The sequence below is a fragment of the Novilysobacter longmucuonensis genome, from assembly GCF_046600735.1.
GTDB classification, from domain to species: domain Bacteria; phylum Pseudomonadota; class Gammaproteobacteria; order Xanthomonadales; family Xanthomonadaceae; genus Novilysobacter_A; species Novilysobacter_A longmucuonensis.
Map to the genome: position 1 here is coordinate 113,759 of NZ_JBJMAW010000007.1, position 47,141 is coordinate 160,899.

Sequence of the window (47,141 nt, forward strand, 5' to 3'; positions counted from 1 at the left end):
CGCCAGGGCATCAAGGCCCGCCGCACCCGCGACGAGGGCCGCGTGCGCCGGCTCAAGGCGATGCGCAATGAACGTTCGGCGCGGCGCGATCTCACCGGTAACGTAAGGATGGATTTCGCCCAGGCCGAATCGTCGGGCAAGAAGGTGATCGAGGCCAGGGACGTGTCGTTCGACTACGGCGGCAAGCCCCTACTGCGCGAGCTGTCGACCACGATCTTCCGCGGTGACCGCATCGGCCTGATCGGACCCAACGGCAGCGGCAAGACCACCCTGATCAAGGTCCTGCTCGGCGAGCTGCCGCCGACCGCGGGCGAGGTGCGCACCGGCAGCAACCTGCAGGTCGCGTATTTCGATCAGTACCGCGCGACCCTGCGCGAGGACTGGAACGCGCTGGAGAATGTCGCCGAAGGCCGCGAGTTCATCGAGGTCGGTGGCAAGAACAAGCACGTCATCGGCTACCTGCAGGATTTCCTGTTCACTCCCGAACGCGCGCGCGCGCCGATCACGCGGCTCTCGGGCGGCGAGCGCAACCGCCTGCTGCTGGCCAAGCTGTTCGCGCAGCCATCCAACCTGCTGGTGATGGACGAACCGACCAACGACCTGGACGTCGAGACGCTGGAATTGCTGGAGGACATTCTCGGCGACTACCCCGGCACGCTGCTGCTGGTCAGCCACGACCGCGACTTCCTCGACAACGTGGTCACCTCGACCCTGGTGATGGAAAGCGACGGCCGCGTGGGCGAGTACGTCGGCGGCTACAGCGACTGGTTGCGGCAGCGGCCGCTGGCGAGCGCCGCGGCGAGCGCGGGGACGGGCGCAGCCGCCGCATCCAGGTCAGCCTCCATGCCGGCCTCGCCGATCGCCAAAGCGGTTGAGGCCCCGGCGACTGCAAAACGCAAGCTCAGCTACAAGGAGGCGCGCGAGCTGGAGCAGTTACCGCACCGCATCGAAACGCTGGAAACCCGGCTGGCGGCGCTCACCGCGGCGATGAACGACCCGGCGTTCTACCAGCGCGATGCGGCCGCGATTACCGCCGACAACATGGCGCTGGCGGACGTGCAGGCGGACCTCGATGTCGCCTATGCACGCTGGGCGGCGCTGGAGTCGGAGTAGCGTCAATGGGCTGACAGGGTCTTTTTCCCGGTGCAGCGCGGCGAGAAGTGGCTGTGGCGTTCGACGCTGCGCGAAAACTGCCTGTATCGCGCGCCGCCGGTGCCGTGACCGACCGGCCCGCATGGCGACTGGAGCGGCGCCTTCCCCGGGTCAGCCATTGCGGTCGGCTCGGCCATGCAACTGGTTCGACTGCCACGGCCAGCGGCCCTCCAGCTCCATCTGCAGGGCCATGCTGAGGAAGGTGCGGATCAGCACGATCAATCCCAGCACCAGCACATCATGGAGCGTGGGCGTCACCGCCACGGTGCGGATGATGTCGGCCGCGACCAGAAACTCCAGGCCCAGCAGGATGCCGCGCCCGAGGTCCTGGCGGAACTGGTGATAGCGCCCGTTCTTTGCCGCATGGCCCGGCCAGGCGAAGCGCCCAATCGCGAACAGCAGGCCCAGCACGATGACCACCACACCGGCGGCATCGACCGCCCAGCTGACGTGTTCGAAGGTCGGCATTCGCATCCTCGATGGCGGCGGCCGCCGATTGCAGTGGCTGCGGGGCCCGCGGCTGCGCCGGAACCGGCACGATGCACGCTGCGCCGTGAGTACCTGGTGGAAGGCTCCACTCGCAAGTCCGCGAACTCCGTCTCTTGTAGGAGCGGGCCATGCCCGCGACCGCGCCATCCGTAGCAAGGCGATCGCGCCCATGGGGCGCTCCTACCGTGCGGCGTTATCGCCTGGGCGGTGTTTGTAGGAGCGGGCCATGCGCGCGATTGGACCTGCGTAGCAAGGCGATCGCGCCCATGGGGCGCTCCTACCGCCGACCCCGAGCCGGTCTACAACTCGTTGCGGTTGCGCTGCTCGTCCAGAGCGAAGCAGACGTCCGGTCGCAGCGCGGGCGGGGTGAACGTCACCGGCACCTGGATCGTCTTCTCCAATGGCTGCCCGCCGCGGGTCGCCGGGCGGAAGCGCCAGGTCCGCACCGCCTCCTGCGCCGCATGGTCGAGCGCCGCGGTACGGCTGCTCTGGGCCACCTCCACGATGCTGGGCGTGCCATCCAGGCCGACCGTGACCCGCAGGATGACCCGGCCGCCGACATCGTCGCAGGCCAGTTCGGGCGGATAGGCCGGCGGCGGCGTTTCGACCGCGGTGAGTTCGGTAAACGGGACTGGTGCCGGTGCGTCCTCGCCGGGGCCGCAGCCCACCAGCAGCAGCGAGGCGGCGACCATCGCGCAGGCGCGTGGCGCCAGGCGCCGATCCCGTGTCGAGTGGCCTTCAATAGACATGGCGCTCCTTCAGTTGGCCAGTGATTCGGCTTTCGCCGCGCAAATGAAGTCATTCTCGCTGAGCCCGTCGACGTCGTGGGTCGAGTAGCGCACCACGCAGCGGTCGTAGTGCACGCCGAGGTCGGGGTGGTGGTCCTCGCGATGGGCCATGAATGCCAGCGCGTTCACGAACGCCATGGTCCGATAGTAGTCCTCGAACCTGAAGGTCCGGCTCAGCGCATGGCCGTCCTCGACCAGCTCCCAGCCCGGCACCTCCGGCAATAACTCGCGCACGCGGGCCTCGGTGAGCCGATGCTCGTTGCCGCTGCGCGGGATGCAGTGGGCCTGGGCGAGGGGAACGAGGTCGGGCATCGGCGGATTCCTTGCGGCAGCGCGGTCGACTGAACAGACCATATCGACGGTGGACGTAGAGTGCAGGCTGATCGTGCGCCCGCGGGGAGATCGTTAGAATAGCCGCATGCTCCGGATTTTCGAATCCGCCCGAGGCGCTGCCCGCGAATTGGTCGAACCTGAGGACACAGCCGCGCAATGATCCAGATTTCCGAATCCGCCCAGACCCATTTCCGCAAGCTGATCGAGCGTGAGGCCTTGCCCGGCCTCGGGGTGCGCCTGTCGGCGGTCGCTGCCGGCACCGCCAGGGCCGACGTGCGGCTGGAGTTCACCGAGCCGGTCGATCTCAATGGCGACGAGTGGGCGGTGGACTGCGAGGGCTTCACGTTGTGGCTGGAGGCGGCCAGCGTGAACTACCTCGATGGCGCGCAGATCGATTACGAAGTGCAGGCGACCGGGGGCCAGTTGCAGATCCGCGCACCGCGGATCAAGGGTGAGACACCGGGCGAGTCGGCATCGGTGGTCGAGCGCGTGCACTGGCTGGTCGAACACGAGATCAACCCGCAACTGGCCCAACATGGCGGGCATGTCGCGGTGCAGGAGGTCACCGGCGAGGGCGTGGTGGTGTTGCGCTTCGGCGGGGGCTGCCATGGCTGCGGCATGGCCGACGTGACCTTGAAGCAGGGCATCGAAAAGACCCTGCTGGAGAAGGTGCCCGGCGTGACGGCGGTGCGCGACGCGACCGATCACGATACCGGGGCGGCGCCGTATATCGCCCGCGAGGCCGGCCCGGGCCCGGCGGCCTGAGTCCGGCGCGGCGCGATCCATGTATTCCGCCGCTGACCTGATCAACTTCGTGCAGCGCAGGCTGCGCCTGACCGCGTGGCGCGGCAGCCATCCTCCCGGCGAGTTTCCACCGGGCTGGGAGGACTGGTTCGCCTCGATGGATGAGCGGGGCGGAACGGTCACCGGCGCCTCGGCCGATTCGCTCACCGCGGTGTTGCTGCAACGCCCGCCCAGCGTGCCGCCGGCGCGGGTGGCGTCGATGACGCAGTGGCAGGCGTTTTCGGCGATGTGGCGGCAGCAGTGGCACGAGGCGGAGAGCGACGAGCGCGGACTGCGGTGGGCCGCGGGCACTGTCTCGGCGGCGGTCCATCTGGTGCTCGGGCTGGCGCTTCTGTGGCTGCTCTACCTGCCGGCCCCGCCGGCCAGTGCGCCGCCGCAAGGCGAGATGGTGGTGCAGGTCGAGTACACCGGGACGGGTACGCCGGAGGAAATCGGGGGCGGTCCCCCGCCGCAGCCGGATGCGCCGGTCGACCCCGGGCGCGCGACCGAGCAGGCGGTCGTCCCGCCGCCACCTGCCGCGCCTGCCGATGAGGCGCCGGCCGGGACTGCGGCGGTCGAGCCGGCGCCGGTCGAGCCCTCACCGGCACCCTTGCCCCCGATGCCAGCGCCGGCGCCGGTAGAGAGTCTGGCGACGCCGCTCGAGATCACCCCGGTGCTCCCCGAGCTCCAAGTGCCGGACGTGCCGGTGCCGGAGGTCGTACCGCGCGAGATACCGGTACCGACGCCGCCCGCGCAGGCGCAGCAGCCGCTCGCGGTCAGTGAGCCGGCGCCGGACGCCACCGAAGTCTTCCTGCTGCCGCCGCCGACCCCGCGCGTCGTCGAGCCGGAGATGGCCGCGCCGGAACTGAGTGCGCCGATGCCGATCGTGCGCCGCCGCGACGTGCCCCAGCCCGAGGTGCCAGAGCCTGAACCGGTATTCCAGCCACCGTCCGCGCCGCTGCGCCCCATCGTGCAGCCCGATCCGGCGCCGCTGGCGCTGCCCCAGCGGGTGCCGGAGGTTGCGGTGCGCGAGGTGCCGGCGCCGCTGTCGCGCGCAATCGAGCGCGATCTGCCGGTGCGCCCGATCGAGGCTCCCGAGTTGCGTGCGACCGTGCCGGAAGTGCGGCGGGCGATGATTCCGGCGCCGCCGTCCGTCGAGCCGTCGCAGGCCGGGCCCGCACCGGCGGCGCCATCAACGGCGGGGACATCACCGGCTGAGTCGCTGCCCGCTGAGGCGGCCCCCGCGGCATCGCCGGCACCCGCTACGGACCAGGCACGCGACGAGCTGGTGGGCAGCGGTCCGCGTCCGGCACCGACCGCAGGCGGCTGGGCGACGCCTGCGCGGGCGGACGACTGGGGCGATGCCGCGCGCGACCAGCCCGGTGCGCAGCGCGGCGACGAGCCGGGCATCTACAACAGCGACGGCAGCGTGCGGCTGGCGGATACCCCGGGTTCGGCATCGCCGGGCATGCCGCCGGGCACGGTGACCGACGAAATCACCGACCTCGACCGCTCCGGCACCTGGCTCAAGCGCCCCCCGATCGATTACGAGCCGACCGCGTTCGACCAGTACTGGCGCCCCAACGAGACGTTGCTGGCCGAATGGGTGCGCAGGGGCATGCGCGAAGTCGCGATCCCGATCCCGGGCACCAACAAGACCATCCTGTGCGTGGTCTCGATGCTCGGCCTCGGCGGCAGCTGCGGCATTTCCGACCCGAACCTCAACGAGCAGCCCGCCACCGCGCGGCCGCCACCGGACATCCCCTTCAAGCCGGAGCTGCAGGAGGACAACGGCAGCATCCGGCCGGGCGGTTGAGCAGCGGTGGTGGGTTTTACCCTGTAGGAGCGGCTTCAGCCGCGACCGGTGCCCGGCGTCGGCACACGGTCCTGGTTCGCGGCTGAAGCCGCTCCTACGGGACCGTCAAGGCAGGACGACGACCGCCGTTTCGGCCGCGATCGATCGGTGCCCGGCGTCGGCAGATGGTTTTGGTTCGCGGCTGAAGCCGCTCCTACAGGAGGCGGCCAGGGGCGGTGTGTACCCGGAACCGAGAAGGCCTGCATGAGAGCAGGCCTTCGGGACGCGACGGATGGCCTGAGCGCGTTACTGGTGCGCACCGTGCAGGTCGGTCAGTTCGCTCGGGCGCGAGGCGAACCAGACCGACAGGTCGGCGATCTGCTGGTCGGTCAGGTTCTGTGCCTGGGCCGCCATCAGCGGGTGTTCGCGGGTGCCGTCGCGATAGGTCTGCAGCGCGTACGCGAGGTAGTCGGCGTACTGGCCGCCGAGCTTGGGGTAGCTCGGGTCGATCGGCGCATTGCCGTTGACGCCATGGCAGTCAATGCAGGACTGGCCGGTCGCGGCGCCCTTGGTGGTGGCGCGCTCTTCGCCCGCGACGATGTTGCCGCTGGGCAGGCCGGCCGACGAAGAGGTCGGTACCGTGTTGGCGTCGCCGCTTTCGGCGCCTTCGGAATCGGGGGAACAACCCGTGGCCAGTGCGGCGAGCAGGACGGTGGCGATGACGCCGGCGTAGAGGCGTGATTTCGTCATGGACGTCAGCTCACTCACTTCAGGTTCGACAGGAAGGCGGCGATGTCGGCGATGTCCTGCTCGGAGAAGCTCTGCGCCTGGGCCTGCATGGTCGGGTGCTTGCGCGCGCCCGAGCGGTAGTCGTTGAGCGCGCCGACCAGGTAGGTCGCCGATTGCCCGCCGATCTTGGGCACGTGGTAGTTCGGGTAGGCGTTCTCATAGCCTTCCACCCCGTGGCAGCCCTGGCAGGTGTAGGTCAGCATGCGGCCGGTTTCGGCATTGCCGCGGACGCTGGACACGCTCGAGGCTTCGGCGGAGGCGACGGTCGGCACGGTCGTGGTCGGCGCGGTGGTCGGGGGGCTGGCAACGTCCTGGGCGGCCGCGGGCGCGGCGGCGAAAACCAGGGCGAGGCAGGCGGCGATCGTCAACGGTCGCATCATGTCTGGGTCCGCAATCTCAATGGCTGGCGAAAGGGTGGAAGCGCGTTTTCGGCTCTTCTGTTTTCGGTGTCCGCCTCCTCCGCGCCGGGCCGGTCCAGCGCCGGGCACTGCGGAAAACCGTAAACGGGACACCGGAAACCACGCAACTGGCCAAGTATAGCTTGCGCCATCGGCGCAACGAACCGCTGCGGTTTTGTATCGATGGGTCGGGTGCATCCAGGTCTTGTCTCGCAGGCCGCATCCGCCGGGCGTAGGCCCCGCCGCCGAGCCGACCTGCAGGGTCCACCGAGCGAGTCCGCCATGCCCGATCGCAGCGTGACCGCCGGTCGCGGGCGTCGCCTGCTTCTACGACGGAACCGCGTCCTCGACGGGCCTGTCGCGGCTCGCCGCCGAGGGGCATGGCGGCAGTCACCGTGACCTTCGGCGGATGCGGGTTTTCCGATGGGTGATATACCTTCGTACAACACCGGCATACAGGCCGGCCGACAGCCACATTCGGGATAACTGAGATGCGCCTCCAGATTCGTTCGCACCACCGCGCCCATGCCCGCGCCGCCGCACTCGCACTGGCCTGCACGTTGGCCCTAGCCGCCTGCAGCGGCGGCGGTCCGGGCGATGCGCAGGCCAAGACCACCGAGCAGGAGGCGCCCGAAGCGGTGCCGGTCGAAGTCGCCGAGACCTCGCTGCGCGCGATCTCCGCCAGCTACACCGGCACCGCGCCGCTGGAGGCGCGCGGCGAGTCGCAGGTGGTCGCCAAGACCTCCGGGGTGGCTCTGGAGGTGCTGGTCGAGGAGGGCGACGTGGTCCGTGCCGGCCAGACCCTGGTGCGCCTGGACTCGGCCCGCGCGCAGTTGCAGGCGGCGCAGTCGGCCGCGCAGATGGCCAAGTTGCAGAGCAACTACCAGCGCTCGCGTCAGCTGGCCGAGCAGCAACTGCTCAGCGCCAACGACCTCGACCAGATCAAGTACGACCTCGAAAATGCGCGCGCGACCAATCGCCTGGCCAACCTGGAGGTGTCCTACGCCAATGTCACCGCACCGATCTCCGGGGTGATCGCCTCGCGCTCGATCAAGACCGGCAACTTCGTGCAGATCAACACGCCGATCTTCCGCATCGTCGACACCTCGCGCCTGGAAGCGGTGCTCAACGTGCCGGAGCGCGAACTGGCCACGCTCCAGCCCGGGCTGCCGGTGGAGCTGAGCGTCGATGCGCTGCCGGGCAGGACCTTCACCGGCACGATCGATCGCATCGCACCGGTGGTCGATGCCGGCAGCGGCACGTTCCGGGTGATCGCCGCGTTCCAGAGCGATGGCCTGCTGCAGCCGGGAATGTTCGGCCGCATCAGCATCGCCTACGACCAGCGCGCCGACGCGCTGGTGGTGCCGCGCCTGGCGCTGCTTGATGGCGCCGGCGACCCGGCCGTGTTCGCGGTGCGCGACGGCAAGGCCCTGCGCGTGCCGGTCGAGCTGGGGTATCTCGATGGCGCCTGGGCGGAGATCCGCAAAGGCCTGCAACGCGGCGACCGCGTCGTGGTGGCCGGCAAGGCCGCGCTGCGCGACGGCAGCGCAGTGCATGTGATCGGCGACAAGCCGGTGGCGCCGCAGGTGGCGAGTGCACCGGCAGTCAGCCCGGCCGACCAGCAGTAAGCGCGAGGACTGCCAGGTGAGCGATTCCGTGAGCAACTCCCAGCGACACCCTCCCGCCGACGGCGCGCCGCACCATCGCGACGACGCAACCCCGTTTAACCTGGTCGAGTTTTCCACCCGCCGCCGCGTGACGGTGGCGATGGTGACGATCAGCTTCCTGCTGTTCGGCCTGATCGCGCTGGGCAACCTCAAGGTCGATCTGCTGCCGGACCTGAGCTATCCGACGCTGACGGTGCGCACCGAGTACGTCGGTGCGGCGCCGTCGGAAATCGAGACCCTGATCAGCAAGCCGGTCGAGGAGGCGGTCGGCGTGGTCAAGGGGCTGCGCAAGCTGAAGTCGGTGTCGCGCACCGGCCAGAGCGACGTGGTGCTGGAGTTCGCCTGGGGCACCGACATGGACCAGGCCGGCCTGGAGGTGCGCGACAAGATGGAAGTGCTGCAGTTGCCGCTGGAGGCCAAGGCGCCGGTGCTGCTGCGGTTCAATCCTTCGACCCAGCCCATCCTGCGCCTGGCGCTGTCGGCCAAGGACACCGCGGCCGGCGCGGAAGGGCAGGCAAACGACAGCGAATCGGTACGTCAGCTCACCGTGCTGCGGCGCTACGCCGATGAGGATCTCAAGAAGAAACTCGAGCCGGTCGACGGCGTTGCCGCGGTCAAGGTCGGCGGCGGCCTGGAGGACGAGGTGCAGGTCGACATCGACCAGCAGCGCCTGGCCCAGCTCAACCTGCCGATCGCCACCGTCATCGAGCGCCTGCAGCAGGAGAACGTCAACGTCTCCGGCGGGCGGCTGGAGGAAGGCTCGCAGCGCTACCTGGTGCGTACGGTCAACCAGTTCGCCAGCGTCGATGAAATCGGCGAGATGCTGGTGACCACGCAGAGCGCCGGCGGCGGCGCGGCTGCAAGCGCCGCCGAGCAGATGGCGCGGGTAGCGGCGGCCAGCGGCGATGCCAGCTCGATGGCGGCGGCGGCCTCGGTGCAGAGTGCGTCCTCATCCTCCGGCGCGGTCGCCGGCGGCATGCCGATCCGGCTCAAGGATGTAGCGACCGTGCGCCAGGGCTACAAGGAGCGCGAGGCGATCATCCGCCTCGGCGGCCGCGAGGCGGTCGAACTGGCGATCTACAAGGAAGGCGACGCCAATACCGTCGCCACTGCCGACGCGGTGCAGGCGCGGCTGGACCAGGTCAAGGCGCAGATCCCGCCGGATTTCGAACTGACCGTGCTCGACGACCAGTCGCAGTTCATCCGCCACGCCATTGCCGACGTCAAGAAGGATGCGGTGATCGGCGGCTTCCTGGCGATCCTGATCATCTTCCTGTTCCTGCGCGACGGCTGGAGCACGTTCGTGATCGGGCTGTCGTTGCCGGTCTCGATCATCACCACGTTCTTCTTCATGGAGCAGATGGGGCTGAGCCTCAACGTGATGTCGCTCGGCGGCCTGGCGCTGGCGACCGGGCTGGTGGTGGACGACTCGATCGTGGTGCTCGAATCGATCGCCAAGGCGCGCGAGCGCGGGCTGGGCGTGCTGCAGGCGGCGATCACCGGCACCCGCGAGGTCAGCATGGCGGTGGTCGCCTCCACCCTCACCACGATCGCGGTGTTCCTGCCGCTGGTGTTCGTGGAGGGCATCGCCGGGCAGCTGTTCCGCGACCAGGCGTTGACCGTGGCGCTGGCGATCGGCATCTCGCTGGCGGTGTCGATGACACTGATCCCGATGCTCAGCGCGATCAAGGGCCGGCCGCCGATGGGTTTCCCGGAGGAGCCACCGCATCCTCGCTGGGAGCCCGAATCGAAGTTGCACAAGCCATTGGCACTGGCCGAGCGGGGCATCGGTGCCGGTTCGCGCGGCGTGTTCTTCGGCCTGGTGTGGGTGTTCGTGCGCGCCTGGCGCGGCGTGGTGGCGGTGGTCGGGCCGGTGATGCGCAAGGCCAGCGACATCGCGATGATGCCCTACGCCCGCGCCGAACGCGGCTACATGAAGCTGCTGCCGGCGGCGATGCAGCGCCCCGGCATGGTGCTCGGCGCGGCTGCGGCGGCGTTCGCCCTGACCCTGCTGATGGTGCCGATGCTCGGGGCCGACCTGATCCCGCAACTGGCGCAGGACCGTTTCGAGATGACCGTCAAGCTTCCGCCCGGTACGCCGCTGCGCGATACCGACGGGCTGGTCCGCGACATCCAGCAGCGCCACGGCGACGAGCCCGGCGTGGCGGCGCTGTATGGCGTCAGCGGCAGCGGCACGCGGCTGGACGCCAGTCCGACCGAGAGCGGCGAGAACATCGGCAAGCTCACCGTGGTCATGGCCGATGGCGGCAGCGAGTCGGTCGAGGCGGCCACCACCGAGCGCCTGCGCGACAGCATGACCGCGTATCCGTCGGCGCAGGTGGACTTCAGCCGGCCGCAGCTGTTCAGCTTTTCCACGCCCTTGGAGATCGAGTTGCGCGGCGACGATCTGGAAACGCTGGAGCGTGCCGGCCAGCACATGGCCGCGATGCTGCGCGACAACCCGCACTACGCCGATGTCAGCTCGACGGTGGAGCAGGGTTTCCCGGAGATCCAGATCCGCTTCGACCAGGACCGCGCCGCCGCGCTTGGGCTGACCACGCGCCAGATCGCCGATGCGGTGGTGACCAAGGTGCGCGGCGAAGTCGCCACGCGCTACAGCTTCCGTGACCGCAAGATCGACGTGCTGGTGCGCGCGCGCGAATCGGACCGGCAGTCGCTCGACGACATCCGGCGCCTGATCGTCAATCCCGGTAGCAGCCGCTCGGTGCGGCTGGAGTCGGTGGCCGATGTGGTCTCCACCACCGGCCCGAGCGAGATCCACCGCGCCGACCAGGTGCGCGTGGCGATCGTGTCGGCCAACCTGCGCGATATCGACCTGGGCGCCGCGGTGGCGGAGGTCGAGCAGATGGTCGCCGAGGGCAGGCTTTCTAAAAGCCCACTGACCGACGTGCGCATGCACATCGGCGGGCAGGGCGAGGAACTGGCCGAGTCGGTCAAGTCGCTGCTGTTCGCGTTCGCGCTGGCGATCTTCCTGGTCTACCTGGTGATGGCCTCGCAGTTCGAATCGCTGCTGCACCCGTTCGTGATCCTGTTCACCATCCCGCTGGCGATGGTCGGCGCGGTGCTGGCGCTGCTGGTGACCGGCAACTCGATTTCGGTGGTGGTGTTCATCGGGCTGATCCTGCTGGTCGGGCTGGTGACCAAGAACGCGATCATCCTGATCGACAAGGTCAACCAGCTGCGCGAGGCGGGCGTGGCCAAGCGCGATGCGCTGGTCGAAGGCGCGCGTTCGCGCCTGCGGCCGATCATCATGACCACGCTGTGCACGCTGTTCGGCTTCCTGCCGCTGGCGATCGCGATGGGCGAGGGCGCCGAGGTGCGCTCGCCGATGGCGATCACCGTGATCGGCGGCCTGCTGGTATCGACCCTGCTGACCCTGGTGGTGATCCCGGTGGTGTACGACCTGCTGGATCGCCGCGCCGACGGGTACTACCGCGTGCGTGGTCGCCGCGGGGTGCAGCCTGGCATCGATCCTGGTGCAGGCGAGGCGGAGCAGCCGGCATGAGCATCGCCGAGCTCAGCCTCAAACGCCCCGTCACTACGGTGATGCTGTTCGTGTCGATGGTCGTGATCGGCCTGATCGCGGCGGTCCGGTTGCCGCTGGAGGCGCTGCCGGACATCTCGTTCCCCGGCGTGTTCGTGCAGCTGCCGTATCCCGGATCGACCCCGGAGGAGGTCGAGCGCACCGTGCTACGCCCGGCCGAGGAAGCCTTGGCCACGATGAGCGGGCTGGAGCGCATGCGCGGTGGCGCCAACGCCGATGGCGCCTTCATCGAGATCTACTACTCCGACTGGGACACCAATGTCGCCATCGCCGCCTCGGAGGCGCGCGAGCGTCTGGATGCGATCCGCGATGAGCTGCCAGCGGATCTCCAGCGCTACAACGTGTTCAACTTCTCGACCTCCGACGAAGCCGTGCTGCGCGTGCGCCTGGCCGGCGACATCGACCTGACCGGCGCCTACGACCTGATTGACCGCGAGTTCAAGCGCCCGCTGGAACGCATCCCCGGCGTGGCGCGGGTGGAGGTGAGCGGTGCAGCGCCCAACGAGGTCGAGATCGCGATCGATCCTGAGCGCCTGAGCGCGCACGGCCTGAGCCTCAACGAGCTCAGCGCCCGCCTGCGCGCGCTCAACTTCTCGGTGTCGGCCGGCGAGATCGAGGACGGCGGCCGTCGCTTCCGGGTGCAGCCGGTCGGCGAGCTGACCGACCTGCAGCAACTGCGCGACCTGGTGATCGACACGCGGGGCCTGCGCCTGTCGGACATCGCCGATGTGGACCTGAAACCGGCGCGCATGGATTTTGGTCGCCGCCTGGACGGGCGCGCGGCGGTCGGCCTGGACATCTTCAAGGAGCGCAACGCCAACCTGGTGGAAGTCTCCAGCACGGTGCTCGCGCGGATCGAGGAGATCCGCCAGGAGCCGGCGCTGCGTGGGGTCGACGTCAAGGTGATCCACAACCAGGGCGAGGAGGTCACCGGCTCGCTGCTGGAGCTGGCTGAGGCCGGCGCTGTCGGATTGGCGCTGTCGATCATCGTGCTGTTCTTCTTCCTGCGGCACTGGCCGTCTACGCTGATGGTGACGCTGGCGATCCCGATCTGCTTCGTGATCACCCTGGGATTCATGTACTTCGTCGACGTCACCCTCAACGTGCTGTCGCTGATGGGCCTGCTGCTCGCGGTCGGCATGCTGGTCGACAACGCGGTGGTGGTGGTGGAGAGCATCTACCAGGAGCGCGAGCGCATGCCCGGGCAGCCCTACCTGGCCTCCATCATCGGCACCCGCAACGTGGCGATCGCGCTGTCGGCCGGCACCCTGTGCCATTGCATCGTGTTCCTGCCCAACCTGCTGGGCGAGACCAACGACATCAGCATCTTCATGGCGCAGATCGCGATCACCATTTCGGTGTCGCTGCTAGCTTCGTGGCTGGTCGCGGTCAGCCTGATCCCGATGCTCTCGGCGCGGATGAAGACGCCGCCGGCGGTCAGCCAGCAGGCGGAGTCGGGCGCCGGGAAGCGGGGTGCGGGCGGGCTGATCCCGCGGATGCAGCGCCGCTACGCCGGGATCCTGCGCTGGACCCTGGAGCACCGCGGCTGGAGCGTGGTTGGCATCGTGCTGATCGTCGCGGTCAGTGTCGTGCCGATGACCCAGACCAAGTTCGACATGTTCGGCGGCGGCGGTGGCAACGAGGCCAACCTCTACTACCAGTTCAAGGGCAGCTACACCAAGGCGCAGGTGTCCGATGAAGTGCTCCGGGTGGAGAACTACCTCAACGACAACCGCGAGCGTTTCAACATCACCCAGGTGTATTCCTGGTTCGGCGAGGGCGGTAACGCCGGCACCATGGTCACCTTCGATGACAGCATCGGCGACACCAAGCCGCTGACTGATGTGATCAGCGAAGAGCTGCCCAAGTCCGCGCGTGCCGAGATCGGCATCCGCGGACAGGACAACCAGGGCGGCGGCCCGGGCCAGAATGCGCAGGTGATGCTGGTCGGCGATTCCAGCCAGATGCTGGCCGAGTTGGCCGGGGACATCGTGCCGATCCTAGCCCGCAGCGAGGCCTTGCGTGACGTGCGGGTGGATGCCGGCGACCAGAACAATGAGCTGATCGTGCGGGTCGATCGCGAACGCGCGGCAGCGTTCGGCTTCAGCGCCGAGCAGGTATCGAGCTTCGTCGGCCTGGCGCTGCGTGGCTCGCAGTTACGCGAGTACAAGCGCGGGCTGACCGAGGTGCCGGTTTGGGTCCGCTTCGCCGGTGCCGAGGACTTTGACGTCAACGACATCGCCGCGTTCACGGTGCGCGCGCCCGACGGCCGCAGCGTGCCGCTGCTGAGCATGGTGGACGTCGACGTGCAGCCGGCGGCCAACCGGATCAGGCGCACCGATCGCCAGACCACGCTGACGATCCTGGCCAACCTGGCCGGCGAGACCACCATGCCCGAAGCGCGCGAGGCGATGGAAGCTGCGCTGGATGGCGTCGCGTTCCCGCCGGGCTACAGCTACTCGTTCGATGGCAGCGGGTTCGAGAATGATCAGGAGGCGATGCAGCAGATGATGTTCAACCTGCTGATCGCGCTGGTGATGATCTATGTGGTGATGGCGGCGGTGTTCGAGTCGCTGCTGTTCCCCGCGGCGATCATGAGCTGCGTGCTGTTCTCGATCTTCGGCGTGTTCTGGCTGTTCTGGATCACCGGCACGTCGTTCACGATCATGTCGTTCATCGGCATCCTGGTGCTGATGGGGGTGGTGGTGAACAACGGCATCGTGATGGTCGAGCACATCAACAACCTGCGCCGGCGCGGGATGTCGCGGACCGACGCGCTGGTGGAGGGCAGCCGCGAGCGCCTGCGGCCGATCCTGATGACGATGGGCACGGCGATCCTGGCGATGGTGCCGATCTCGTTGAGCCAGACGGTCGTGCTCGGCGGCCTGAGCTATTCGCCGATGGCGCGCGCGGTGGCGGGCGGCCTGGCGTTCTCGACCGTGGTCAGCCTGCTGTTCCTGCCGACCATCTACGCGATCCTGGACGACCTGCGCAACGGTACCGCCCGGGTCGTGCGGCGTGCCCGCGGCAGGCGCGAGCCGGGAATGGCAGGCGCATCCGTGGCCGCCTTGCAGGTCGAATGAAGCCACCCTCCGCTTTGGTAGGAGCGGCTTCAGCCGCGAACCAGAACCGGTTGCCACACCGCAGCCGCCAGGTCACGCGCGAATGGGCGGTTCCGTCGCGTCGGGTCGTAAAGCGCCGTAGGGCGGATTTCAACCCGCCTTGTGGCATCACGATGGCGGGTTGAAACCCGCCCTACGTACGGTCAACCGACCAGCTTGCCCAGCATCCGCAGCCCCCCGGTCCACACGCCGATCGCGGTGCCCAGGCTGGTCAGGAAGAAGTTCAGCAGCACCCGGGCGACGCGGTTGCGCCACCAGCCTCGCATCGTCTGCACGTCATCGCGCAGGGCCATGAAGTCGGCGTAGGTCGGTTTGCGCAGCCAGGCTTCGGTCAACGCGCTGAGCGTGCCGGAGGCCAGCGCGGGATGCAGCGGCGTCAGTGGCGAGGCGACGAATGCCACCAGGATGCTCAGCGGATGGCCGCCGGCGATTGCGCAGCCGATCGCGCCGAGCACGCCGGTGGCCAGCACCCACTGCAGCAGCAGGTCGGAGCCGACATCGATGCCGCCCTGCCAGAAGCCCCAGGCGAAGCCGCCGAGCACGAAAGTCGCCAGCAGGATGGTGAACCACGGGATCGTGCTCTTCTGCGGCAGCGCCTCGAGCTCCTCGCGGATGCTTGCCGGCGCGCGGCTCTCCTCGTGCAGGTGCTGCGCCAGCCCCTGCAGGTGACCGGCGCCGACCACGGCAAGCACTTCGCGCGCATCACCGCTCGTTTCGCGCAGCCGCGCGGCCATGTAGCGGTCGCGCTCGGCGATCACCGTCTCGTAGATCGCCGGGCTTTCGCTGGCGAATTCGCTGAAGCTCGCCTCCAGCATGTCGCCGTGCTTGAGCTTCTCGATTTCCTCGGCGCCGACTTCCTCGTCGGTGAACAGCGACGCCAGCAGGCCGCTGCCCAGTTTGGCCCGGCCCCAGAACCCGAGCCGCGCCGAGGCGCGCTTGAAGGTCAGCCCGACCTCGCGGTCGATCAGATGCACCGGCAACTCGCGATGGCGCGCCTCCAGGGTGGCGCGCTTGAGTTCGGCGCCCGGCTCGATGCCCAGTTGTTCGGCCAGCCGGCGCTGGTACGCGGCCAGCGCGAGGTTCGCGGCAAACATTGCGGTCCGGCCGGTGCGCAGCACCTGCACCAGGTCGAGCTTGGACAGGGCGTCCGGATCGCTCAGCGCCTGCAAGCGCGGTGCATCGAGCTCGACGGCGACGGCGTCGAACCGGCCACTTCCGATCGCATCGCGCACCGCCTCGACGCTGGCCTGGGAGACGTGCGCAGTGCCCAGCAGGGTGTAGCGCACGCCGTCGCGCTCGACGATCTTGTGCGGTTGGCTCTTCAGCACTTCTTCCAACGTCATCAGCTCAGTCAAGGCGGTGGTCCGTCCGGGCGGGCGAGCGGCTGCAGGCAGGTTGTCGGGAGGCTAGGGGCATGGATGTCGACCAAGGCCACGGCGGCGAGCCGCGGCCGATTTGCGGAAATTTGGGGGGCGGCCGGTGAAGCAGGCCGAGCGCAATGCAGGCGGCGAGCTTAGAGCGCCAGCGGATGCCCGGCAAACCGCACCGAGATAGCAGGTTCACGCATCCCGGGCCTGGTTGCTCCAGCCATGTCAGGCCAGGCCGAACGGCAGGTTTGGCGACGACACCACGCGATCTCCGACTTCCTCGCCGCGCAGGAAAGCCAGTCCGGCCGCGATCACTGTGGCGTCGTCGAGGACACGGCGATGGCCGAGGCCCTGGGTGCTGAGCAGCCGCGCCGCGCGCCAGTGACGTGCCCAGCGCTCACCCTCCGCCCACGGCACGTCGGGGTCCTCCAGATCGTGCACGATCAGCGCCGGCCGGCCAATGCAGGGCGCGTTGCGATGCGCCTGCTGGGCGTCGAACCCGGTCCCGAGACGCGCCTCGAACATCGCGAACATGCGTCGGCACAGGTGCTCGGCCAAGCCGACCATGCGTGCGAAGCGGTGCGCGGCATCGACCGGATCGGCTGCGGGCGCGATCAGGATCGCGCGCTTGGCCTGCATTCCGCGCGCGAGCGCCAGCGCAGCCGCGGCGCCACCGAGCGAATGACCGATCACGGCCGCCGCCGGACCGTGGCGGCGGCCGATGGCGAGCAGCAGGTCGGTGAACTCCGGCAGCGTGCTGCGCTGGCCGCTGCTGCGGCCGTGCCCGGCCTGATCGAAACCGACCACCGCATATCCTGCCGCAGCGAGTGACGCGACCCACGGCAGTATCCGCGCGCCATGGCTCGACCAGCCATGCGCGAACAGCACATACGGCTGTCTCGCCGGATCGCCCCAGACGTATTGGGCGACGGGACGGCCGTCGATGTCGATCTGGCTCATGGCGGCACCGTCGAAAGTCGCGCGTCGGGCGCGCTCGCGCGAGCCCGGCAGCGGCGTGCAGAACAACTGTGCCGCGCGCCGCATGGCCGCTTCCGGCGCGAACACACTGCCGAGACGAAACCCGGTCCGCAGCAGCTGAAGCTGGACAAGTGACCGAACGGTCGTGCTAAGTTTTAACGACGCGATTGTCATGCGGCACCTGCGACAGATCAGGGGGAGTGGGAGAGGATCAGCCGCTCGAGCGCGCGCTGCCCGCGCGACAGTGCCGCGTCGTAGCCGAACAGGCCGGCGTCGTGATGCACGACAAGGGCCAGTCCGTAGATCTCGAAAGCGAGCTGCATCGGGTCGGTATCCGCCTGCAGTTCGCCGGTGCCGATCGCCAGACCGACCGCACGCGCGAGTTCGGCGCGCCAGCGGGTTTCGTGCTGGATCAGGCGATCACGTAGTGGACCCGGACGGTCGTCGTACTCGCTGACCGCGGCCAGGAACACGCATCCGCCGTCCGCGGTGTGCCGCACCCAGTCGAACCACGCGGCGACGATCGCGCGCAACCGCGGCAGACCGCGACGTGCCTTCAGCGACGGCAGCAGCACGTGTTCGACGAACCGCTGACCTGCGGCATCGAGCACGGCCAGCTGCAGGTCCTCGCGTGAACCGAAATGCGCGAACACGCCGCTTTTTGACATGCCGACCGCCTGCGCGAGCGGCCCGATCGAAAGACCTTCCAGGCCCGCCGAACAGGCAATGCCGAAGGCGCGATCGACGATCACATCGCGGGTCGCGGCGCCTTTGCCGGAAGAGGTGAGAGCGGGCATGCACGAAGAATAGCACGTCCGTTCGTTTTTAATTCGCCGTTCGAGATTATTCGAGGTTCCCTTTTGTAGGAGCGGCTTGTAGGAGCGGCTTCAGCCGCGAGCTTTTGCTGCAGCCCCTTTATCTCCTGTGCAACGCGCTATCGCGGCTGAAGCCGCTCCTACATACGCCAATCAACGCCCTCAGTCGCGGTAGCGCTTGAGCAGATCGCCATACGCATCGATCCGGCGATCGCGTAAAAACGGCCAGATCCGGCGCACGTGTTCGCTGCGTTGCAGGTCGACCTCGGCCATCAGGATCTCGGGCTGCTCGGTTCCGGCTTCGGCCAGGAACTCGCCCTGCGGCCCGAGCACATGGCTGCTGCCCCAGAAATCGATGCCGGAAGCAGCCACGGGCGAAGGTTCATGACCCACGCGATTGCACGACAGCACCGGCAAGCCGTTGGCCACCGCATGGCCGCGATGGCTGAGCATCCAGGCGTCGCGCTGGCGGTCCTTCTCGTCCTGCTCATCGGCCGGGTCCCAGCCGATGGCAGTGGGATACAGCAGCAGTTCGGCGCCGGCCAGCGCCATCAGGCGCGCGCCCTCGGGGTACCACTGGTCCCAGCACACCAGCACGCCGAGCCGCCCAACCGAGGTGTCGACCGGCTCGAAACCCATGTCCCCCGGAGTGAAATAGAACTTTTCGTTGAAGCCCGGGTCATCGGGGATGTGCATCTTGCGGTACTTGCCGGCGATCGAGCCGTCGGTGTCGAACACCACCGCGGTGTTGTGATACAGCCCGGCGCCGCGCCGCTCGAACAGCGATCCGACCAGCACCACGCCGTGCCTGGCGGCGAGCTGACCCAGCCGGTCGGTGCTGGGGCCGGGGATCTTTTCCGCCAGTTCGAACTCGCGGACGTTCTGGTGCTGGCAGAAATAGGCGCCGTTGTGCAGCTCCTGCAGCAGCACGAGTTTCGCGCCGCGCCTGGCCGCTTCGGCTACGCGCTGCTCGATCACCGTCAGGTTCGCGGCGGCATTTCCGCTGCCCTGGTCGATGATCGCGCGCTCCTGGATCAGCGCGACGGGGAGGGTGCTGTGCTTGCTCATGGCATCTCGATAATTGGTAAGCGGCGACGGGTGGGACGGTTTCGGCCCTTCGTCTGCCGGTATGGCCGTGGGATGACGATGGCGGGTCGGACCCGACCTACGCGAGCAGGCCTTGCGGCAACTGCATGGTGATGCAGTGCAGGCTGCCGTTCTGCCAGATCAGCGCACGACAGGGTACCGGTACGACTTCGTGTTGGGGGAAGGCCTTTTCAAGCACCGCCGCAGCGGGTGTATCGGCGGGATCTCCATAGGCCGGTATCAGCACTGCACCGTTGACGATCAAAAAATTGGCGTAGCTCGCGGCCAGCCGGCGCCCTGCATCGATGATGGGCTTGGCCCACGGCAGCTCGAACAGCCGGTACGGACGCCCATCGCGCGTGCGCAGCGCCGCCAGTTCGGCGGCCATGGCCTGCAGTTCCCGGAAGTGCGAATCATCCGGATCGTCACAACCCTGGTAGACGATCGCATCCTCGGCGGCAAAGCGGGCGAGGGTGTCGATGTGGGCGTCGGTGTCATCGCCCTCCAGGTAACCCCGCTCCAGCCACAGCACCCGATCCTGCTGCAGCCACTGTCCTAGCCGGGCCGTGAGCTCAGCGCGCCCCAGGTCGGGATGCCGCTGGTGCAGGCATTGCCAGGTGGTCAGCAGGGTGCCCGCGCCGTCGGTATCGATCGCGCCGCCTTCCAGCGCAAAGTCGATGGTCTGCCGACCGCTGTCTGCGAACATTCCCGTCGCGTGCAGGGCCTCGACCAGCCGGTCGTCCTGCGCGGCATCGAACTTGCCGCCCCAGCCGGTGAAACGAAAATCCAGCAGGCGGAAGCCCTCGCGCCCGCGCAACGTGATCGGCCCGGAATCGCGCAGCCAGGTGTCGTCATAGGCGACCTCGACGAAGCGCACCCGGTCCATGTTGATCCGCGCCGACGACAGCCGCGCGCGCGCATAGGCCTGCACATCATCGTCGGCGACGCAGATCACCACCGGCTGGAACCGGGTGATGGCGGCGACCAGCGCGATGTAGCTGTCCTCGACCTCACCGAGGCGATCGGCCCAGTCAGTGCCGGCGTGCGGCCACGCAATCAGGACCGCGGACTGGGGTTCCCACTCCGCGGGCAGGCGCAAGGCTGGTTGATCCATGGATTCGGCGTCCGGGCGGCAAAGGCGGATTGTCCGCGAAGCACGCGAAAGCCGCAAAAAGCGACCAGATCCCGATCGGGGCATCCGTAGGCTGGGCTGACAAGCCCAGCTTGCACGACGTTGCGCCGAACAGCGCTGGGCATGTCAGCCCCGCCTACGGGTTTCCGCATTTCTGCGGGTGGATTCGCTGCGGCTAGCGAATCGCCGGCTTCGGGCCGACTTCCCCGGCCGTGGCCCGGTTGGCGACCGCGTCGATCACCCGGCTGTTTTCGAAATACACCGTGAAGTCCGGGTAGACCCAGCGGTTGATCGTCGGCCACTGGCGCTTCTGGCCGCCGCGCGGGTCCAGCCGCTCGGCCGGCGCGCCGAAGCGGGCTTCGACCTCGGCCATGCCCAGGCCGCGCTCGGGCAAGGTAATGCGGGACTCGTGCTGCACGCGCTCGATCAGCAAGGTGTCGGCCGAGGCCGCGCCGGTGAACGCACCCAGCGCCAGCAGCGCAACGGCGCGAGCAGAGATTTTGACAAGGCTGCAGTTCATGACGCGACTCCTTGGTGGACGAGCAGAGCAAGCGGACAGACTGCGTTGTAACAGATCGCAGCAGCGGCGGCGAAGCAAAAGGTGCGGCGGTTCGGCCACAACCGCGGGGCCTCGGAAAACCAGCGGCTCCGTCAACGACCAACCAAGCCCTGGCTGATGGAAGCGTAGCAGTCGTTGCGCGGCGCAATCCCGAACGGGGACTGACTGCGGGACGGCCGAAGGTGACCTGAGCACCACCGGCTGGACGTTGAACTCCATACCGGATGAAGCACGCACGTTGGCGCCGCACTCGTTCGACTCCCCCGCAAGCGCAGAGAAGAACATGCCGACCAGCCCGCTTCATCCCTCACGCCGATCCGCGCGGTGTTGCCCTTGAGCCCCGCGGCGTGGTGCGCCGTTGTCGCAATGATCCCCACGCGTCGCCGGGCCGCTTGATTGGCGGTCCAGGGAAATACGCGATGCGTAATCATCGGCGAGGGCGCGTTGCCGATCATCTGCGGCGACATGCTCATGCAGCGGGGGCACGAGATAGTCGCAGTGGTGACGCCCGAGGAGGGGATGTCGCAGTGGAGCGAGGCGAACGCGATCGCGCACACAGCCGAGCCATCGGTGCTTGCCGCGCTGATCGGCGACCAGCCGTTCGACTATCTGTTCAGCATCTTCAACTTCCAGAAGCTCCCCGACGAAATCGTCAGTGCAGCCCGTTGCCTGGCGATCAACTACCACGACGCACCGCTGCCCCGTTATGCCGGATCCCATGCGACCTCGTGGGCGCTGATGAATGGCGAGACCGACCATGCGGTGACCTGGCATGTCCTGACCGACCGGATCGACGCAGGCGACATACTGCTGCAGGCGCCGGTGGACATCGATCCTGGCGATACCGCGCTGACCTTGAACGCGAAATGCTTCGAAGCGGCAATCGACAGCTTCGCTGCGCTGCTCGTCGATCTGGAGGCGGGCACCCTGGATCCGCGCCCGCAGGACCGGACCGATCGTACGTTCTTTCGACGCGGCCAGCGCCCTGCTGCCGGTGGCACCCTGCGCTTCGACGCGCCGGCCGCGGAGCTTTGTGCCTTGGTGCGCGCACTGGATTTCGGACCGTATCGCAATCCGCTGGGCCTGCCGAAGATCGCACTCGGCGAGACGTTCGCCGTTGTCACGCGGCTGGACGTGCTCGGCGATCGCTCCGTCCATCCGCCCGGGACGGTGGCGGCGATCACCCCCGAACACCTGGTCGTTGCGACGGCGGACCACGACGTCGCGCTGCATGGATTTCTCACGATCGATGGAATGCCGCTGCCGCTGGCTGAACTGGTCGCGCGAGCGGGCCTGCGCGTAGGCCTGCGCATGACCGCGCTGGATGACCAGGCAAGCGCGCGACTGGCCTCGTTGTGCACCGGGCTTTCGCAGCACGAACCGTTCTGGATGGCGCAACTGGCGCAGGCAGGACCGACCAGGCTGCCGCACCGGTCGCGAGCGGATGGCGCACCGGGACCCATCGCCAGCCACGCGCTGACCTTCGGCAGCCGATTCCAGCGGCTTGAGATCGCGGGCTGCGAGCGTGGCGGGGACAGCCTGCTGCTGGCATTCCTGGCGTATCTCGCCGACCTGACCGGCGGGGATGCGATCGACGTGGCTCTCAGCTGCCCCCAGCGACACGCCGGCACCGATACCGTGCCGTCGTTGGTGTCGACCAGCGTACCGCTGCGGGTCGGCGGGGCGCCTCGACCGGATTTCCACCAGCGGATGCAGTTGTGGGGCGAGCAGCTGCAACAGGTCAGCGCAAGGGCAAGCTATGTCCGCGATGCTCCGGTCCGCGACCCGGTGCTGCGCGCGAGACTCGACTCGGTCGATCCGTCCACCTGGCCTGTCGGCGTGGAGGTGCTCGACGATGTCGATAGTGCGCCGATGATGCTGCCGCGTGCCGGACGCGTGCTGACGGCGCGGTTCGCGACCGACGGCACCAGCTGCACCTGGCTGTATGACGCCGGGGTGCTCGAGCAGCCGGTGGCCGAACGGATGGCGCGGGAGTTCGTGGTGTTCGTGAACGAGCTGCCGGTGCGAACCGAACTTCCGGTGCTTAAGGTCGCGCTGGGTTCGCGTGCCGGCGAACCGCACTGGCAGACGCACCGACCCGGATCTGCTTGACACGATGAATGGAGGCAACGATCTCGGCGTGCCGCCCGATCCATTCTTCTTGGCGGAATCCACACATTTCAGGCTGTTGCGGGGCAGGTTCTGTGCGCTATCAGCGCCCGGGATCGCCGCACGATTCATTGGCCTGAGCCCAATGCTGACGGCGTTACTCCAGTATTGGCAGGCGCTGTTACTGCCGTTCACTTGATCAGGGAACGCAATGCCCGGAAATCCGAATCCCGAGTTGACTCCAATCCAGCGCGGCATGGTCTTCCACAAGATGGTTGAACCCCGCAGCGCGGTGGACATCGAACAGATTGAGATGACGCTGGGTGCACCGGTGGATGCGCGGCATCTTCAGAGCGCGTGGCAGGCGGTCGTGGCCCGGCATCGGGTGCTGCATTCCCATGTCGTCGAGGCCGTGCCCGGGGAATGCCGGCTGGCGATGGTCGGCGGTTTCCAGCCGGAGCTCGCCATCGTCGACATCGCGGAGCCGGATTTCGACGCCGCGTGCGAGGCGTGGCTGGCAGCCGACCGGGCGCGGGGGTTCGCGCTGATGGCCGAGGTGCCGCTGAGGCTGAGTCTGCTGCGGCGGCCCGGGCATGCCGATCGCTGCGTCTGGACCTTCCATCACATCCTGCTGGACGGCCGTTCGTTCGCCGATGTGCTGGTGGAGCTCTGGGATGCCTACGACGCCCTGCGGTCGGGTCAGGACCAGAACCTGACGCCGCGCGCCGATCATCGGGACTTCATCGACTGGCTGCACGGCCGCGACCATACCGGGTCGATCGCGTACTGGCGCAACCTCCTGGCCGGCCTCGATGAGGCGACGCCGTTTCCGGAGGCTGCCGCGACCGTTGCGACGAGCGCGAGCAGGCGGATGACACAGCGGCGCCTGTCGGTCCAGGAGACCCATGCGCTGGAGCGCTGGGCCCGCGACAACGGGGTGACCCTCAACGGCCTGGTGCAGGCCGCCTGGGCCACCTTGCTGGCGCGCTACGCCGATCGCGAGACCGTGGTGTTCGGCGCGGTCCGCGCCGGCCGCGCCGGGCATCTCGCCGAGGCCGAGCGCATGCTCGGCGTGTTCATCAACACCGTGCCGGTGCGGGCGGACGTGGGCCAATGCAGCGGTATCGCACTGGTGCGTGCGCTCTGCCAGCAGCAGAAGGACGCGCGGGCGCACGAGCACCTGCCGCTGACACAGATGGGCGACACCAATGCGGCCCGCGCCAGCCTGCTGTTCCACACGCTGGTGGTGTTCGACCATGATGACCTGGACAGTGCCGTGCACCGGCTCCGCCCCGACTGGACGGACCGACGCTTCACCCTGCACGAGCAGACACCCTATTCGGTCACGCTATACGCCTACGCGCGTCCGGAGCTGACGCTGCAGTTCGCCTACGCCGAGCACGCGTTCACGCAGGAACAAGCCACGCAGATCGTGGGCCACCTGCTGACGATCCTCCAGGGCGTGGTCGCCGAACCCACGCGTGCGGTCCGCAGCATCCCGATCCTGAGCGGCGAAGCGCTGCGCCAGATCGATCTGCAGTGGAACGCCACCCAGCTTCCGGTTCAGCCGACCACCATCCAGGCGGCGTTCGCCCGGGCCGTGGCCTCGCATCCAGACCGGACGGCGCTGACCGGCGCCGGACGGACGCTCACCTATGCGCAGCTCGATGCCGCCAGCGACGAGGTGGCGGCGCGGTTGATCGATCGCGGCGTCCGGCGCGGCGCGGTGGTCGGCTTGAGCATCGACCGCTCGCTGGAGCTGGTCACCGCGATGCTCGGCATCCTGAAGGCCGGTGCGGCCTACCTGCCGCTGGACCCGGCCTATCCCTCCGAGCGGCTCGAGTTCTGCCTGCGCGACTCCCGCGCCCGCTTCGTCCTCACCCAACGCAGTCACGAGCATCGGTTTCAGGCTGCCGAGGTCAGTACAGTCCTGGTCGATGATCCGCGCGTGGTGGCCGCCGCGCATGCACCCCAGGCCGGCTCCACCGACGACCTCGCCTACACGATCTACACCTCCGGTTCGACCGGCCGGCCCAAGGGGGTGCTGGTCACCCACGCCAATGTCGCCAACTTCTTCGCGGGCATGGATGCGGTGATCGAGGTCGACCCGGCAGCGGACAGGCGCTGGCTTGCGGTCACCAGCCCCTCGTTCGACATTTCGGTGCTGGAACTGCTGTGGACCCTGACCCGCGGATTCGAGGTCGTCATCCACGGGGCCCGTAATCCGGGCCAGCAGGGCGACGGCCACGGACCATCCTTCAGCCTGTTCCATTTCGCCAGTGGCGCGGACGCGACCGATCCGCGGCCCTACCGCCTGATCATGGAAGCGGCGAAGTTCGCCGACAGCCATGGCCTGGAGGCGATCTGGTCGCCGGAGCGGCACTTCCACGATTTCGGCGCGCCATACCCCAATCCATCGGTGATGAACGCGGCACTGGCGACGATCACCCAGCGGGTGCAGTTGCGCGCCGGCAGCGTGGTGCTGCCGCTGCACGATCCGTTGCGCGTGGCCGAGGAGTGGAGCCTGGTCGACCAGCTCTCCAACGGGCGGGTCGGGGTGTCGTTCGCCTCCGGCTGGCAGCCGAACGATTTCGTGCTGGCGCCGGACAACTACGAGCGTCGCAAGGAGCTGATGTTCGAGCAGATCGAGACGGTCCGGGCGTTGTGGCGCGGTGAACAGGTCAAGGCCAGCAATCCGAAGGGCGACGAGGTGTTGCTGGGCACCTTCCCCAGGCCGGTGCAGGCGGAGCTGCCGATCTGGATCACCGCCGCGGGCAATCCCGAGACCTTCAGGCAGGCCGGCGCGATCGGCGCGAATATTCTGACCCACCTGCTCGGGCAGTCGCTGGCGGATCTGGACATCAACATCCGCGCATACCGCCAGGCCCGCGCCGCCGCCGGGCTCGATCCGGCCACCGGCCGCGTCACCGTGATGGTGCATACCTTCATTGGCGAGGACACCGACCAGGTGCGTGAGGTGGTGCGCGAACCGATGCAGCGGTACCTGCGCAGTGCCGCCAGCCTCGTCGGCGGGTATGCCGATGCCTGGTCGGCGTTCAAGCGTGGGGCCGGCGGCAAGGTCGGCGCCACCGCAATGAGCGAGCTGACCGCCGAGGAGCAGCAGGAGCTGTACGAGTTCGCGTTCGAGCGTTACTTCGAGAGCAGCAGCCTGATGGGGTCGGTCGCCAAGTGCGCGCACCTGGTGGAGTCGCTGCACGGCGCCAGCGTCGACGAGATCGCCTGCCTGATTGATTTCGGAGTGGCGCCCGACACAGTGATCGAACACCTGCCCTTCATCGAACAGCTGCAGAACCTCGCCGGCCGGCGCGCACAGGGCGACGACGACCCCGACCTGCTGCAGGACATCGCCACGCATGCGATCACCCACATGCAGTGCACGCCCTCGCTGGCCAGCACGATCCCGCTGCTGGGCGCGAAACCCGATGCGCTCGCCTCCATGCGCCAGCTGCTGATCGGCGGCGAGGCGCTGTCGCGCGACCTGGTCGGTGAGCTGTATGCGCGGCTGCCGCCGACGGCCCGCATCGTGAACATGTACGGGCCGACCGAAACTACGGTGTGGTCCACCACCGAAGCCGTCGCGCCGGACGCGCGGCAGATCACCATCGGCCGCCCGATCGCCAACACGCAGTGCTATGTGCTGGACCGGTATCGGCAGTGCGTGCCCGACGGTTGTGTCGGCGAACTGCATATCGGTGGCGATGGCGTGGCCCGCGGTTACCACGAGCGCCTTGAACTCACCGCCGAGCGGTTTTTCGATCTGGACATCGGCGGGCACGTGCGCCGGGTGTATGCCACCGGCGACGTGGCTCGCCGGCTGCCAGACGGGCGGCTGGAATACCTCGGCCGCAACGACTTCCAGGTCAAGGTGCGGGGACACCGGATTGAACTGGGCGAGATCGAACTAGCCCTGCGTGCGCAGCCGGGCATCGCCGATGCGGTCGTCGTGGCGCGCACCACGGCCGATGGCGCGCAACTGCTGGTCGGTTATCTGGTCGCCTCCCGCGGCGCGGACACTGCCGAGGGGGACGCTCTCAAGTCGGCGTTGCGGCAGCGGTTGCCGGAGCACATGGTGCCGAACAGCTTCATGTGGCTCGATGCGCTGCCGCTGACGCCCAACGGCAAGCTCGACCGGCAGGCATTGCCCGCACCAGGCGCGTGGGGGCGGAATGCGCGACCGGAACCGCCGCCGAAGGCCACGGCGGCCGGCAAGCCCGAACCGGCCGGAGCGGGCGAGCGGCCCGCACCGCCGGCACCGATCGAGCGCGCGGCGGTAACCCGCGACGACGCCGAGCAGGTCATCCGCGAGGTCTGGCAGCGGGTGCTCAACGTGTCCCACGTCGGCAGCCGGGACAATTTCTTCGAGCTTGGCGGGCATTCGGTGTTGGCCGTCAAGGTGCAGTCCGAACTGTCGAAAGCATTCGGTTACCGCTTGCCGATCGTCGAGCTGTTCCGCTCGCCGACGATCGAAGCGCTGGCCGCGCAGTTCGCGCGCGGCGCGGCCACTTCCCCGGCAACGGCCGCCGGCAGCGGCATCGGCAAGGCCGACAAGCGCAAGGCGGCGATGAACCGACGCGCCGGAACGGCCGGAGTGAAAAGCCATGACCCATCCTGATTCCAGCGCGCTGCCCGCGGAAGGCAGCATCGCCATCGTCGGCATGGGCTGCTATCTGCCCGATGCCGATACGCCTGATGCTTTCTGGCAGAACCTCGCAGCTGGCCGCGAGTCGGTCCGTGATTTCCAGGACGCCGACCTGCGCGCCGCCGGTGTCGGCGATGCCGACCTGGCCGATCCGTCCTACGTCCGCTCCGGGGTGCCGCTGGATGGCTTCGACCAATTCGATGCGGCCTTCTTCGGGCTGAGCCCGGGCGAGGCGAAGGTGATGGACCCGCAGCACCGCAAGTTCATCGAGTGCGCGTGGTCGGCGCTGGAGGACGCGGGGCATACGCCGGCATCGGCGGACCGCAACATCGGCGTGTTCGCCGGTTCGGGCATGCACTGGTACCTGCTCAAGAACCTGATGACCAACCCGGCGCTGGTCCGGGAGCTGGGTGAGTTCCAGATCCGGCACACCGCCAACGACAAGGACTTCCTGGCGACCCGCGTGTCCTATCACCTGGACCTGCACGGGCCGAGCATCAACGTGCAGACGGCTTGTTCCTCCTCGCTGGTGGCGGTCCACATGGGCTGCCAGAGCCTGCTCAATGGCGAGACCGACATGGTGCTGGCCGGCGGGTCGACCATTGAGGTGCCGCACGCCGTCGGCTATCACTACCGCGAGGAAGAAGTGCGTTCGGCCGACGGTCGCTGCCGCCCGATGGACGCGGATGCCGGCGGCACGGCGTTTGGCAGCGGCTGCGGCGTGGTGGTGCTGCGCCGGCTGTCGGATGCGCTGGCCGACGGCGACTTCATCCACGCGGTGATCCGTGGCAGCGCGATCAACAACGACGGTGCCGGCAAGGCCGGCTATCTCGCCCCCAGCGTGGAGGGGCAGGCGCAGGCGATCGCCGAGGCGATCGCCGTTGCCGATGTCGATCCGACCACCATCGGCTACGTGGAAGCGCATGGCACCGGCACCAGGATTGGCGACCCGATCGAGATCGCGGCGTTGAGCCAGGGCTTCGGTGATACCGGGCGCCGCCAGTACTGCGCGCTCGGCTCGGTCAAGTCGAACATCGGCCATCTCGACACCGCCGCAGGGGTCGCCGCACTAATCAAGGTCGCGTTGTCGATGCGACATCGCAAACTGCCGGCCTCGCTAAATTTCCGCAGCCCGAATCCGGAGATCGACTTCGCTGGCAGTCCGTTCTACGTCAATTCGAGCCTTTCGGACTGGCCGGCGCTCGGTGCACCCCTGCGGGCCGGCATCAGCTCGCTCGGCGTGGGCGGCACCAATGCCCATGTCGTGCTGGAGGAAGCCCCGCCGCGGATCAACGGGCCGAAAGCATCGGATGCGCCGGAAGATGCCGTCAGCATCCTGCCGCTGTCGGCCAAGACGCCCGCCGCACTTAGCGCGGCAGTAAAGAACCTGCTGGCGCACCTGGAGTCGCATCCGGAGCTGGCCCTGCGCGACGTGGCATGGACGCTGCGCAACGGCCGGGTGCCGTTCGCGCAGCGGATCGCCGTGGCCGGTCGCAACATCGATGCGATCACCGCGCAGTTGCGCGCCGTGCAGCGCCCGATCAAGGCTGCCGACGCGCCGCCGAAAATCGTCTTCATGTTCCCCGGGCAGGGTGCCCAGTACCCGAACATGTCGCGCCGGCTGTACGCCACCGATCCGGACTTCCGTGCCGCGATGGACACCTGCTTCGAGGTGCTGCGCCGGCTCGGTCGGCATGACGCGATCGCTGCGCTGTACACCGAGGCTTCCGGAGCGGAAGCCATGGAGACGCTGCGTGCGACGGCGGTCACCCAGCCGGTGCTGTTCTGCGTCGAGTACGCGCTGGCCAAGTCGCTGCTGGCCAGGGGTGTCCGTGCTGACGCCATGATCGGCCACTCGCTGGGCGAATACGTTGCCGCTTGCCTGGCCGGGGTGTTCACGCTGGATGCGGCTCTGACGCTGGTATGCCGGCGCGGCGAGTTGATCGGTTCGCTGGCGCCGGGCGCGATGCTCGCGGTGGCGATGGCGGCGGAGGACCTTGCCGGCTACCTGCCCGAGAGCGCGTGCGTGGCCGGCATCAACGGTCCGGAGTCATGCGTGTGCGCAGGCGAGTTCGAGGCGATCGCCCGGCTCGCCGAACGACTCGGCGCCGACGGCATCGCCACGCGGCGGCTGGAAACCTCGCATGCGTTCCATTCGCAGATGCTCGACCCGATCCTGGCGTCGTTCAGCACTGCCGTGCGCGCCGCTAATCCGGCCGCGGTGGCGGATGCGGCCGTCATCTCCAACGTCACCGGAACCTGGCTCACCGCCGCGCAGGCCGGATCGGCCGAGTACTGGACGAGCCATCTGCGCCAGCCGGTGAATTTCGTCGCCGGCATGCGGCAACTGCAGGAGCTCGGGCCGGCGGTCTACATTGAGGTCGGGCCGGGGAACACGCTGTCCGGCTTCGCCACGGCGATCGCGCCGGACGCGCGCGTGGTGCCGAGCCTGCCGCACCCGAAGGATGCGACCGCGGACGATGAGGTGTTCGCCGCGGCCGGCGGACTGCTCTGGGCCCATGGCCTGGACATCGACTGGGCCGCCTGGCGCCAGCCGGCCTCGGGCCAGCGGGTCCCGCTGCCGACCTATCCCTTCCAGCGCCAGCGGCACTGGGTCGAACCGGGCTTGCCCGAGCGGACGGGCTCGCCCGTCGAGGACAACGCGCGCAAGCCTTTCAAGGACTGGTTCCATGTCGCCGACTGGCAGAGCACGGTGGCTGCCGCCGGGCCGGGCGTGGCGGGCCGCGCACTGGTGTTTGCCGGTAGCTGGGGCGTGGCCGCGTCGCTGGTGGATGCCTTGCGCGCGCGCGGCGTCGACGTCGTCACCGTCGAGCTCGGCCGGGAGTTCTCGCGCTCAGGCAACCGGATCGTCATCGACCCGAATTCGGACGCGGACTGGGACACGCTGGCCGACCAGGCCGGTACGTTCTCGCACCTTGTGTATCTGTGGCCGCTGGACACGGCGATGGCGTGCACCACGAAGATCATCGCCGGCTGCTTCGACCACCTGCTGCGCATCGGCAAGCACATCGACCGCTTCTACGATGCCCAGGGGCTGAAGCTGCTGGTGGCCACGGCCAACGCCCATCAGCTCGGCGGTGAGGAGGCAGGCAACCCCCACCAGGCGCTCGTGTCGGGGCCGGTGCGTACCATCCCGCAGGAGTACCCGGGCGTGCGCGCGAGGTGGGTGGATTTTGATGCCGCCCGGATCGAGTGGAGTCCGGTCGAGACCGCGGCGCAGCTCATGCTCGAGCTTCAGGCCGATGGCGGGGACGAGACGATCGCCTGGCGCAACCGGCGCCGCATGCGGTCGGTCCTGACGCCTACGCCACTGGCGCGCACTGCTGATCCGGTTGCGCTTCGCACCGGCGGCAGCTACCTGATCACCGGGGCGTTCGGCGGCGCCGGGCTGGTGCTCGCGCAATACCTGGCGCGCCGCTATCGGGCGCGCCTGGTGCTGGTCGCCCGCACGCCGCTGCCGCCTGCAGAGGCACGCGATGCGTACCTGGCCAAATCGCGGCCGGGCGATGCGGTCCGTCGCAGGATTCAGGCGGTCGGGCTGCTGGAATCATCCGGCGCTCGGGTCGACGTGGTGGCCGCCGATGTCGCCAACGGGCGGGCGCTGGAGAGCGCGGTCGCCGAGCTGGGCGTGACCAGGCTCGACGGTATTTTCCACGCCGCGGGCGTGCTCGACGACGCCACGATCGGCCTGAAGTCGGTCACCGCGGCGCATCGCGTACTCCATCCCAAGGTGGCCGGCGCGCTGGGCCTGCAGAGCCTGAAGCCACTCTGCCCCGATTTCATACTGTATTTCTCCTCGATCAGCGCCCAGGCCGGTGTCGCCGGGCAGGTCGACTACACCTCGGCCAACGCGTTTCTCGATGCGTTCGCTGCCTGCGCCGACGCCCAGTCATCCACCACCCGCCACATCGCGGTGGAGTGGAGCAGCTGGCGCGACGCTGGAATGGCGGCCACGCTGGCGGCAAAGAGCGGCTTTGCGCCTCCCGAACCGGCGGACGCGGACCTGACCGATCACCCGGTGCTGACGTGGAAGACCAGCGGCGAGGAAGGCCGCTGTTGCTATTCCGGCATGCTCACGCCGGAATCGGCCTGGTTCCTGGACCAGCACCGCCTCAAGTCTGGCGAAGCCATCCTTCCGGGCACGGCATACCTGGATCTGATCGTCGCGGCGATGCAACAGTCGCGCGGGCGCTTCGGGCCGCTGTGCATCAGCGGGATGACCCTGATCGCGCCGCTGGTGCTGAGGCCGCGCGAGAAGCGCCTGCTCAGGATCGAAATTGCCCCCAAGGAAGTGACCCGGAAGGAGATTGCGCCGAAGGGAACTGCCCCGAAAGCACCGGGCGCGGCCGAATCCGACCGTTACGTGATCACGGTATCGAGCGTGGGTGGCGATCCGGACGACGTACTGGACCATGCCGCGGCGGAAGTATCGCTGCGGATGCCCGAACCCGACGTGGAGCGCGAACCGCTTCCGGCGCCCCCGGGGCTGTTGCCGGTGGAAGGTACGTACTCGCATCCGGCGCTGGACTTCGGTCCGAGATGGGATTGCCTGACGCGGCTGGAGGCCGCCGGGAATGATGCGCTGCTGCGGCTCGACCTCAAGACGCCGGAGGACCTCGCCACTCACCCGCTGCATCCGGCGCTGCTGGACCTGGCCATCGGCGCCGCCCAGCAGGTGCTGGCCGGGCCGGAGCTGGGTGCTCGCCTGTTGCCGTATCGATACGGGGAAATCCTCGTGCTGGCGCCGCTCACGCGCTCGCTGGAAACGCGCGTGCATGCCCGCTGCGAGCCCGATCGCCTCACGCTGGACGTGGAGATCCGCTCCGACGATGGCCAGTTGCTGCTGGTGTTCCGCGACTTCGTGCTCAAGCAGGCGCCGCCCGGGCCGCTGGCGCGAGGTGCCGAGCGATCCAGGGGCACGCCGAAGCGGCCGGCGGCAAGCGAGATCCTGCAGGCCGGCTTCGAGGACGGCCTGTCAAACGAGGAGGCGGTGGCGGCGCTCGAATCGATCCTGGCCAGCCACGGGCCGGCGCAGGTCATCGTGGCCACCCGCGACGTGCAGCAACTGCTGAAGCAGGCGCGGCAGAGCCGCGACCCGGCGCAGGCGACCACCGCCGGCGCGGGGGAGGCGGCAGCGGTCTTCCTTCCGCGGCCCGAGATGGGCGTCGAGTACGTCCCGCCCGAGTCGGACCTGCAGCGGATGCTGGTCGACACCTGGGAGGCGATGCTGGAGATCCGCGGAATCGGCATCCGCGACAACTTCTTCGAGTTGGGTGGAAATTCGCTGCTGCTGATGCGGCTGGTGTCCCGACTGAACCGGCAGCAGGGAATCGCACTGCCGCTCGAGCAGGTGCTGGAGGAACCGATCATCGCGAGCTGGAGCACGCTGGCGGTCGGCAGCGCCGGCGATGTGGCACCGGTCAAGCCGATCACCCGGGTGGACCGAAGCAGGCACAGAGTTTCCCTTCCGAGCTGATACCGCGATGAACCCCCACAAGGATCTCTGCCCAATCTCCGAGCTCTACGAGTTCCCCGCTTCGTTCGGGCAGGAGCAGTTGTGGTACCTGCACGAGCTCGATCCCGACAGCACCGCCTACAACATCGCGCTGGCGTTCGAGCTGCGCGGCGAACTCGACGAGGCGTCCCTGCAACGCGCGTTCGACACACTGATCCAGCGCCATGACGCGCTGCGCACCGGCTTCGTGGTCGTCGACGAACAATTGCGGCAGAGGGTGAGTTCTACGGTCCCGTTCACGCTGGAGACGGTGGACCTGCAAGCCTGCGACGAGGCCGGACGCAGCCAACGGCTGGCCGAGCTCAAGCACGCGTGCGCGCGGCATCAGTTCGATCTTTCGCAGTGCTCGCTGCTGTCGGTGCGGCTGGCGCGGCTGGAGGCGCAGCGGCATGTATTGCTGTTGTGCATCCACCACATCGTGGTCGACCACATATCGGTGTTGCAGATCGGGCGCGAGATCGGCGAGCTGTACGCCGCGTGCAAGAGCGCCGCTCCGGTCGAGATCGACGAGGAGCGGCTGCAGTTCCCCGACTACGTCGTCTGGCAGCGCGAGCAGATGAGCGAAGAGGTCATCGCGCAGAAGCTGGAGTACTGGAACTCCGTGCTTGGCGACCAGCCGCACACCCTCGATCTTCCGACCGACCGGGCGCGCCCGCCGGTGCAGACCTTCGCCGGCGACGAACTTTCGGTGTGCCTGCCGCGCGAGCTCAGCGCGGCACTTCGGCGCCACGCCCAGCGCGAGAAGCAGAGCCTGTTCGTGGCGGTGCTGAGCGCGTTGAACGTGGTCCTGCACAAGTATTCCGGTCAGCGCGACCTGATCGTCGGCTGCCCGATGGCGAACCGGCCAACCGAGGAGATGCACGAAGTCCTTGGGCTGTTCATGAACGTCCTGCCGGTGCCGGTGGGGGTCGATCCGGACCAGCGCTTCGACCAGTTGGCCGAGCACGTGCGTCGCCAGGTGACCCGGACCCAGGCGCTGCAGGACACGCCATTCGAGAAGATCGTGCGCGGCGGCGAGATCACCCGCAGTGCGTCGCACAACCCGCTGGTGCAGGTGTGGTTCACCTTCCAGGACGCGCCGCTGGAGCTTGCCCTGCCGGGGCTGGAGGTCGTGTCGGAGCCGCTGCACAACGGCGGCGCCAAGCTTGACCTGAGCATCTGGTTCTGGGACGACGGCGGGTGCGTCCGGGGCCTGATCGAATACAACACCGACCTGTACGACGCATCGACCGTGCAACGCTTCTCCGAGCACCTGAGCCAGGTGCTGCGGCAGGTCACCGAGGATCCGCAGGTGCGCGTGGCCGATATCAGCCTGCTGACCGAACGCGAGCGGCAGGCGGCACGGCGGGCCGACACACAACAGTCCGGAACGCTGTCGAGCATGCACGAGGCGTTTTTCGCGCGGGCGGCGGCGCAGCCTGAGGCGGTGGTGCTCACGACCGCCGCGGGCGATGTTTGCGCCGGCCGGCTGGCGGCGCGTGCCGATACAATGGGCTGGGAGCTGCAGCGCCGCGGCGTATCGCCCGGCGACGTAGTCGCGGTATGCCTGGAGCGCGACGAGACGCTGCTGGCGGCGCTGCTCGGCGTACTGCGATGCGGTGCGGCGTACCTGCCGCTGGACCCGTCGCTGCCGGCCGAACGGCTCGAGTACATGCTGCAGGACTCCGGCGTGCGCACCGCAATCGCGTCCTCGGCCACCCTTGGGCCGTTGCCGGCAAGCACGGTCGATATCCTCGATGCCGATGCGCTGGCCCAGGGCGCATCGCAAGATTTCGTTCCGCACGTGCCCGGCGCCGAGGACGCGGCCTACCTGATGTACACGTCCGGCTCCACCGGGCGGCCGAAAGGCGTGTGGATCGTGCATGGCGCGGTCGGCAACTTCCTTTCGGCGATGCAGCAGAAACCGGGCATCGGCCCGGATGACGTCGTGCTGGCGCTGACCACGTGCGCGTTCGACATCTCGGTGCTGGAGCTGTTCGTGCCGCTCGCGGTCGGTGCACGGGTCCGGCTTGCCGACCGCGCCACTGTCGAGGACGGCGTTGCGTTACAGCAGATTATCGACACCGGCGGCGTCACCGTGATGCAGGCGACGCCGTCCACCTGGAGGCTGCTGCGTGCGAGCGGCTGGGACGGCAAGGCCGGGTTGAAGGCACTGGTCGGCGGCGAAGCGTTGCCGCCTGAACTGGCGCAATGGCTGCTGCCGCGGGTCGGCGAGTTGTGGAACATGTACGGGCCGACCGAGACCACGATCTGGTCGAGCTGCGCCCGCATCGACCACCGCAACAGCGCGGCATGCCCGATCGGCCAGCCGATCTGGAACACTTCGATCCACGTGGTCGACCAGAACCTGCAACTGTTGCCGGCCGGCCTGACCGGGGAACTGGTGATCGGCGGGCGGGGCGTGTCGCCGGGCTATCACAACCGCAGCGACCTGACCGCGCAGCGGTTCGTACGGCTGCCGGAGACCGGCGAGACCGTCTACCGGACCGGCGACCGCGGCGTCTGGCGCGACGGGCAGTTGCAGCACCTCGGCCGCAGCGACGACCAGGTCAAGATCCGCGGCCATCGCATCGAACTCGGCGAGATTGAGACGGTGCTGGCGGGGGTACCGGATGTGGACGTGGTTGCCGCCAGGGTCTGGTGCATCGACGATGCGGACCACCGCCTGGTCGCGTACTTCAGCAGCCGCTCCGGGGCGCCGGTCGCGGCCGATCGCCTGCGCGAGCATGCGCGCGGCTTTTTGCCCAACTACATGCTGCCGCAGCATTTCGTGCAGCTCGCCGCGATCCCCTTGCTGCCCAACGGCAAGATCGACCGCAAGGTTTTGCCGGCGCCGCTCGGAGAAACGTCGGAAGCCGCCGTCGCGGTGGCGGAGACCGACCTGACACCGCAGCAGCGCCTGGTCCTGGGCGTCTGCCGTGAGCTGATCGGCGACGATGCCATCGCGCTGGATGACAACTTCTTCGATGCCGGCGGGCACTCGCTGCTGGCGCTGACCATGATGGGCCGGATCGAGAAAAAGACCGGGGTCCGGCTGACGATCCTCAAGATCGCCAGCAGCTCGTTACGTGGGCTGGCCGATGAACTCGGCGATGGCCGCGGTCCGCGGTCGGACGCCGATCCGCGGCTGGGGGCGCGGCTGACCAAATGGGTCCGCACCGCGTTGACGCCGGGGCGCGGTGCGGTTTCGTCCTGAGTCCCGCGGCAACTGGAAAGCCGGCCTCGGTCCCGCCGCGGCACAGCGCCCTGCAGGAGCGTCACGTGCCTTTGCGGCGCCTGCCCTTGTTAGGCATGCCCCTAGGAGCCAGGGGCGCGACCAAGAACAGGGGCCTTCTCCCGCTTTGGCCCGGGTTCGCGAAGGGGGCAGAGAAAACGTGCGCGCCCTAGAAGCAGGGCCACAAAAAAGGCCGCATCGCTGCGGCCTTCATTGATGCATCGAGCCCGCCGCAATCAGCGCGTCCGGGTTTTTTGCGCAGATCAGCGCTGACGCGCCTTGAAGCGCGGGTTCGACTTGCAAATCACGAAGACCTTGCCGCGGCGGCGGACGACTTTGCAGTCGCGGTGACGGTTCTTCGCCGACTTCAGGGAGGACAGGACCTTCATGACAGACCTCGGCAACGGGATAGAGAAAGCTAGCCCGCAATTCTAGCGGGTACTTGCAAGTCCGATCAAGTACTGGCCTGGAGGGCGCTCCCCAGGCCCTCGGCAGCGCGGGCCGGCATAATGCGCGACATGAACGATACCGACCTGAAAGTTGCGATCCCGGTGCTGACGATCGATGGGCCCTCCGGCTCCGGCAAGGGCACCATCAGCCGCCTGGTGGCCTCGCGTCTGGGCTGGCACTACCTCGACTCGGGCGCCCTGTATCGCGCCGTGGGGGTGTCCGCCGGATGGGCCGACATCGACCTGGCCGACCCGGCGGCCCTGGTGCGCTGTGCCTTCGACACCGAGGTGGGCTTCCGCGACGACCCCGGCGGCGAGCTGCGGGTGCTGATCAATGGCCTGGATGCGACCGATGAGCTGCGTACCGAAACTGCCGGCGCGGCCGCTTCGGCGATTGCCGCGATCCCGGAGGTCCGCTCGGCGCTGAAGGAGCGCCAGCGCGTGTTCCGGCGCGCGCCGGGGCTGGTCGCGGACGGGCGCGACATGGGCACGGTCATCTTTCCCGATGCCCCATTCAAGGTATTCCTGACCGCCAGTGCCGAGGAGCGGGCCGAAAGGCGCTATAAGCAGTTGAGTGACAAGGGAGTTTCCGTTACATTGGCCGGTCTGCTGCGGGAGATTCTGGCCCGTGACGCCCGCGATGCCCAGCGCGCGGTGGCGCCGCTGCGGCCGGCCGAGGACGCCGTGCGCATCGACACCACCGGCCTTGGAATCGATGCGGTGGTCGAGCGCGTGCTGGCCCGGGTCACCGCCTAGTCGCCCGGTGCAGCAACGAGGTTGCGGTTGGATCTCGACCGCGACCGCGCCGGCCCAGCGCCCGGAATGTTCAGTAGCAGCCAGTAGCAGAAGTAGATAGCAGAAGCAGTACCGCAACAGGCAACAGAACCAATCCCGTCGCAATCCCGCGGCGGATCAGCCAACGACACATGGTGCAGTTCCATCGCACCACATAACGGGTGGGTCGACCACGTGCTGCTTGCGTTGCCTCTCTGGGGAACGATGCCAGCCGGTGCGGCCCGTGTGTTCAACCGGATATTTTTCCAATGACCGAATCATTTGCCGAACTGTTCGAACAGAGCCAGTCCTTCCTGGCCAAGCTGAAACCGGGTGCCATCGTGGTCGGCACCGTCGTCGAGGTCCGTGGCGACGTGGTGGTGATCAACGCCGGCCTGAAGTCCGAAGGCATCGTGCCGATCGAACAGTTCCGTAACGACGCCGGCGAGATCGACGTGGCCGAAGGCGACCAGGTCAAGGTCGCGCTCGACTCGATCGAGAATGGCTTTGGCGAGACCGTGCTGTCGCGCGAGAAGGCCAAGCGCGCCATGGTGTGGGACGAGCTCGAAGAGGCGCTCGAGAACAACGAGACCATCACCGGCCGCATCAGCGGCAAGGTCAAGGGTGGTTTCACCGTCGACATCAAGGACGTCCGCGGCTTCCTGCCCGGTTCGCTGGTGGACGTGCGCCCGGTACGCGACTCGACCTACCTGGAAGGCAAGGAGCTCGAGTTCAAGCTGATCAAGCTGGACCGCAAGCGCAACAACATCGTCGTCTCCCGCCGCGCGGTGGTCGAGAGCGAGCACTCCGAGGAGCGCGAGCAGCTCATGGAGAAGCTGGTCGAGGGCGCGATCCTCAAGGGCGTGGTCAAGAACCTCACCGATTACGGCGCGTTCGTGGACCTGGGCGGCATCGACGGCCTGCTGCATATCACCGACATGGCGTGGAAGCGGGTGCGTCACCCGTCCGAGGTCGTGGAAGTCGGCGCCGAGCTCGACGTCCGCGTGCTCAAGTACGACCGCGAGCGCAATCGCGTCAGCCTCGGTCTCAAGCAGCTGGGCGAGGATCCGTGGGACAACATCGCGCGCCGTTACCCGTCCGACACCCGCGTGTTCGGCAAGGTCTCCAACGTCACCGATTACGGCGCGTTCGTGGAGATCGAGCCGGGCGTGGAAGGCCTGGTGCACGTCTCCGAGATGGACTGGACCAACAAGAACGTCAATCCGTCCAAGATCGTGCAGGTCGGTGACGACGTGCAGGTCATGGTGCTGGACGTCGACGAGGAGCGCCGCCGCATCTCGCTGGGCATGAAGCAGGTGACCAGCAATCCGTGGGAAACCTTCGCCGTGTTGCACAAGAAGGGCGACAAGGTCGACGGCCAGATCAAGTCGATCACCGACTTCGGCATCTTCATCGGCCTGGACGGCGGTATCGACGGACTGGTGCACCTGTCGGACATCAGCTGGAACACCACCGGCGAAGACATCGTGCGCAACTACAAGAAGGGCGACACGCTGGAAGCGGTGGTGCTGGCGGTCGATCCGGAGCGTGAGCGCATCAGCCTGGGCGTCAAGCAGATGGAGCAGGACCCGTTCGGCCAGTACATGGCGTCCAACAGCCGCGGTTCGATCGTCACCGGCAAGGTCAAGGAAGTCGACGCCAAGGGTGCGACGATCGAACTGGCCGACGGCATCGAAGGCTATGTCGCCGCGCGCGACATCTCCAAGGAGCGCGTCGAGGATGCCAGCAAGGTGCTGAAGGTCGGCGACGACGTCGAAGCCCGCTTCATCGGCATGGACCGCAAGGGTCGCACCATGCAGCTGTCGATCAAGGCCAAGGACGAGGCCGAGATGCAGGAGGCGGTGTCGGACTACAACCGCTCGACCTCGGCCGAGGCCGCCAGCGGCACCACCAAGCTCGGTGCATTGCTGCGCGAGCAGTTGGGCAACAAGCCCGAGTAAGTTGCACAGCTGCCTCCAGGTGTCATGGAGACGGCCCGGCTTCGGCCGGGTCGTCTTCCGTCAGGGCTCCTGGTTTTTTCGTGCATCCCCGGATGCCGTTGCAGTGCTGCCGTACCGACGTCGCAACACCCTTCGCGAGTGCGCTGATCGCTCATGACCAAGTCCGAACTGATCGAGATCCTGTCGCAGCGTCAGGCCCACCTGAAGGGCGAAGACGTGGATCTGGCGGTGAAGTCGCTGCTCGAGATGATGGGCGGCTCGCTGTCCTCCGGTGACCGCATCGAGATCCGCGGCTTCGGCAGTTTTTCGCTGCATTACCGGCCACCGCGGCTGGGGCGCAACCCCAAGACCGGCGAGTCGGTCGCGTTGCAGGGCAAGTTCGTCCCGCATTTCAAGCCCGGCAAGGAGTTGCGTGAGCGGGTCAGCGGCGTGCTGCCGCGCGACGACGACAGTTGAGCGCGTACGTCGCTGGCGACCGTCGGGCTCGACGGCACCTCGTGGTCGGCCATCATGATCGATGGGCCGTGGTCGACTAAGCTAGTGCCGACAATGGAAGGACATCCGAGGCCGCCATGCGTTTGATCCGTTTCCTGATTGCCATCGCCTGCCTCGCGGCCGGCGTGATAGTGGGCGCGCTCAACCGCGGCCTGATCCATATCGACCTGGGTGTGGTGATCCTGTCGACCAACCTGGGCGTGGCGCTGATCGTCTCGCTGCTGCTCGGGGTTCTGCTCGGCGGCCTGGCCATCGCCGCGAGTGTGGTGTTGCCGCTGCGGCGGCGCCTGGCCCGGGCCGAACGCCAACCTACTAAGGTGCCGCCGGCGACGCCGCCCGAGACCTGATCGATGACGTTCATCAGCGAGTGGTTCTGGTTTTTCCTGCTCTTGCCGATCGCTGCGATCAGCGGATGGGTGATCGGCCGCCGCGGGGGCGAGCGCCACAGCGACAGCCAGGTCAGCCGCCTGTCGACCACCTATTTCCGTGGCCTCAACTACCTGTTGAACGAGCAGCCCGACAAGGCGATCGAGCTGTTCCTGCACATCGCGGAACTGGACAAGGACACCTTCGAGACCCAGGTCGCGCTCGGCCATCTGTTCCGCCGTCGCGGCGAGGTCGACCGCGCGATCCGGTTGCACCAGGCGCTGGTGCAACGCCCGGGGCTGAGCGACCAGCAGAAGGTGCAGGCGTTGCTGGCCCTGGGCGAGGACTACATGCGCTCGGGCCTGCTCGATCGCGCCGAAACGGTGTTCAGCGATCTGGTCGCGCTCGACATGGCGCCGCTGGCATTGCGCCACCTGATCGGCATCTACCAGTCCGAGCGCGACTGGGACAAGGCGATCGAGAATGCGCAGCGCTACGAGGCCGCGACGGGCGATCCGATGGGCAAGCTGATCGCGCAGTTCGAATGCGAGCTGGCCGACCGCCATCGCGCGACCGGTGACGTGGCGGCGGCACGCGCCGCGGTGGCGCGTGCCTACGAGGCGGACACCAATTCGGTGCGTGCCGGCATGCTCGAGGGCCGGATCGAGGTGGAGGCCGGCAACGACGGCGCTGCGATCCGCTCGTTCGAACGGGTCGCGCGCAGCGATCCGGACTATTTGCCGGAAGTGCTGCCGGCGCTGCTGTCGAGTTACGAGCGCGCTGGCGACGGCCCGGGCGCGCGCGCATTCCTCGCCGAGATGTGCGAGCACTATCGGGGGATCGCCCCGGTGCTGGCGCTGACCCGGATGGTCGAGCATGACGACGGCGTGCCGGCGGCGCGCGCGTATCTGGCGCAGCAACTGAAGGATCGTCCATCGGTGCGCGGCGAGGCCGCCCTGATCGACCTGACGCTCGCCGAGGGCGCGGACCCGCTGGCGACCTTGCATGACCTCAAGCACATCACCGACCAGTTGCTGGTCCGCAATCCGAGCTACCGCTGCAACCGATGCGGTTTCGGTGCACGCAGCCATCACTGGCAGTGCCCCAGTTGCAAGGAGTGGGGGACGGTCAAGCCGCTGCTGAACTACGCGGTGGTCTGAGCGGCGATGGTGACGTGGCTGGCGTTGTTCTTCGCGATGAGCGTCGTGGGCACCTGGCTCGCGCGCCGCTATGCGCTGCAGCGGCGTCTGCTCGACCAGCCGGGCGAGCGCCGCAGCCATACAGTCGCTACCCCGCGCGGCGGCGGCATCGCGATCGCGGCTTCGGTGTTGGTGGCTGCGGTCGCGCTGGCCGCCCGGTTTCCCGGCCAGCGGCTGCTGCTGGGCGCGTTCGCGGTCGGCCTGGCGCTGGTCGCGACGATCGGCTGGCTGGACGACCATCGGCCGCTGTCGCCGTGGTGGCGCCTGCTGGCGCATGTCGCGGCAGCGGGGATCTTCGCCGCGGCGCTGGTCGTCTCCGGCGCCGGAATCGGAACGGGCGTGTTCGCCTTGGCGGCGATCGTGATCCTGACCAACGTGTGGAACTTCATGGACGGCATCGACGGACTCGCCACCAGCCAGGCCGCGATAGTGGCATCCAGCCTGGCCTTCGTGGCGGACGGGATCTGGGCTGCGGTGGGCTGGGCCCTGGTTGCTGCTTGCGCCGGTTTCCTTCCATTCAACTTTCCGCGGGCCAGGATTTTTCTCGGCGATGTCGGCAGCGGCGCGCTCGGGTTCGTCGTGGCGGCGCTGCTCAGCGTCGCCTGGTTCACGGTGCAGGCGACGACCCAGGCCCCGGTCAGTGCGGCGTCCCTGCTATTGTTGCTGCCGCTCGCCCCGTTCCTGATCGATGCCGGGCTGACTCTGCTGCGGCGGGTGGCGCGCGGCGAGCGGTGGTGGATGCCGCATACCCAGCACGCCTATCAGGTCTGGGCGAGGCGCAAGGGTCACTGTATTGTCACGGTGGCCTATGGCATCACAAGCGCTGCGGCCATCCCGCTGGCGATCTGGGCGTGGGGCGGCAGCATGGTCCACGTGTCCATCGCGCTGGCGGCGTGGTATACCGCCGGCGCCTTGTTGTGGCGCTGGCTTCAACACGGCTCAACGGACGGAACTGAACAGGTGCAGAGGGCAAAGGAATGAGTGGTTGGCGAGATCGTTGGAGCAGCGCCATGCCGCGCGGAGCGGTGGTCGCGCACGACCTGGCGATGGTCTGGGTGGTGTGGCAGGGACTGCATTGGCTGCGTTTCAGCATCATGCCCAATCCGCCGGTGCTGCCGCTGTTGTCCACCGAGGTCATGCTGGTCCTGATGGCGCAGGGGCTGGTCTTCTGGCAGGTCGGCCTGTACCGGGGGCTGTGGCGGTTCGCCAGCGTCCCGGACCTGTGGAACATCTTCAAGGCCTGCCTGCTGGGCCTGTTCGCGATCGTGCTGTCGTTGGTGCTGTACAAGCACATCGATGCGGTCTCGCGGATGGTGCTGGTGCTGTATCCGCTGGTGCTGATGGGCCTGCTCGGTGCGCCGCGCCTGATGTACCGCGCCTGGAAGGACCGCAGCAACGAGCGGAGCAGCCCGACCTCGGTCCGCATCCTGATCCTCGGCGCGGGCCACGCCGGCGAGGCGCTGGTGCGCGACCTGCGCCGGCTCGGCACCTACCAGCCGGTCGGATTCCTCGATGACGCCGCCCGCCTGCGCGGCACCAAGGTGCAGGGCGTGCCGGTGCTGGGCCAGGTGCAGGACGTCGCCGAGATCGCACGCGAGACCGCGGCCGGGCTGCTGGTCATCGCGATGCCGTCGGCCAATGCCAATGCCTTGCAACGGGTGGTCATCGCCTGCGAGCGCACCGAACTGCCGTTCCGGATGGTGCCCAGGCTGTCGGACCTGCTCGAAGGCCGCTCGCTGCCCGGTGAGCTCAAGGAGGTCGCGATCGAGGACCTGCTCGGGCGCAAGCCGGTGTTGCCCGACTGGAAGGCCATCCGCGAATGGCTGGGCGCGCGTTCGGTACTGGTGACGGGGGCGGGTGGCTCGATCGGCTCGGAGCTGTGCCGGCAGTGCGCGCGGCACGGTGCCCGCCGCATCACCCTGGTCGAGATCGACGAACTGGCCCTGACCACGACCGAAGCGGCGTTGCGGCGCGACTTCCCGGATCTCGAATTCATACAGGTGCTCGGTGACTGCGGTGACCCCGCGGTGATCGCCTATGCGCTGGACGCCGCCGAGCCGGAGGCGGTGTTCCATGCCGCCGCCTACAAGCAGGTGCCGCTGCTGGAAACCCAGTTGCGCGAGGCGGTACGCAACAACGTGCTGTCCACCGAAACCGTGGCGCGGGCCTGCCGCGAGCGCGGCGTCGGCACGTTCGTGCTGATCTCCACCGACAAGGCGGTCGATCCGGTGAACGTGCTGGGCGCGACCAAGCGCCTGGCCGAAATGGTCTGCCAGTCGCTGGCCGACCCGCGTTCCACCGGCTTTGTCACCGTGCGCTTCGGCAACGTGCTCGACTCGGCCGGCAGCGTGGTGCCGCTGTTCCGCGAACAGATCCGCAAGGGCGGCCCGGTGACGGTCACCGACCCGGAGGTCACCCGCTACTTCATGACGATTCCCGAGGCCTGCCAGTTGATCCTGCAGGCCGCGGCGATCGGCAGCCACGAGGCGATCTACACCCTCGACATGGGCGAACCGGTGCCGATCCGCCTGCTGGCAGAACAGATGATCCGGCTGGCCGGCAAGCATCCGGGCCGCGACGTTGCGGTGGTCTACACCGGGCTGCGCCCCGGCGAGAAACTGCACGAAACGCTGTTCCATGCCGACGAGCGCTACCGCCCGACCGCGCACCCCAAGATCCTGCAGGCCGAGCAGCGCCAGGTCTCGGCCCAGGCGATCGAACCCGCACTGGCGGCGCTGCGCGAAGCGTCTGCACGTTACGATCGCGAAGCGCTTGCTAGCCTGCTGCGCGCAACGGTGCCGGACTTCCAGCCGGTCGATACCGGCGAGGTGCGCCGGCAGAACATCGCGACCGTCGTTGCATTCCCCGCCCGCAGCGCCAGGAAGATTTGATGAGCCCAGCTTCGCAGTCCCGCCCGCCATACCCCAGGATCCGCAAGGCCGTCTTTCCGGTGGCCGGCCTCGGCACCCGCTTCCTTCCTGCCACCAAGACCGTACCCAAGGAAATGCTGCCGATCATCGACCGGCCGTTGATCCAGTACGCCGTGGACGAGGCGATCCAGGCCGGGTGCGACACCCTGGTGTTCGTGACCAACCGCTACAAGCACGCGGTGGCGGACTACTTCGACAAGGCCTACGAACTGGAGCAGAAGCTCGAGGCCGCCGGCAAGATCGAGCAACTGGAACTGGTCCGCAACGTGCTGCCCAAGGGCGTGCGCGCGGTGTTCGTCACCCAGGCCGAGGCGCTGGGCCTCGGGCACGCGGTGCTCTGCGCCAAGCCGGTGATCGGCGATGAGCCCTTCGCGGTGCTGCTGCCCGATGACCTGATCTGGAACCGCGGGCCAGGGGCGTTGAGCCAGATGGCCGATGCCGCCGAAGCCAGCGGCGCCAGCATGATCGCGGTCCAGGACGTGCCGCGCGAGCAGACCGGGAGCTACGGCATCGTGGCGACCGAGGACTTCGCCAACCGCCAGGGCCGCATCAGCGCGATGGTGGAAAAGCCCAAACCCGATGTCGCGCCGAGCACCCTGGCGGTGGTCGGCCGCTACGTGCTCAACCCGCGCATCTTCGAATTGCTCGAAACCACGCAGCCGGGGGCAGGCGGTGAGATCCAGCTCACCGATGCGATCTCCGCGCTGCTCGCCGAGGAGGCCGTGCATGCCTACCGGTTCCGCGGCACGCGCTTTGATTGCGGAACGCATATCGGCTTGATCGAAGCGACCATCCGCTACGCGCTGGACCACGAGAAGCTCAGCGAGGCGGCGGCGGCGACCATGCAGAACGCACTCGACGAACTGGGCGTGCGCGAGTTGGAGTGACGCTCCGCCACGACTAGGCCCAGCAAAGCGTAGGGTGGGCACGCTTCTGGTGCCCACCGCGCGGCGTCCTGCGACCACTGGACCTGCCAGCCCTACAAACGCTGGAATTCCGTAGGCTGGGCTGCCAAGCCCGGCAGCGCGCAGGCACGCCCCGTCACAGCGCCCAAGGTTCAATGCCGATCCGCTCCCAAGCCACAAACGCCACTCCCGCACCCGACACGTACTACCGCGCCGGCCTGACCACCGCAGGGCTGGGGCAGGGCGCGCTCGTCGGCCGGACGCAGGCGCGCGTCTGCGTCATTGGCGGCGGTTTTGCCGGGGTCAACACCGCGCTTGGGCTGGTCGAGCGCGGTGTCGAGGATGTCGTGCTGCTGGAGGCGCACGAGATCGGCTTCGGCGCATCCGGGCGCAATGGCGGCTTCGTGTTCGGTGGGTTCTCGCGCGATGAGCAGGCCCTGCTCAACCAGCTCGGCACGGCGCGCGCACGTACCCTGTACGCCGGCACCACCCAGGCGGTCGAGTCCATCCGCCAGCGCATCGACCGCCACGCGATCGATTGCGACAGGACCGAAGCCGGCGTGATCTGGGCGAACTGGTTCCGCGACCCCGAGGTTCTTCGCTCGCGCAAACGCCTGCTCTCGAAGCACTACGGCGTGGATTGGCAATGGCTGGCGCAAGCGCAACTTCGAGAGCAAGTGCGCTCCGAGCGCTACCACGATGGGCTGTTCGAGCCCAAAGCGTTCCACTTTCATCCACTCAAATACGCGCGAGGCATCGCCACCGCGGCCTGTGCATTGGGATTGACCATTCACGAGCACAGCCCGGCGGTCTCGCTGCAACGCGACCGCGGAGTCTGGCGTATCACCACGCCCACGGGCGAGGTCGAGGCCGAGACCGTGGTGCTGGCTTGCGGTGGCTATCTCGCGGGCCTGCGCCGACCCGTCGACGCCGCAGTACTGCCGATCGCGACCTACGTCATGGTCACCGAACCGCTCGGTGCGCGCATCGACGAGATCATGCAGACCCGCGCCGCGGTCTATGACACCCGCTTCGCCTTCGACTACTACCGCCCGCTGCCGGATACGCGCCTGCTGTGGGGTGGCCGCATCTCGGTGCTGCAACGCTCGCCCGAATCGGTCGAGCGGCTGCTGTACCGCGACATGCTCAAGGTCTTCCCGCAGCTCAGGGGAGTGCACATAGAGCACGCCTGGTCGGGCCTGATGAGCTATGCCCGCCACCAGATGCCGCAGATCGGCCGCATCGACGATGAGCTGTGGCTGGCGCAGGCCTTCGGCGGCCACGGCGTCGCACCGACCACTTACGCCGGCGACCTGGTCGCCTCGGCAATCGCCGAGGGCGACGAGCGCTGGCGCGAATTCGCCGACTACGGCTTGGTATCGGCGCTGAAGCCCGCCGGATTCGTCGGCGCGCAACTGAGCTACTGGTGGGCGGGGCTGAAGGACGCCTGCAAGGATCTTGCAGAGCGGCAAGGGTGAACCGACAGCGAGAGCGTCGGTAGAACCAAGCCCGGTTGCGCGAGTTGCTGCGCTCGCCGACTCCATTCGAAAGCCACCGTAGGATGGGTTGAGCCAAAGGCGATACCCATCTGTCGCGGCTCACGCGAAGCATCCCCGCGAGCGCAGCCGACGTCCCCCCGCCTTCAGTAGCGGGGCTATCTAGAGTCCGGGGTTCATCGTAGTGGTATCGGCTGCCAGCTGCTCGGCGTAGGCGCTCGGGGTCAGC

At 68.2% G+C, this 47,141-nt stretch carries 31 protein-coding genes (1 of these 31 cut by a window edge); 19 read left to right on the forward strand and 12 right to left on the reverse strand.

All coding sequences use genetic code 11. The annotated features are described in order from the left end of the window. On the forward strand, positions 1–1,113 hold the 3' portion of the coding sequence (locus ACJQWM_RS08945) for an ATP-binding cassette domain-containing protein (protein WP_332703973.1). The gene continues 795 nt to the left of window position 1, outside the view; only the last 1,113 of its 1,908 coding nucleotides appear in the window; its start codon lies off the left edge, out of view; the stop codon is at positions 1,111–1,113. 150 nt (positions 1,114–1,263) lie between these two features. Here the strand turns inward: ACJQWM_RS08945 and ACJQWM_RS08950 are convergent, their stop codons facing one another. The 3 genes from ACJQWM_RS08950 to ACJQWM_RS08960 form a co-directional block, all read right to left on the reverse strand. Continuing rightward, entirely contained in the window at positions 1,264–1,620 is a 357-nt protein-coding gene (locus ACJQWM_RS08950) for a DUF1622 domain-containing protein (protein WP_332703971.1), read from the reverse strand. Positions 1,621–1,940: 320 nt separating this feature from the next. Beyond that, a complete protein-coding gene (locus ACJQWM_RS08955; protein WP_411306774.1) occupies positions 1,941–2,390 on the reverse strand; it encodes an energy transducer TonB in 450 nt (149 codons plus the stop codon). Between the two features lie 9 nt (positions 2,391–2,399). Next, complete coding sequence (locus ACJQWM_RS08960; RefSeq protein ID WP_332703969.1) at positions 2,400–2,741, reverse strand: 4a-hydroxytetrahydrobiopterin dehydratase; 342 nt, start codon at positions 2,739–2,741, stop codon at positions 2,400–2,402. 177 nt (positions 2,742–2,918) lie between these two features. On the opposite strand from ACJQWM_RS08960, the gene ACJQWM_RS08965 reads away from it, so the two are divergent. Together ACJQWM_RS08965 and ACJQWM_RS08970 are read left to right on the forward strand one after the other, a co-directional pair. Further along, positions 2,919–3,527: an NfuA family Fe-S biogenesis protein gene (locus tag ACJQWM_RS08965; RefSeq protein WP_332703967.1), complete on the forward strand. Its 609-nt coding sequence runs from the start codon at positions 2,919–2,921 to the stop codon at positions 3,525–3,527. Between the two features lie 19 nt (positions 3,528–3,546). Then, positions 3,547–5,361 (forward strand): hypothetical protein, encoded by a 1,815-nt coding sequence (locus ACJQWM_RS08970; RefSeq protein ID WP_411306775.1) that lies wholly within the window; start codon positions 3,547–3,549, stop codon positions 5,359–5,361. A gap of 285 nt (positions 5,362–5,646) precedes the next feature. Here ACJQWM_RS08970 and ACJQWM_RS08975 read toward each other — a convergent pair whose 3' ends face one another. Further along, positions 5,647–6,090: a c-type cytochrome gene (locus ACJQWM_RS08975; protein WP_332703963.1), complete on the reverse strand. Its 444-nt coding sequence runs from the start codon at positions 6,088–6,090 to the stop codon at positions 5,647–5,649. Between the two features lie 14 nt (positions 6,091–6,104). Further along, positions 6,105–6,506 (reverse strand): c-type cytochrome, encoded by a 402-nt coding sequence (locus ACJQWM_RS08980; protein WP_332704008.1) that lies wholly within the window; start codon positions 6,504–6,506, stop codon positions 6,105–6,107. Between the two features lie 512 nt (positions 6,507–7,018). Here ACJQWM_RS08980 and ACJQWM_RS08985 point away from each other — a divergent pair. From ACJQWM_RS08985 to ACJQWM_RS08995, 3 genes are all read left to right on the forward strand, one after another. Then, positions 7,019–8,155, forward strand: a complete 1,137-nt coding sequence (locus ACJQWM_RS08985; RefSeq protein WP_332703961.1) for an efflux RND transporter periplasmic adaptor subunit — start codon at positions 7,019–7,021, stop codon at positions 8,153–8,155. Positions 8,156–8,255: 100 nt separating this feature from the next. Beyond that, complete coding sequence (locus tag ACJQWM_RS08990; protein WP_332704006.1) at positions 8,256–11,720, forward strand: efflux RND transporter permease subunit; 3,465 nt, start codon at positions 8,256–8,258, stop codon at positions 11,718–11,720. Continuing rightward, entirely contained in the window at positions 11,717–14,842 is a 3,126-nt protein-coding gene (locus ACJQWM_RS08995; RefSeq protein WP_332703959.1) for an efflux RND transporter permease subunit, read from the forward strand. Before ACJQWM_RS08990 ends, ACJQWM_RS08995 begins: the two co-directional genes overlap by 4 nt. Positions 14,843–15,024: 182 nt before the next feature. On the opposite strand, the gene ACJQWM_RS09000 is transcribed toward ACJQWM_RS08995, so the two are convergent. The 6 genes from ACJQWM_RS09000 to ACJQWM_RS09025 form a co-directional block, all read right to left on the reverse strand. Beyond that, positions 15,025–16,236, reverse strand: coding sequence for a TraB/GumN family protein (locus tag ACJQWM_RS09000; RefSeq protein ID WP_332703957.1), 1,212 nt, complete (start codon positions 16,234–16,236; stop codon positions 15,025–15,027). Positions 16,237–16,473: 237 nt separating this feature from the next. After that, the gene (locus ACJQWM_RS09005) at positions 16,474–17,292 is read right to left on the reverse strand and encodes an alpha/beta hydrolase (RefSeq protein WP_332703955.1); all 819 of its coding nucleotides are present in this window, start codon (positions 17,290–17,292) and stop codon (positions 16,474–16,476) included. A 125-nt stretch (positions 17,293–17,417) separates the two neighbouring features. After that, positions 17,418–18,023: a TetR/AcrR family transcriptional regulator gene (locus ACJQWM_RS09010; RefSeq protein WP_332703953.1), complete on the reverse strand. Its 606-nt coding sequence runs from the start codon at positions 18,021–18,023 to the stop codon at positions 17,418–17,420. 180 nt (positions 18,024–18,203) lie between these two features. Next, on the reverse strand, positions 18,204–19,109 hold the full coding sequence (locus ACJQWM_RS09015; protein ID WP_332703951.1) for a carbon-nitrogen hydrolase: 906 nt from the start codon (positions 19,107–19,109) through the stop codon (positions 18,204–18,206). 97 nt (positions 19,110–19,206) lie between these two features. Then, on the reverse strand, positions 19,207–20,241 hold the full coding sequence (locus tag ACJQWM_RS09020) for an agmatine deiminase family protein (protein ID WP_332703949.1): 1,035 nt from the start codon (positions 20,239–20,241) through the stop codon (positions 19,207–19,209). A 193-nt stretch (positions 20,242–20,434) separates the two neighbouring features. Continuing rightward, positions 20,435–20,779 (reverse strand): hypothetical protein, encoded by a 345-nt coding sequence (locus tag ACJQWM_RS09025; RefSeq protein WP_332703947.1) that lies wholly within the window; start codon positions 20,777–20,779, stop codon positions 20,435–20,437. A gap of 504 nt (positions 20,780–21,283) precedes the next feature. Between ACJQWM_RS09025 and ACJQWM_RS09030 the strand changes: the two genes are divergently transcribed. The 4 genes from ACJQWM_RS09030 (at position 21,284) to ACJQWM_RS09045 (ending at position 36,319) form a co-directional block, all read left to right on the forward strand. Then, on the forward strand, positions 21,284–22,930 hold the full coding sequence (locus ACJQWM_RS09030) for a formyltransferase family protein (RefSeq protein ID WP_332703945.1): 1,647 nt from the start codon (positions 21,284–21,286) through the stop codon (positions 22,928–22,930). A gap of 208 nt (positions 22,931–23,138) precedes the next feature. Beyond that, the gene (locus ACJQWM_RS09035; protein WP_332703943.1) at positions 23,139–27,560 is read left to right on the forward strand and encodes a MupA/Atu3671 family FMN-dependent luciferase-like monooxygenase; all 4,422 of its coding nucleotides are present in this window, start codon (positions 23,139–23,141) and stop codon (positions 27,558–27,560) included. Beyond that, positions 27,547–33,084: a type I polyketide synthase gene (locus ACJQWM_RS09040; protein ID WP_332703941.1), complete on the forward strand. Its 5,538-nt coding sequence runs from the start codon at positions 27,547–27,549 to the stop codon at positions 33,082–33,084. The genes ACJQWM_RS09035 and ACJQWM_RS09040 overlap by 14 nt, the downstream gene beginning before the upstream one ends. Before the next feature lie 7 nt (positions 33,085–33,091). Next, a complete protein-coding gene (locus tag ACJQWM_RS09045) occupies positions 33,092–36,319 on the forward strand; it encodes a non-ribosomal peptide synthetase (RefSeq protein WP_332703939.1) in 3,228 nt (1,075 codons plus the stop codon). Between the two features lie 281 nt (positions 36,320–36,600). On the opposite strand, the gene ykgO is transcribed toward ACJQWM_RS09045, so the two are convergent. Further along, positions 36,601–36,726 carry a type B 50S ribosomal protein L36 gene (ykgO, locus tag ACJQWM_RS09050; RefSeq protein WP_036206164.1) on the reverse strand — a complete coding sequence of 42 codons (126 nt, stop codon included), beginning with the start codon at positions 36,724–36,726 and terminating at the stop codon, positions 36,601–36,603. A gap of 129 nt (positions 36,727–36,855) precedes the next feature. Between ykgO and cmk the strand changes: the two genes are divergently transcribed. The 9 genes from cmk to ACJQWM_RS09095 all read left to right on the forward strand — a co-directional run bounded on the left by cmk (position 36,856) and on the right by ACJQWM_RS09095 (position 46,894). After that, positions 36,856–37,542 (forward strand): (d)CMP kinase, encoded by a 687-nt coding sequence (gene cmk / locus ACJQWM_RS09055; protein ID WP_332703926.1) that lies wholly within the window; start codon positions 36,856–36,858, stop codon positions 37,540–37,542. A gap of 287 nt (positions 37,543–37,829) precedes the next feature. Next, positions 37,830–39,521, forward strand: coding sequence for a 30S ribosomal protein S1 (gene rpsA, locus ACJQWM_RS09060; RefSeq protein ID WP_332703925.1), 1,692 nt, complete (start codon positions 37,830–37,832; stop codon positions 39,519–39,521). Positions 39,522–39,674: 153 nt separating this feature from the next. Then, positions 39,675–39,977, forward strand: a complete 303-nt coding sequence (locus ACJQWM_RS09065) for an integration host factor subunit beta (RefSeq protein ID WP_332703924.1) — start codon at positions 39,675–39,677, stop codon at positions 39,975–39,977. Positions 39,978–40,093: 116 nt separating this feature from the next. Continuing rightward, on the forward strand, positions 40,094–40,363 hold the full coding sequence (locus ACJQWM_RS09070) for a lipopolysaccharide assembly protein LapA domain-containing protein (protein ID WP_332703922.1): 270 nt from the start codon (positions 40,094–40,096) through the stop codon (positions 40,361–40,363). A 3-nt stretch (positions 40,364–40,366) separates the two neighbouring features. After that, positions 40,367–41,542 carry a lipopolysaccharide assembly protein LapB gene (gene lapB, locus ACJQWM_RS09075; RefSeq protein ID WP_332703920.1) on the forward strand — a complete coding sequence of 392 codons (1,176 nt, stop codon included), beginning with the start codon at positions 40,367–40,369 and terminating at the stop codon, positions 41,540–41,542. A gap of 24 nt (positions 41,543–41,566) precedes the next feature. Beyond that, complete coding sequence (locus ACJQWM_RS09080; RefSeq protein ID WP_332703918.1) at positions 41,567–42,562, forward strand: MraY family glycosyltransferase; 996 nt, start codon at positions 41,567–41,569, stop codon at positions 42,560–42,562. Further along, positions 42,559–44,472: a polysaccharide biosynthesis protein gene (locus tag ACJQWM_RS09085; RefSeq protein WP_332703916.1), complete on the forward strand. Its 1,914-nt coding sequence runs from the start codon at positions 42,559–42,561 to the stop codon at positions 44,470–44,472. Before ACJQWM_RS09080 ends, ACJQWM_RS09085 begins: the two co-directional genes overlap by 4 nt. After that, positions 44,472–45,398, forward strand: a complete 927-nt coding sequence (gene galU, locus ACJQWM_RS09090; RefSeq protein ID WP_332703914.1) for a UTP--glucose-1-phosphate uridylyltransferase GalU — start codon at positions 44,472–44,474, stop codon at positions 45,396–45,398. Before ACJQWM_RS09085 ends, galU begins: the two co-directional genes overlap by 1 nt. A 173-nt stretch (positions 45,399–45,571) precedes the next feature. Continuing rightward, positions 45,572–46,894 (forward strand): NAD(P)/FAD-dependent oxidoreductase, encoded by a 1,323-nt coding sequence (locus ACJQWM_RS09095; RefSeq protein ID WP_332703912.1) that lies wholly within the window; start codon positions 45,572–45,574, stop codon positions 46,892–46,894. Positions 46,895–47,141 lie beyond the last annotated feature (247 nt).

Excerpts from the sequence above, each read along its gene's own strand:
- ACJQWM_RS08955 (WP_411306774.1), bottom strand. The coding sequence starts at position 2,390 with ATGTCTATTGAAGGCCACTCGACACGGGATCGGCGCCTGGCGCCACGC.
- ACJQWM_RS09030 (WP_332703945.1), top strand. The coding sequence starts at position 21,284 with ATGCTCATGCAGCGGGGGCACGAGATAGTCGCAGTGGTGACGCCCGAG.
- ACJQWM_RS09035 (WP_332703943.1), top strand. The coding sequence starts at position 23,139 with ATGCCCGGAAATCCGAATCCCGAGTTGACTCCAATCCAGCGCGGCATG.
- ACJQWM_RS08985 (WP_332703961.1), top strand. The coding sequence starts at position 7,019 with ATGCGCCTCCAGATTCGTTCGCACCACCGCGCCCATGCCCGCGCCGCC.
- ACJQWM_RS08975 (WP_332703963.1), bottom strand. The coding sequence starts at position 6,090 with ATGACGAAATCACGCCTCTACGCCGGCGTCATCGCCACCGTCCTGCTC.
- ACJQWM_RS09020 (WP_332703949.1), bottom strand. The coding sequence starts at position 20,241 with ATGGATCAACCAGCCTTGCGCCTGCCCGCGGAGTGGGAACCCCAGTCC.
- galU (WP_332703914.1), top strand. The coding sequence starts at position 44,472 with ATGAGCCCAGCTTCGCAGTCCCGCCCGCCATACCCCAGGATCCGCAAG.
- rpsA (WP_332703925.1), top strand. The coding sequence starts at position 37,830 with ATGACCGAATCATTTGCCGAACTGTTCGAACAGAGCCAGTCCTTCCTG.
- ACJQWM_RS08980 (WP_332704008.1), bottom strand. The coding sequence starts at position 6,506 with ATGCGACCGTTGACGATCGCCGCCTGCCTCGCCCTGGTTTTCGCCGCC.
- ACJQWM_RS08960 (WP_332703969.1), bottom strand. The coding sequence starts at position 2,741 with ATGCCCGACCTCGTTCCCCTCGCCCAGGCCCACTGCATCCCGCGCAGC.
- ACJQWM_RS09085 (WP_332703916.1), top strand. The coding sequence starts at position 42,559 with ATGAGTGGTTGGCGAGATCGTTGGAGCAGCGCCATGCCGCGCGGAGCG.
- ACJQWM_RS09005 (WP_332703955.1), bottom strand. The coding sequence starts at position 17,292 with ATGCGGCGCGCGGCACAGTTGTTCTGCACGCCGCTGCCGGGCTCGCGC.
- ACJQWM_RS09010 (WP_332703953.1), bottom strand. The coding sequence starts at position 18,023 with ATGCCCGCTCTCACCTCTTCCGGCAAAGGCGCCGCGACCCGCGATGTG.
- ACJQWM_RS09065 (WP_332703924.1), top strand. The coding sequence starts at position 39,675 with ATGACCAAGTCCGAACTGATCGAGATCCTGTCGCAGCGTCAGGCCCAC.
- ACJQWM_RS09040 (WP_332703941.1), top strand. The coding sequence starts at position 27,547 with ATGACCCATCCTGATTCCAGCGCGCTGCCCGCGGAAGGCAGCATCGCC.
- lapB (WP_332703920.1), top strand. The coding sequence starts at position 40,367 with ATGACGTTCATCAGCGAGTGGTTCTGGTTTTTCCTGCTCTTGCCGATC.
- ACJQWM_RS08995 (WP_332703959.1), top strand. The coding sequence starts at position 11,717 with ATGAGCATCGCCGAGCTCAGCCTCAAACGCCCCGTCACTACGGTGATG.
- cmk (WP_332703926.1), top strand. The coding sequence starts at position 36,856 with ATGAACGATACCGACCTGAAAGTTGCGATCCCGGTGCTGACGATCGAT.
- ACJQWM_RS09015 (WP_332703951.1), bottom strand. The coding sequence starts at position 19,109 with ATGAGCAAGCACAGCACCCTCCCCGTCGCGCTGATCCAGGAGCGCGCG.
- ACJQWM_RS08950 (WP_332703971.1), bottom strand. The coding sequence starts at position 1,620 with ATGCCGACCTTCGAACACGTCAGCTGGGCGGTCGATGCCGCCGGTGTG.
- ACJQWM_RS09025 (WP_332703947.1), bottom strand. The coding sequence starts at position 20,779 with ATGAACTGCAGCCTTGTCAAAATCTCTGCTCGCGCCGTTGCGCTGCTG.
- ACJQWM_RS09045 (WP_332703939.1), top strand. The coding sequence starts at position 33,092 with ATGAACCCCCACAAGGATCTCTGCCCAATCTCCGAGCTCTACGAGTTC.
- ACJQWM_RS09095 (WP_332703912.1), top strand. The coding sequence starts at position 45,572 with ATGCCGATCCGCTCCCAAGCCACAAACGCCACTCCCGCACCCGACACG.
- ACJQWM_RS09070 (WP_332703922.1), top strand. The coding sequence starts at position 40,094 with ATGCGTTTGATCCGTTTCCTGATTGCCATCGCCTGCCTCGCGGCCGGC.
- ACJQWM_RS08965 (WP_332703967.1), top strand. The coding sequence starts at position 2,919 with ATGATCCAGATTTCCGAATCCGCCCAGACCCATTTCCGCAAGCTGATC.
- ACJQWM_RS08970 (WP_411306775.1), top strand. The coding sequence starts at position 3,547 with ATGTATTCCGCCGCTGACCTGATCAACTTCGTGCAGCGCAGGCTGCGC.
- ykgO (WP_036206164.1), bottom strand. The coding sequence starts at position 36,726 with ATGAAGGTCCTGTCCTCCCTGAAGTCGGCGAAGAACCGTCACCGCGAC.